Here is a 57671-nt window from a genome sequence, read left to right as displayed (position 1 = left end):
AAGCGTTGCTGACACACGCATGGCCGGGCAACGTGCGGGAACTTCGGCAGAAAGTTATGGGTGCTGTATTGCAGGCGCAGGAAGGTGTTGTCATGAAAGAGCATCTGGAACTTGCCGTGACGAAACCGACCTCTACTGTCAGCTTCGCCTTGCGCAATGACGCGGAGGATAAGGAGCGGATATTGCGTGCGTTGAAACAGGCAAACGGCAACCGGAGTGTCGCCGCAGAACTGCTCGGCATAGGCAGGACAACACTATACAGCAAACTTGAAGAGTATGGACTTAAATATAAATTCAAGCAATCATAGCCCGTAATTCACTGAATTTGGCTATCTTTGCATAACATTTGAGAAAAACGGCGATTGGCAGGAGCTTTTCGCCGCCAACATATAGGATAAGACCGCAAGGCGTTTCAAGCGAAAATCTGGTAAATTGGAACTACGGAGACGATTGCGTGATGCTTATGCTATGCTTACGCATAGCGTGCATTCACGTACTCTCCGTAAAGGCTTTACCAGAGCCATCGCTTGAAGGTAGTGTGAATTGCACGCTACTTTTTTACCCTTGCCTAACGAAAGGAAACGATTATGGGTAAAGTTCAGATTCTCGCCGTACTGACGATGGACGGATGTCTTTCTTCAGAGTTATATGATAAAGCACATCAGGATTTGTGCCTTGACCGTTGCGGTCTTGATGAAATCAGGAAGAAAGCCTTTTACCGTGTGACACCGGACTATTCCATTTCAATGCTGCACGAATGGAGAAAAGACTGCACAAACATCCGTTACCTCGCGGAAGCCACACCGGACACGGCAGACTATATAAACGGACTGCTGCGGATGCACGCTGTGGATGAAATCATACTATACACCGTTCCTTTCATATCCGGAAGCGGACGACATTTTTTTAAGTCGGCTCTGCCAGAGCAACACTGGACGCTTTCCTCTTTGAAAAGCTATCCCAACGGTGTATGTCGCATTATCTATATCCTTGATAAAAAAGCAAGATAGCCAAAATGTGCGGCAAGCATACATTTCTATTTTCAGGAATAGAATAAATGTTCCGATTACAAACAATTTAAGTCGGAGATAATTTGTCCTTGTGAAAAAATACTGAATTTTATACCTCTGAAATCCAGCACTTTGTAAAATTGAGTGTTGGATTTTTTATTTTCTGCCGCGTTTTTTGCCAATTATATTCATGTGCGCACGCAGAAAACAAAGTGTAATTTTCAAAATTGACAGAACCATGAATTATTTCTTGCTGGCGGAAACCGACTTTTTCCGCCTGATAAACGAAGCCGGCGACTGCAATATGGAAACGGCATACACGGCTTTCGCCACCCAAGTGATCGAACTGTGCAACGGCGGCATGGACATGAACCTTACCGTCATCGCGCTTGCCTACATCGAAATCGAGTTGCAGCACCATCCCGTACGTAATCTGTCAGAAGAAAAAAGAGAGATTGCCGCCTACGTCAGCAAGGCTCTGTCTTTCGTAAGAAAGATGCAGAAATTCCTTGCCACGCCCCAAGTGCCACCACTAATATCCGCCAACAACGCAACAGAAACCACCGCCAGCCTTCTTCAATGGACGGGCAATGCCATCGACCTCGTGGAACTTATCTACGGCATAGACGTGATGGGCTGCATCAACAACGGCAATATGCCGCTCAAACAGCTCGCCCCACTTCTCTATAAGATATTCGGGGTTGATTCTAAAGACTGCTACCGCTTCTACACTGATATCAAACGCCGGAAGAACGAAAGCCGCACCTATTTCATTGACAGGATGCAGGAAAAACTGAACGAGAGAATGTTGCGTGATGAGGAGTTGGAGCGGATGAGAAAATAAAAAAATATCCATTACATATGAGAAGACAGGAATACTCGTATCCTGTCTTTTTATTTTCATTTAATTATATATTAATTAGCACAATATATGTGAGTTTTTCATTCCTATAAGGACAAATTTCAGAAACGTATGTCTGGTAAATTATTGAGTCATCATAGTATGAACATATATCATTACTAAAAACAATGAAACAACTTCCATAAGATTGTGGTTGTAAAAATCGCCATTTAATAGCCCGTTTTTTTTGTAAAATTCGCCAATTAAAAAAATATGATTATCTTTGCATTATATTTTATAAGGTATGGAAACAGTAAATAGAATACTTCAAGAGAAGATTACAGCACGAATCGCGCCCAATAAAGCAGTACTGATTTTTGGTGCTCGCCGTGTTGGTAAAACGGTAATGATGCGTAAAATTGTGGACAACTATTCAGGTAGGACGATGATGCTCAACGGCGAAGACTACGACACATTAGCACTATTGGAGAATCGCTCAATAGCCAATTATCGGCATTTATTGGATGGTATTGATTTGCTGGCTATTGATGAGGCACAGAACATACCACAAATCGGTAGTATTCTGAAGTTGATAGTTGATGAAATACCGGGAATAAGTGTCTTGGCAAGTGGTTCTTCGTCATTCGATTTGCTGAATAAGACTGGTGAACCGTTGGTCGGCCGCAGTACGCAATTTCTCCTTACACCATTCTCGCAACGGGAAATCGCACAGACGGAAACGGCACTTGAAACCCGCCAGAACCTCGAAGCGCGCTTGATTTACGGTTCCTATCCCGAAGTAGTAATGATGGAGAACTATGAACGTAAAACAGACTACCTACGTGATATTGTCGGTGCATACCTGCTTAAAGATATCTTAGCAATTGACGGCTTAAAAAATTCGAGCAAGATGCGCGATCTACTGCGATTGATAGCTTTTCAGTTGGGCAGCGAAGTTTCTTACGAAGAGTTAGGTAAACAACTCGGCATGAGCAAGACGACCGTTGAAAAATACCTCGACCTATTGGAAAAGGTCTTCGTTATCTATCGTCTGGGGGCTTATTCGCGTAACCTACGCAAGGAGGTTACAAAAGCTGGCAAGTGGTACTTCTACGACAACGGCATTCGCAATGCCATTATCGGGGCTTTCTCACCGCTGGCCATTCGGCAGGATGTCGGTGCGCTGTGGGAGAACTACATCATCGGAGAGCGGCGCAAAGCGAACTTCAATGAGGGACTGCACAGGGAGTTCTATTTCTGGCGCACCTACGACAAACAGGAAATCGACCTGATTGAGGAGAGTGCCGACAGTCTTACCGCCTTGGAGTTCAAGTGGGGAAATAAAATGCCGGCCGCACCGAAAGCCTTCCAAGAAGCCTATCCCTATGCCGAGTTTCATGTGGTAAATCGGGAGAATTATTTGGAGTTCGTATAATCAATAAATTACGTATATGGAAACAAAACTACAATCCAAACAGCAATATCCGCGGTTTATCCAAAATAAACCGTGTGGTATTGACAAATTCGATGGAGGTTCGCAAGAAAGGTTGGCAAAAACTATTGCTCGCCATTTTTGTCAGAATGATTCATTGGATGAGGAATGTACTTTACCTCGAATTATCGGCATCGAAGGTATTTGGGGATCTGGAAAATCCAACGTGGTTAAAATGTTGGAACGTGAATTATCAGACGACTATTACTTTTTTGAGTATGACGCATGGGGACATCAAGAGGACTTGCAACGCCGCTCTATATTGGAATTGCTTACAAGCAAACTTATTGATGATGGTATCCTATCTGGAAATGCAACAATAAAAGTCAAAGGTGGAGGTACGAAAACCGTATCATGGTCTGAAAAGCTGAAATATTTATTAGCCCGTAAAACGGAGACCGTAACCGAAAAATATCCCCTTATCAGTAATGGTATGGTTGCGGCATTTTTGGTTGCAGTTTTAACTCCGATATTTACATTTATTGCGTATGCAGTAAAACCTACACCCACAACATGGTGGTTTTCTTTATTGTCTATTATCATAGCTGCACTGCCAGTTCTTATTGCATTGTGCGTTTGGAAATGGGCATATAGCAAAGATCATAAATATGGATGGAGTTATATGTTAGCTATTTATCAAGATAAAGTCGAAAAGGACGTTTGCTATGAGACTTTGAGCGAAGACGAACCAACGGTTTACGAGTTCAAAACATGGATGCAAGACATTTCTGATTTTATCAAGGAAAAAGGACAACGTAAATTAGTCCTTGTTTTTGACAACATGGATCGTCTCCCCGCTGAAAAAGTAAAAGAATTATGGTCTTCTATCCATACGTTCTTCGCCGATAGCGGTTTTGAAAATGTTTGGGCTGTTATTCCTTTCGATGAAACACATTTAGCTTGTGCATTCGGAGATGAGACCGACGAACAAACGAAACAACTGACCAAGTATTTTATCAATAAAACTTTCCCTATTGTTTATCGTGTTGCTCCTCCTGTTATTACCGACTATCGAAGTATATTCAACAAACTGTTTGTTGAAGCATTTGGAGAAACAGAAAATGAAGCGAAAGAAACTATAAATCGGATATTCAGATTGGTAAATCCTAATGCCAATGTTAGGGAAATTATATCATATATCAATGAGATGGTCGCTCTTAAACAAGAGTGGTGTAACGAAATTTTGATGATAAACATAGCATTGTTCTGTTTGAAGAAGACGGATATTCTGGCAAATCCAGTAGAACAAATATTGTCCGGCGACTATCTGAATGGCATTCAAACAATAATTAACAATGATCTGCAAACACAACGCGAAATTGCAGCTTTGGTATATGGTGTCGATGTTGAAGATGCTCGACAAATTCCATTGAAAAAATATATTGAAGGCTGCATCAACGGAGAAGAAGACCACGACATAAATCAATATGCAGAGACTAATAAACAATTTGACACTGTATTAGAAGAAGTTATACAATGTATGGACAATGCGCTTATCGATAAGATTATACATTGTTTGCATAAATTAACTCGAAAGAGCGATGTTATTCTGCGTGTATGGCAAAGAATAGCACAATTGAAATTAAAAGAATCCATAGAGAAGCAGGTGTTCCCTGTCGAATACCAAGAACTGCTGTTGCATTTAGACACGGAAAGCCAAAACCATGTGATTGCTCAATTATATAAGAAGATAGTTCGGTTCAATGACTTCAATGGCGGCGACTATTTCAAAACGTTAGATGCAATAGACAGGTTTATTGCGCAAAATAAGTTGGCGTGCGATTTTACGTCATTGATTGAAGCAAAAACAGTCAAGCCAAATACATTTATCGATTATATTCAAGCTGCAAATGCAACAGATGCTGCCTATCGGGATAACGCGACAACTAAAGCATATAAATATTATCAAGTAGCAACAAATTCGGAGGCGCTCGATAATTATTTGGCAAACTTACTACCCGATAATTTCGACCATGCAGATATTGTAAAAACGTTAAAAGATAATTCTACCTATACGTTTCCAACGCTTTTGCAAGCGATCACGAATTGCATTGATGAACAGAATGTAAATAAAGATAATATAGGGGCTATATTTACAACCTATCGTTTATTGGCATCTGACGAAGAAAGACCTTTACCTGTAACGTTAGATTCAACCTACATAAATCAGTTGCATTCTGAATTAGAAACTGATGGCCGAAACATTAAAGAGTCTGGATATTACGATTTAGTCGCCATGCAATTGGCACATGGTCATTCCGTTTCCTTAATAGAGGGTGGAGATATAAAATATGTTGCAGAACTCATGGACTATTATGTGGATCATGGAGACTTATTAGTAAATAGTGTGGGATGGAATATACCGCTATTAAATGAAACACTACAATACATGGTAAATCATAAACTTGGCTATAAATTATTGCTCTCAGACATATTGCCCCAATTTGAAGATATTAAGAACAGAATAGGTGTAACGGATGAGGTATTTATCGAGCATTTAGCAGAGTGGAATACCGATTTGGATAAGTATATCACTAAGAACAATATTAAAGATGTAATTCCTGACGCATCTTTTTACGATTTGACCACTAAAATAAGCAATGTCCTGACCGATCATATCAATAAAATAGCGTTCGAAGCGTTGTCTGAAATAAGTGTTGATACATTATACGCCCAAAGAACAGCACATACATCATATTATTGGTTTGTCGCAATAAAACATTTACTGGCTAAAATCAAATCCTTGCCAGATAACTTGACTGAATTTGGCAAAAAGATTCTGATGGATATTGCTTCTGGAACTCAAAGTTTGAATCCTTTCCCTAATTGTTTCAAGAATATAGTTGAAAGATTGGATAAACGAAAAATTAAATCGACAGTTACCGATATAAGAAATGATTTCTGCATCGGTAAAAAGACTATCAATGCAATAAAGTTTCAATTTTTCGAAACATGGCTTAGATCGCATGGTAATTTGAAAAGTCAAGCTGGAGACGTTATTGATAAAATAGTGAAACCTGTAATTTCCGATGGGGCATGCCGTTCATTGATTCTGCAAAACAAAGATTTTTATATGGATTTAATAAATACAGCAGGGGATGATGCTTATGAATTGAAAAAGAGTCTCCGAAACCTCATACAAAAAGATTCAGATCCGCAATTGGTTAAATTTGTCAATTCGATAGATTCAGTACCTGAGGTTGAAACCGCGTAAGTATTTGTCTAACAAGTCCGAATTTTACGATTTTACCCGTCAGAACTGAAGTGCCCCCCAAAAAAATTGTATCCAACTTTTGGGGGTCACTTCAAACTTCGATAGGGATAATTTTCAATTTTGGGGACTTGTTAGACAGTCTCATTATCTGGTAGCAGTTTACACAGCACCGGATCGTTTTTGATACGCTCCAGTTCCTCCTGCACAATCTGCTTCACCTCTTCCTTGATGCGCCGGTAGTTCGCCTGCACCGTTTCCTTCATGCGGTCGTTGCCGTCCTCGTCCGTGAAGTTTGTAATGACGGGAATTTTCTTGTAGGCACTTTCTTCCCGTTTCACCTTTTCGGCATCCACCACAATCTCGCAATGAAAAATCTTCTGCTCGATACGCTCGTTGAAGTTGTCGGATACAGAACCGACAAACATTCCCTGCGTAAGCCCGGAAATCTTACTCGGTGGAATGAGCGCGTCCATCTGCGTGTTGATGGAGGTGGAAACATCCTGCCGGTTGATGGAGATGGACTGCCGTTTCTGCAACACCTTACCGAACCGCTCGGAGAGCGTCTTGGCTGTTTCCCCCACCACCTGACCGGAGAAAATATTGCCGACAGTGTTCATCACCACTTTCGCCTCTTTGTCCCCGTAGTCACGCACTAACTGGCTGAAATCCTGAAAGCCCAGACACACGGCAACCTTGTTGCTTCGGGCGGTAGCTATAAGATTGTCCAACCCTTTGAAGTATATTGTGGGCAACTCGTCGATGATGACCGATGACTTCAGCATCCCCTTCTTGTTGATGAGCTTCACGATACGGGAATTATACAGACCGAGTGCCGCACCGTAGATATTCTGACGGTCGGGATTGTTACCCACGCAGAGGATTTTCGGCTCTTCGGGATTGTTGATGTCCAGCGTAAACTCGCTGTCTGACATCACCCAGTAGAGCTGCGGTGAAATCATCCTCGAAAGCGGGATTTTTGCCGACGCTATCTGACCCATGAGCTGCTCCGCAGCCCCTCCAAGCCACGCATCCATGAACGGCGAAAGGTAGTTCTCCAGCTCCGGATAAGAGGTCAGTATCGGAAATATATCCTCGTAACGGCGGTTCAGAAACTCGATAGCATGGGGAAACGTGCAAAACTTCCCGTTCTGATAGATTTTGAGATACCAGATAATACTGGCAAACAGAATGATAGGTGACTCCACGAAGAAGTCGCCCTGCTTTTGCACCCACGTTTTATTGAGGTTGAGCATTATTGTGTAGGCACTCTCATAGGCATCCGTAATATCTTCCATAAAATCCGGGTGAATGGGATTGCACCGATGAGAGCGTCGCGGGTCGTCGAAGTTGATCACATAGAACTTCGGCTTTACCTTGTAGCCGTCCGGGTGGTTCAGCAAATGGTTGTAGGCAATAGTAGATAGGTCGGGATACTTGAAATCGTAGATGTATTGACTAAAGCCCTTTTCAATCTGTTGCTTGATAAAATTGTTTACCACGGCATAGGACTTGCCGCTGCCCGGCGTACCCAACACGATGGACGCACGGAAGGGATTAACTACATTGATCCAACCGTTGTTCCAGCGTTTCCTGTAATAGAAACGTGTCGGCAGATTGACCGAATACTCGCTTTCGATAAGCCTCGTTTCCTGCATGAAACTCTCGTTCTCGTTGTTGAAAACATCCTCCATCAAATTGTGTTTCAACAGGCGGCTCATCCACAGACCACCCATCAACAGGCAGACATAGCCCGTTCCAATGGTAAGGACATACAGTCCCGTCACCGCTTCAAGCGGCAGCGGCAGGGGCAGCAACCACCAGTTCAGGAAAAACAGCACGAACCCGACGGCAAATGCTGTCCAGATTCTCCCCCAAGTGATTTTCTCACCCTTGACACCCTTCGTACCCAGACAGGACAAGGCAAGCAAAAGGACGGAAAACAGCTTCGTGTAGAGAATGGAATGGAACAGCCCCGCCGTGCGGTCGAAGTTCAGAAGGATTTTGTCCACCACGCCGATGTTCACGCCCCACAGCCGGATGGCTTCGTAGCAGAACCAGTACACGTTCATGACCACTAAAATGATACTCACGGCACGCAGAAAATCCATGATTTTCGCCAATGCCCTCAAATCGTCTTCTTGTTGTGACATACATTGATTTTTTAATTGTTGATACTCTGATTACATACCCAAGCCCTTGCGTTTTTTCTTCTTTTTGCGCTTCATCGCCCGGATGAAAGCCTCTTCCTCGGCATCTACCGCCGGACCTTCGGGAGTGAGCAAGCCCATACCGCCCGATATATCTTCACTGTCGTAGGCGGTCTGCCCGTGTGCCTTGTCCGCAGCATCCACAGGGATGGATAGCGGTATCGGCGGTTGTCCGGCGTATGGCAGGGTGAAGTGTTCCTGCAAGGCATTCGCCGAAAGCTCCTTACCCATGCGCGAACCGTTCAGCACGCATCCCGTGCGGTGGTCGATGAAGGTAGCCCCATAGATGCGCCCTTCCTCTGTGTAGCGCAGTACGGTGTCGATGCCCTTCTCTTTGAGTTGGGATACAAATTTGTCCTTGTCATAAGTGCCTTGCAGCACGGAAAGGACGGTGCGTTTCGTCATGTCTGCCAGTTTCCTATCCTTGATTTCCGATTTGGAACGGACAAACTTCTTCTGTACGGCTTCATAGCCTGCGGACTTCCCGAAAAGCGAGGATTTGAACGGGTTGCCCACCTTGTTACCCTTGTCGTCCGTGACGGAATAGACCAGCCCGTGATACTCCCGTCCGCGCACGTTGCCCCTCGCTTCCTCCACCGTCATATTATATAAGGAAAGGAGCGCACGGTATTCGCCCATCGTCTGGAAACGGTACTGCCCATTCAGAGCCTTCACGGTGTTGCCTACCTGCTTCTTCACATCACCTGCCGATGCGGCCACCTTGCGCAACGGATTATCCAATCTCTGATTTTTACGTTCTGCCGGATGCAATCCGTACTTCTGTTCCAGTTCCCTGCGGATACGGTCGCTGCGGCGGTAGAGAAAATCCCGGTTGAGCCTTTTCCCGTTCTCGTCCACGTTGACCGTCACGATGTGCAGGTGGTGGCGGTCGATGTCCTCGTGCTTGAATACAAGATAAGGCTGGTTTCCGAAACCGAGTTTTTCCAGATACTCGCGGGCGATATTCTGCAACTCAATATCGGTCAGCACATCCTCCGGGTGCGGGTTGAGAGAGATATGCACCACCGGCTTCTCGATCTTCATCTGCGGTGGCAGGAAGGTGAGAAAACCCTCCATCGCCTTGCCTATGTCCACCGTTCCCGAACCGTCATTGTAGATGCGGTTGGTGGTGAGAAGCCGCCCCTGCGCCTCGTTAATCTTCTCCCCGTTGTAGGCAATCGCGCCGTACAACGAACTTCCTACACTGATTTTTGCGACCATTTTGCCTCCATTTCCCTTGAAAGTTCCACAATCCGGCGGCTCAGTTTCACGAGTTCGACGGTGTGTTGCTCTAATTTGTAGAGCAACGCCATCGCCTTTTTCTCTGAAAAATGCAGCCTCAGTTCCTTCACGACTTGGTTGTAATTCGTACCCACGGCACGGAATTGTGCATGAAAATCCGACAGTTTGGTGTAATAGTCCACCAACGTCTTGTCCACCTTCAGCACCTTGAACGGTTGCCCGAAGAAGTGCGCTTTGAGGAAAACAGACCGTGCATAGACACCCGATTTTCCGAACATGGCGAGGAAACGGTTGTGTTCCTCCTCGTTGAAACGGACGGTGTACCGGTACACCGCCGGATCAAGTTTGGGATTTCTCCCTGATTTGCTTTTCCTTTTCTCTTTCATATTACTTTGGATTTAGCGGATTGACGGCATAAGCCGCCGCTTCGGATTACAGCACCGCAGTTCTGAAAGGCTTCCCGACTTCGGAGGGAAAGCCCGCCCCCTGCAAGGGCAAGTGCTTTTCGTGGCTGCTCAAAATATTTTGAGCGGCTGAAAAGACATCTTGCTATGTTCAGGTGAACATAAAAATCCGTCAGGGGACGGATTGGGAAAATACCTTTCAGGACTCCGGGCCGCGCGTCATCGGCGAACCCTGCTGTCCGGGTGCAAAGTTACGCCCTTAAAGCGGTATCGGACAGATGCTTGACCCGGTCAATGACTGCCAACCGGCGCAACGTGCCGCCACTTGCCGGAGAAGTGATACAGGTTCCAAAATATACTTGTTTATTTGCAGCATGATTCAAGAAACGAACGATTTGAAGATATGATAAACGGAACATTCAAATACCCGGAAATCCGCTTCTTCGGATACTTGCCGAAACGGATACCCGAACCGTCGGAAACCCGGTTCTCCGACAATTCGGTGACGTATGGATTCAATGACTTCATGACGCAATGTCGTCAATCACCATTTGTCCGACGCACCGCTTCACCACAGAACCGGATACGCGACGACCCGCCTGCGTGTGTAGTCACGGAAGCGGATGGTGCGACAGCCAAATCCGTATGGAAACAGAAAAACAAATCATCAACAATTAAAATAAATGGAACTATGAGTAAGGAAATCTTCGTTGCATTCGCAACACAGAAAGGTGGCATCGGCAAATCCACTGTCACGGCACTTGCCGCCAGCTACCTGCACAACGTGAAAGGCTACAATGTCGCCGTCGTGGACTGCGACGACCCGCAGCACAGCATCCACGGGCTGCGCGAACACGAAATGGGGCTTATCGACAGCAGCACCTACTTCAAGGCTCTCGCTTGCGACCATTTCCGCCGGATCAAAAAGAACGCCTACACCATCGTCAAAAGCAATGCGGTGAACGCCCTCGACGATGCCGAGAGGATGATTGCCACTGAGGACGTGAAACCCGACGTGGTGTTCTTCGACATGCCCGGCACACTCCGAAGCAACGGCGTGATAAAGACGCTCTCGCAGATGGACTACATTTTCACTCCGCTGAGTGCCGACCGCTTTGTCGTGGAGAGTACCCTGAAATTCGTCACGATGTTCCGCGACAGGCTGATGACTACCGGACAGGCGAAAACAAAGGGGCTGCATCTGTTCTGGACGATGGTGGACGGCAGGGAGAGGAACGACTTGTACGGCATCTACGAGGAAGTGATAGCCGAAATGGGCTTTCCGGTACTTTCCACCCGCTTGCCCGACAGCAAGAAGTTCCGCCGTGACCTTTCGGAAGAGCGCAAGAGCGTTTTCCGCTCCACCATCTTCCCGATGGACACGGCACTGCTGAAAGGGAGTGGCATCCGGGAGTTTTCCGAAGAGATAAGCGACATCATCAGACCGCAGTGAGCATGGGCAGCAGGAAAGTGAACACGGAAGGCATCGACGAGGAACTGCTGTTAGCCTCCATCGGGCGGCGCACACAGGACGGGACACTGCGCCCCGCACAGGAAGTACCCGCAGCTGCACCGACCGAAGAGGACACCGCCGCACCGGAACCATCTCCTGTGCAACCCGTAACACGGGAAAAAGCGCAGAGGGAAAGTGGACGCCGGAAAAGGCAGGACGAGGACTACAACGAGCTATTCCTGCGCCGCAACGAGATAAAGACCCGCCAATGTGTCTATATCAGCCGTGACGTCCACGGCAAGATCCTCAGAATCGTGAACGACATCGCCGGAGGGGAAATCTCAGTAGGCGGATATGTGGATACCGTGCTGCGCCAGCATCTGGAACAGCACAAGGAGAGAATCAACGAACTGTACAAGAAACAACGTGAAGATCTGATTTGAAAATGGAAAAAGAAATGACACCGAATGAAAAAAGACCACAGCAAGACTGCGGAGGTATGTTTACCCAAGTGCAGGCGAGTGTGGAAATACTGTCGCCTGTCCCGGTAAGCGGCAAATGCAGTGAGAAGGACTATGAACGCCTGTTCATCCGCGACCCGGAAGTAAAGGCACGTGAGGGGAAGATGGCGTATGTGCGCCCGGAGTACCACGAGCGTATCATGCGTATCACCCGTGTAATCGGGCATGACCGGCTTACGCTGTCCGCTTACATCGACCATGTGCTGACGCACCACTTCAACCAGTGCGAAGATGCGATAAAGAGCCTTTATGCCCGAAATTACAATTCAGTATTCTAACCAAAAACGGAAGGATATGAATTACACAATCAGCATGACAGACATTCTGCTGGCGGTATCGGTCGGCTGCAACCTCTGGTTCCTGTTCCTGCTCCTTTACGAGCGCATCATGGACACGCGGATTGTCCGCTTCTTCAAGGGCATTGTCGGATTATGGCGGTCACTGGACGGGAATGAGGCTAAACGCATAGCGGCACACGAGGAAGTCCCTGCGGAAAAGGCGGACATCATCGGCAAGAGCCGTTTCAGGATGGCATCCACCCGGACAACCGCTGCCATACCGACGCAAGAAGCCGCCACTATTGAAAAAGGCATTGAGCTGTCGGAGGAAGAGGCTACTTTTGACGACGGAAAAACGGGAAACGCATCCCGCCCGGCACAAGTCCCGGAGGAAAAACTCGATGAGACCTTCACGAGCATACCGCCGGAGGAACTGGGATACGGGGACGACGAACCGGAAGAGGACGCCTCGGACACGCCACGGGCTTCGGGCAGCAGCTTTGACGAGATTGACGACGCCTGCAAGACCGCCAAAAACCCGGACGCGACACAGGCGGAACGTGAAAAGGCGGCTAAGGTGTTCACCGACATGGAGGGCACGGAGTTGTACGAGAAAATGATGGAAGGCTCTTCGGAGATAGGCATCCGCATCAAGGGGCTTATCGAGATTCGGCTGAAGAAATCTGAAAAGGAGTTCGTCGTGCCGGACAACATCGAGGAGTTCGACATTCGCAACTATGTATGACAACAATAAAAGAAATGAACATGAAAGAATGACATCAACCCACGCGGCGAGGAAACGCAAGGCGCATCCCCATCCGCAACGGACACGCCCACGTCCGTGGAAACAAACGGGCATCCACTAAAACCAAAGTAAAGAAACAAAGTATCAACCGCCCGACAAAGGACCATCCACCCTTTTGACGGCAAAAAACAAGAACAGTTTATGAACAAGAACATCTTGAAAAACAGAAAAGCAATCCTCTCCGCGGCACTTGTCATCGCCGCAACCGCCTCCGCTTTCGCGCAGGGAAACGGCATCGCGGGCATCAACGAAGCCACCTCTATGGTGAGTTCTTATTTCGACCCCGGAACTAAACTGATATACGCCATCGGTGCAGTCGTCGGGCTTATCGGGGGCGTAAAAGTGTACGGCAAGTTTTCATCGGGCGACCCCGACACCAGCAAGACAGCCGCCTCGTGGTTCGGCGCGTGCATCTTCCTGATTGTTGCCGCCACCATCCTGCGCTCATTCTTCCTTTAATAAATAATGTATGGCTGAATACCCAATCAACAAGGGTATCGGCCGTCCGGTAGAGTTCAAGGGCTTGAAGGCACAGTACCTCTTCATCTTCTGCGGAGGTCTGCTGGCTCTCTTCGTCCTGTTCGTCATCCTCTACATGGTCGGTATCGACCAGTGGATATGTATCGGCTTCGGCGCGGCATCGTCCTCCCTCCTTGTATGGCAGACCTTCGCGCTGAACGCCCGGTACGGTGAACACGGGCTGATGAAATTAGGAGCGGCACGGAGCCATCCCCGATACCTTATCAACCGGCGGCGGATAACCCGTCTGTTCAAACGACAACGAAAGGAAGAAAGACAATGAGGAATACATCGAAAATGACAACACTGGAAAACAGGTTCCCACTTTTAGCGGTGGAGCATGGCTGCATCATCTCAAAGGACGCCGACATCACGGTGGCTTTCGAGGTGGAACTACCGGAACTTTACACCGTGACGGGTGCGGAGTACGAGGCGATACACAGTTGCTGGTGCAAGGCTATCAAGGTGCTGCCGGACTACTCCGTCGTCCACAAACAGGACTGGTTCATCAAGGAACGCTACAAACCGGAGCTTCAGAAGGACGACATGAGCTTTTTAAGCCGCTCTTTCGAGCGTCACTTCAACGAGCGTCCGTACCTGAAACACACCTGCTACCTCTACCTGACCAAGACAACAAAGGAGCGTAACCGGATGCAGAGCAATTTCAGCACGCTGTGCCGGGGACATATCATCCCGAAGGAGCTGGACAGGGAAACCACGACCAAGTTCTTGGAAGCCTGCGAACAGTTCGAGCGCATCATGAACGACAGCGGGCTTGTCAGGCTGCGCCGCCTCTCCACCGATGAGATTGTGGGTACTGAGGGAAAGACGGGACTTATTGAACGCTACTTCTCGCTCATGCCGGAAGGTGACACCACCTTGCAGGACATCGAGCTTTCGGCAAGGGAGATGCGCATCGGCGACAACCGCCTGTGTCTGCACACCCTCTCCGACGCGGAAGACCTGCCGGGCAAGGTGGCTACCGACACCCGTTACGAGAAGCTCTCCACCGACCGGAGTGACTGCCGACTGTCATTCGCCTCCCCGGTGGGGCTTCTGCTCTCCTGCAACCATATCTACAACCAGTATGTGCTGATAGACAACAGTGAGGAAACCTTGCAGAAGTTCGAGAAGTCCGCCCGTAACATGCAGTCGCTATCTCGCTATTCAAGGAGCAACAGCATCAACCGCGAGTGGATAGACCAATACCTGAACGAAGCCCATTCCTACGGACTGACCTCGGTACGGGCACACTTCAACGTCATGGCGTGGAGCGACGATGCGGAGGAACTGAAGCATATCAAGAACGACGTGGGCAGCCAGTTGGCAAGCATGGAATGCGTGCCGCGCCACAACACCATCGACTGCCCGACACTCTACTGGGCGGCGATACCCGGCAATGCGGCGGACTTCCCGGCGGAAGAGAGTTTCCACACCTTCATCGAACAGGCGGTGTGCCTGTTCACAGAGGAAACCAACTACCGCAGCTCGCTCTCGCCCTTCGGCATCAAGATGGTGGACAGGCTCACGGGAAAACCGCTGCACCTTGACATCTCCGACCTGCCCATGAAGCGAGGTATCACGACCAACCGCAACAAGTTCGTGCTGGGTCCTTCGGGCAGCGGCAAGTCTTTCTTCATGAACCACCTCGTGCGCCAATATTATGAGCAAGGCGCACATGTGGTATTGGTGGACACGGGAAACTCCTATCAGGGCTTGTGCGGCATGATCCGACGCAAGACAGGCGGAGCGGACGGTGTGTATTTCACCTACACGGAAGATAAGCCCATCAGCTTCAACCCGTTCTACACCGACGATTACATCTTCGACGTGGAGAAGAAGGACAGCATCAAGACCCTGTTGCTGACGCTCTGGAAGTCGGAGGACGACAAGGTGACAAAGACGGAGAGCGGCGAGCTGGGCAGTGCCGTGAGTGCCTATATTGAGCGCATCCAATCCGACCGTAGCATCGTGCCGTCGTTCAACACCTTCTACGAGTATATGCGTGACGACTACCGCAAGGAACTGGCACAGCGTGACATCAAGGTGGAGAAGTCCGACTTCAACATCGACAACATGCTCACCACCATGCGGCAGTATTACCGGGGCGGGCGTTACGATTTCCTGCTCAACTCCACGGAGAACATCGACCTGCTCGGCAAGCGGTTCATCGTCTTCGAGATAGATTCGATTAAAGAAAACCGCGAACTGTTCCCCGTCGTGACCATCATCATCATGGAAGCCTTCATCAACAAGATGCGGCGGCTGAAAGGCGTGCGGAAACAGCTTATCGTGGAAGAGGCTTGGAAGGCCCTCTCATCGGCGAACATGGCTGAATATCTGCGCTATATGTATAAGACGGTCAGAAAATATTACGGCGAGGCAATCGTGGTGACGCAGGAGGTGGACGACATTATCAGTTCTCCGGTGGTCAAAGAGAGCATTATCAACAACTCGGATTGTAAAATCCTGCTTGACCAAAGGAAATATATGAACAAGTTCGACCAGATACAGGCGTTGCTCGGACTGACGGAAAAGGAGAAGTCGCAGATACTCTCCATCAACATGGCGAACAACCCTTCACGGCTCTACAAGGAGGTGTGGATAGGCTTGGGCGGCACGCAGTCGGCGGTCTATGCCACGGAGGTCAGCGCGGAAGAGTATCTGGCGTACACCACCGAGGAAACGGAAAAAGTGGAGGTTTACCGTCTGGCGGAGAAGCTGGGCGACGACATCGAAGCCGCCATCCGGCAGCTTGCCGAAAGGCGGAGAAACAAGGAATAACTAAAAAACAGAATGTATCAACCAAAAAAGAAAAACGCGTATGAATTTACCAAAAGTGAAAATGCTGCAAGTCAGCAAGTGCCTTATCGGATTGGCGGTCATGATGCTGCAATCCTGCGACGTGGCCGACAACCGCCGCGACATGCTGTGCGGGAACTGGGAGAGCGTGGAGGGAAAACCTGACGTGCTTATCTACAAGGAGGGCGAAGCCTACAAAGTGACGGTGTTCCGTCGTAGCGGTCTGCGCCGCAAGCTCAAGCCGGAAACCTATCTCTTGCAGGAGGAGAACGGCAACCTGTTCATGAACACCGGCTTCCGCATCGACGTGTCCTACAACGAGGCCACGGATGTGCTGACTTTCTCGCCAAACGGGGACTATGTGCGGGTGAAGCCGCAGCCGGGACATCCGACCGAAGAATAACAACCACTAAAATCCAAAGTAACATGAGAACAAGAATAACAATGATTATCTGCCTGTGCCTGCTTTTCGCGGGCAGGGCAAGCGCACAGTGGGTCGTAAGCGATCCGGGCAATCTAGCGCAGGGCATCATCAATGCCTCCAAAAACATCATCCATACCTCCAAGACCGCCACGAACATGGTGAGCAACTTTCAGGAGACGGTGAAAATCTATCAGCAGGGCGTGTGACACGAAAAGTTACATAAATGACTGTTTAACAGAGGATAGTCCATCGTGTATGGAAGCCGGAGTTTAAACCTGCTGTTCCGTCAGCAGTAGCCTACGGGCGCGTGCATTACAAGCAATTGTTTTGTACGAAGCCGCCCGGACAAAGTAGCCCGCCGCAAGGAAAGCGGAAGCCGTGAGGCAGACGCAATTATCGCCAGCATCAGGCGGTTAGGGAGCGAGGCTGAGTGATATGGCTAACGTAAGTGAACTGTCATTGACGCATCGTAAGGTATGAAACAAGCTAAAGATGCTATAAGGCTTGAACCAAAAGGTAAGCAGCCGGATAACCTCGAACCTTGTGGGGTTACACGGACACAAGCGCTGCCGGTGTATAGACAGAGCCTAAGTCATTCGATGTCATTTATGTAAAACGTGGCAAGCCCGTATCTCTCCTGTTTAAGGACAGGTAAGTGAGCCGCAAGGCGAACCGAATGGGGTGCGGGTATAGGATTGCGGAAAAAGCGAATGCCCTTCTGTAATGGAATGGATAGGAGTTTCAATGTTACTCCACGGGAAACCGGGCAGACTTCCGCATTAGGTAACTCTTTACAAGAAACTTGTTGAACTTTTTAAAGGAGGAAAGCAAATGAACGAGATGAAAAGATCGTGTGCGCCTACTGACCGACAGCCGCGCTGGGAGAATATCGACTGGGACAAATGCGACCGGGAGGTTAGAAAGCTGCAAGCACGTATTGTAAAGGCTCAAAAGGAAGGTCGCTACGGCAAGGTCAAATCCTTGCAGTGGCTGCTGACCCACTCGTTCACGGCCAAAGCTCTGGCTGTGAAACGAGTGACTTCCAACAAAGGGAAGAATACATCGGGAGTGGACAAGGTATTATGGTCTACTCCTGCTGCCAAGGCGAATGCCATTCGTGTGTTGAGAAGGCGGGATTACAGACCCATGCCTTTGAAACGGGTAAACATTCGCAAGAGCAACGGGAAATTACGCCCGTTGGGAATACCCACGATGAAAGACAGAGCCATGCAGGCATTGTATCTCATGGCATTAGACCCCGTAGCAGAAACTACTGCGGACAACCATTCCTACGGATTCCGCAAAGAGAGGTGCACGGGTGATGCCATCCATCAATGCTACATCAATCTGTCCAAAGAATCATCGCCGCAGTGGGTTCTGGAGGGCGACATTAAAGGATGCTTCGACCACATCAGCCATGAATGGCTGCTCAACAATATCCCGATGGATAAAGTGATGCTCCGGAAATGGCTTAAAAGCGGTTTTGTATTCAACAAACAGCTCTTTCCCACCGAAGAGGGTACTCCCCAGGGAGGTATCATATCACCGACTCTTGCGAACATGACGCTTGACGGCCTGCAAGCAATGCTCGAAACCAGATTTCAGAGAATTGATTTGTATGGGCCCCGAAGAACGTATTATCCGAAAGTGCATCTTATCCGCTACGCAGATGACTTCATCGTCACCGCTCAACGTAGGGATATGTTGGAACAGGAGGTCATGCCGATGATCAAAGAGTTTCTTCAAGCCCGGGGGCTTACCCTGTCAGAAGAGAAGACGAAGATAACTCACATTGAAGATGGCTTTGACTTTTTGGGCTTCAATATTCGGAAGTACAAGGGCAAGCTCCTCATTATGCCGTCTAAAGAGAGCCAAAAGAGATTCCAGCAGAAAGTAAATGAGATCGTCAATTCTCACAAAACAATCCCGCAGGAATCACTCATCAGGCTTCTTAATCCGGTCATAACCGGGTGGGCGAACTATTACCAACACGTCGTGTCAGGCAGGATTTTCCAGAAGATGGACTTCCACATCTACCAGAAACTTTTGCAATGGTCGCTCCGGCGACATCCGGCGAAAGGGAAATGGTGGGTAGTCGAAAAGTATTTCCACAGACACCGGGGCAGGACATGGGTTTTTGCCGCACCTTTCGACAAGGAGGGCAGAATGGAACTGTTCCCGATCAAGTGGCTGACGGATACTAAAATTACCCGCTATGCAAAGCTGAAATGCGATGCCAATCCCTATGATCCGGAATGGCGGGAGTATTTCGAGAGGCGGGAAACCCGCTTGATGCTCCAGTCTGCGAGAGGCAGAAACACGATTGTCAGAATCTGGAAACGCCAACAGCGCAGATGTCCCTGCTGCGGGGAACCCATAACCCGGAATACCCTTTGGAGGGTTTCCGAGAAAACGGTAAACGGACATGCCGAGCGAACGCTTGTGCATAACCACTGCGGCAGGTTTAATGTCAAACCCTTTAACAAAGAAGAATATGAGCCGGTTTCATAACAGAAACTTTGAGTTGCTTGAGCCGTATGATGCGAAAGTATCATGTACGGTTCTTAGAGGGGAAAGCATCCGCAAGGATGCCGACCTACTCGACAAGAAGTATTACGATGCCCTCAAATCGGTGAACAATCTGGTCAAGGACGCCCGCAAGGTGCAGCAGACCATCCTGATGGTGGGCGACATCACAGACATCTATGTGAACAGTTTCCAACGGATGCTCCGTGACGGGAATTTCAGACCCGAAGAGCTTTCCGCAATCGCTTTCGGCTACACGAAACTGCTGGAGGAAAGCAACGAAGTGTTGACGGAACTCAGGAACGTGGTGAACATCACCACGCTCTCCATGACCGACAAGGAGCGCATGGACGTGGTGGAACGCTGCCACTCGAAGATGAAGCGTTACCGCAACCTCGTGAGCTACTACACGAACAAGAACATCTCCGTGAGTTACCTGCGTGCGAAAAAGAAGAACGACCTCGACCGCATCATGGGGCTGTACGGGAACATGAACGAAAGATACTGGTAGCCTATGAAGTTCGACAACCTTCATCAGATTTTACGTTCACTTTATGAGCAGATGATGCCGCTGTGTGGGGACATGGCTGGTGTGGCGAAAGGCATCGCCGGGCTGGGTGCGCTGTTCTACGTCGCCTACCGGGTATGGCAGTCGCTGGCGAGAGCTGAACCGATAGACGTATTCCCGATGCTCCGTCCTTTTGCCATCGGTCTGTGCATCATGTTCTTCCCGACTGTGGTGCTGGGCACGATAAACAGCATCCTCTCACCCGTCGTACAGGGCACGGCAAAGATGCTGGAGGCGGAAACGCTGGACATGAACCGATACCGGGAGCAGAAGGACAAACTGGAATACGAGGCGATGGTACGCAACCCCGAAACCGCCTACCTCGTGTCCAACGAGGAATTTGACAAGCAACTGGAGGAACTCGGCTGGTCGCCCTCCGACATGGTGACGATGGCGGGAATGTATATCGACCGGGGAATGTACAACATGAAGAAGAGCATCCGCGACTTCTTCCGCGAGATACTCGAACTGCTGTTCCAAGCCGCCGCCCTCGTGATAGACACCGTCCGCACCTTCTTTCTCGTGGTGCTGGCGATTCTCGGTCCGATAGCCTTCGCCCTGTCGGTATGGGACGGTTTCCAAAACACGCTCACGCAGTGGATATGCCGCTATATACAGGTCTATCTGTGGCTACCGGTATCGGACATGTTCAGCACCATACTGGCGAAGATACAGGTTCTGATGCTGCAAAACGACATCGAGCGGATGCAGGCAGACCCGAACTTCTCGCTGGATTCGAGCGACGGGGTGTATATCGTATTCCTCTGCATCGGCATCATCGGCTACTTTACCATTCCCACCGTTGCGGGCTGGATTATCCAAGCCGGAGGCATGGGCGGTTACGGTCGCAACGTGAACCAGATGGCGGGACGAGCCGGAAGCATGGCGGGCAGCGTGGCGGGTGCAGCCGCAGGAAACGCAGTCGGACGTGTCGGCAAATTGCTGAAATAATCAATGTGCAATCATAAATTGGAAAATATAAATGGAATTCAAATCACTTAGAAACATCGAATCGTCGTTCAGGCAGATACGCCTGTTCGGTATCGTCTTCCTCTCGCTGTGCGCCGTGGTGACGGTGTGGAGCGTGTGGAACTCCTACCGTTTCGCAGAGAAGCAACGGGAGAAAATCTATGTGCTGGACAACGGCAAGAGCCTGATGCTCGCCTTGTCTCAGGATTTGTCGCAGAACCGCCCGGCGGAGGCACGGGAACATGTGCGCCGTTTCCACGAGATGTTCTTCACGCTATCACCTGAAAAAAGCGCGATTGAACACAACGTGAAACGTGCCTTGCTGCTGGCGGACAAGAGCGTGTACCACTATTATTCGGACTTCGCGGAGAAGGGGTACTACAACCGCATCATCGCCGGGAACATCAACCAAGTGCTGAAGGTGGACAGCGTGGTGTGCGACTTCAACGCCTATCCCTACCGTGCCGTGACCTACGCCACACAGAAAATCATCCGGCAGAGCAACGTCACCGAGCGCAGCCTCGTGACCACCTGCCGCCTGCTGAACGCATCGCGGTCGGATGACAACCCGAACGGTTTTACCATCGAGGGTTTCACCATCATTGAGAACAAGGATTTACAGACTATCAAACGGTAACAGGACATGAAAAGTATCAGAAAATCAATGTGGGGCATGTATTGGAAACTCCACGACAAACGGAAACGCTTGGCGGCAAGTCTCAAAGGGTATCTGGACGGCTTGCCGCCGGAAACACGCCGCCGCATCGTGCTGGGGATGTTCGCCGCCTTCGCGGTGCTTGCCCTTTACACCTTCGGCAGAGCCGTCTATGACATCGGCAGGAACGACGGCTCACATATGGAAACGGGACACGCCGGACGGGTGGAACTGCCGACCCCGGCGGAAACAGGCAATCACTTAACACCTTATTTATATGGAACAGACAAAGAATGAACCGACGAAAGAGAACAAAGCTGCTCCCGAAACGGGGAAACCGAAAAAGGAGCGCGAACCGCTGACAGAGGCGCAACGGCTGAAACGGCAGAAGATGATCGTGCTGCCCGCTATGGTGTTGGTGTTCATCGGGGCGATGTGGCTGATATTCGCCCCGTCCTCCGGCAAGGAGCAACCGCCGGGAACGGACGGATACAACACCGAGATGCCCGACGCTGACAAGGCGAACCGGCAGATTATCGGCGACAAGCTGAAAGCCTACGAGCATGGGGAGATGGAAGAGCGTCAGGAGAGCCGCAACCGTGCCATCGGGCAGCTGGGCGACATGTTCGACCGCGAGATAGCGGGAACGGAGAACGGAGTGGACTTCGACCTCGCCAATCCGGGCGGCAAGGAAGAAAGGGCAAAGCCAGCCACGCCGCAGACCATCCAGTCCTCCGCAGCCGCCTACCGTGACCTGAACGCCACGCTCGGAAACTTCTACGACCAGCCGAAAAACGACAATGCGGAGATGGACGAATTGTTGGAGCGCATCGCATCGCTGGAGTCGGAACTGGAAAGCGAGAGGGGCAAGGCTTCCTCTATGGACGAGCAGGTGGCTCTTATGGAGAAGTCCTACGAGCTGGCGGCAAAGTACATGGGCGGTCAGAACGGAGGACAGCCATCGGCGGAACAGAGGGCAGAGCCAACTACCGTGCAGAAAGGGAAGAAGAACAAGGCAATGCCTATCAGACAGGTGGAGCATCAAGTAGTTTCTTCACTCTCACAGCCTATGAGTAACGCGGAGTTTGTCGCCGCCTTATCGCAGGAACGCAACCGGGGTTTCAACACGGCTGTCGGCACGGCGGAGGTATTGGACAGGAACACCATACCGGCGTGCGTGCATGGGGCGCAGAGCGTGACGGACGGGCAGACGGTAAGGCTGCGCCTGCTGGAGCCTATGGCGGTGGCAGGCAGGACAATACCCCGGGGTGCGGTGGTGGTCGGCACGGGCAAGATACAGGGTGAGCGGCTCGACATCGAGATTACCTCGCTGGAATACGACGGCACGATTATCCCCGTGGAGCTTGCGGTCTATGACACGGACGGACAGCCCGGCATCTTCATCCCGAACTCGATGGAGATGAACGCCGTCCGGGAGGTCGCCGCCAACATGGGCGGCTCGCTGGGAAGCAGCATCAACATCTCCACCAATGCCGGGGCGCAGCTCGCCTCCGACTTGGGCAAGGGGCTGATACAAGGCACGAGCCAGTACATCGCCAAAAAGATGCGAACCGTCAAGGTGCATCTGAAAGCCGGGTACAGGGTCATGCTTTACCAAGAAAAATATTGAAAACAATAAAAATTACCACTAAAATCCAAAAGTAATGAGAAAAGTAATCATCATGTTTGCCCTCGCTATGGGCATCATAACTGCCAACGCGCAGGAGAATGTAACCGTTGAAACGACCAACGGAAGTGAACAACCGACCTTGACGAAGGAGGTCTATCCGCAGAAGGAGGCGGACGGCGACCTATATCACGGGCTGTCACGCAAGCTGACCTTCGACCGCATGATACCGCCGCACGGTCTGGAAGTGACCTACGACAAGACCGTCCACGTCATTTTTCCGGCGGAGGTGCGCTATGTCGATTTAGGCTCGCCCGACCTGATTGCCGGGAAAGCCGACGGAGCGGAGAACATCATCCGTGTGAAGGCTACCGTAAGGAATTTTCCCAACGAAACGAATATGTCCGTCATCACGGAGGACGGCAGTTTCTACACCTTCAACGTGAAGTACGCCGCCGAACCGCTGTTGCTCAACGTGGAGATGTGCGACTTCATCCATGACGGCAGCACGGTGAACCGCCCGAACAACGCGCAGGAAATCTATCTGAAAGAGCTGGGCAGCGAAAGCCCGATGCTGGTGCGCCTTATCATGAAGTCCATCCACAAACAGAACAAGCGCGAGGTGAAGCATATCGGCTGCAAGCGTTTCGGCATCCAATACCTGTTGAAAGGCATCTACACGCACAACGGCTTGCTTTATTTCCACACGGAGATAAAGAACCAGAGCAACGTGCCTTTCGATGTGGACTACATCACTTGGAAAATCGTGGACAAGAAGGTTGCGAAGCGTACTGCCGTGCAGGAGCAGATTATTCTGCCGCTCCGCGCGCAGAACTACGCCACCCTCGTGCCGGGCAAAAAGAGCGAGCGCACGGTCTTCACGATGGCGAAGTTCACCATCCCCGATGACAAGTGCCTCGTGGTGGAATTGAACGAGAAGAACGGCGGCCGTCACCAGTCCTTCGTGATTGAGAACGAGGATTTGGTACGCGCGGGTACCATCAACGAACTTCAAGTACGCTGACCATGAGAAAGTACATCGCAATAATCATCGCGTCGCTTGCCCTTTTTACAGGGCAGGCGCACGCCCAGCGGTGTCTGCCGAAGATGCAGGGCATCGAGGTGAGGGCGGACATGGCGGACGGCTTCAATCTCGGCGGCAAGGACGGCGGGTACAGCTTCGGGGCGGCTCTCTCCACCTACACGAAGAAGGGGAACAAGTGGGTGTTCGGTGGCGAATACCTGTTGAAGAACAATCCCTACAAGGACACCAAGATACCCGTGGCGCAGTTCACGGCGGAGGGCGGCTATTACTTCAAGATACTGTCGGACGCCCGAAAGATTGTTTTCGTCTATGCCGGGGCTTCGGCTCTCGCCGGATATGAGGCGGTAAATTGGGGGAAGAAGGTGCTGCATGACGGCTCCACGCTGCACGACCGGGACGCCTTCATCTACGGCGGTGCGCTGACGCTCGATGTGGAGTGTTACGTGGCAGACCGTATCGCCCTGCTTGCCAACCTGCGGGAGCGTTGCCTTTGGGGTGGCGACACACGGAAGTTCCACACGCAGTTCGGGGTCGGTATCAAGTTCATCATCAACTGACACGGGCATGGAAAGGACGGAAATAGATGCTGTCAGAAGGATGCCGCTTGCGGATTTTCTCGCACGGCTGGGGCATGAGCCTGTCAGAAGGAGCGGTAACGAGCTGTGGTATCTTGCCCCGTACAGGGGCGAGCGCACATCCTCTTTCCGTGTGAACGTGGCGAAACAGCTCTGGTACGACTTCGGTTTGGGCAAGGGCGGCGACATCTTCACGCTTGCCGGGGAGTTTCTGCAAAGCGATGACTTCATGAAGCAAGCGAAGTTCATAGCGGAAGCCGCCAATATGACGGTTGCCGGATGGGAAAAGCCCGTCTATCTCTCGAAGCCGACCGAATCCGTTTTTGAGGATGTGGAGGTCGCTCCGCTGCTCCGCTCACTGCTGACGGAGTATTTAGAGGAACGGGGCATCCCTTACGCCATCGCATCCCGTCACTGCTGCCGCTTGAACTACGGTGTGCGTGGGAAACGGTATTTTGCCGTTGGCTTTCCGAACATGGCAGGTGGCTATGAAGTCAGAAGCCGATATTTCAAGGGTTGCATACCTCCGAAGTCTGTATCACTGGTAAAGGCGAATGACATCCCGGCTGACGAGTGCCTCGTGTTCGAGGGCTTCATGGACTTTCTCTCTGCCGTGACGCTTGGTGTAACCGGTAACGCTGACTGTCTTGTGCTGAACTCAGTCGCCAACGTGGAGAAGGCGGCGGGATTGCTGGACGGATACGGGCGCATCGGCTGCTTCCTCGACCGTGACGAAGCCGGACGGCGGACGCTTGCCGCACTTACCATGCGATACGGGGAACGTGTCACCGACCGTTCCTCCCTCTATGACGGTTGCAAGGACTTGAACGAGTACCTGCAACTGACAACGAAAAAACAGAAAAACAACCATCTAAAAATCGAAGAACAATGAACATACTGAACAACAGAAACAAGAGAACATCAATATTCAAGGCAGTGGCGTTATGCCTGATAGCCGCCATGTCATTCACCCTCGTGTCATGTGACGATGACATGGACATCCAGCAGTCCTATCCCTTCACGGTGGAGGTCATGCCCGTGCCGAACAAGGTAGTAAAGGGGCAGACAGTGGAAATCCGCTGTGAACTGAAAAAGGAGGGCGACTTTTCGGGTACGCTCTATACCATCCGCTATTTCCAGTTCGAGGGGGAAGGCTCGCTCAAAATGGATAACGGCATCACCTTCCTGCCTAACGACCGCTACCTGCTGGAGAACGAAAAATTCCGCCTGTACTACACGGCGGCGGGTGATGAGGCGCATAATTTCATCGTGGTGGTGGAGGATAACTTTAGCAACTCCTACGAACTGGAATTTGACTTCAACAACAGGAATGTAAAGGACGACGATCTTACCATCGTTCCCATCGGCAACTTCAGCCCCTTGTTGAAATGATGCGTGTATTCATGACAATGCTCTGTTCACTTCTGACGGTCTGTTCTGTGTCCGCGCAGATCAGCCGCCAAGAGGGAACGGACGGGCAGGCGGCAATCTACCGACTGCCGCTTATGGAACGTGCTTTTTTATGCTGCCGCTACTTTGAAGGCTGGCACTCAGAAAAACACTACCCATACGTCGGTTGGGGTCACAAACTTTTGCCAAACGAGAAGTATTCGGCACGAACCATGACAAAACGGGATGCGGATGAACTTTTGCGGAAAGACCTGCGCAAATTTGTCGCCATGTTCCGTAAATTCGGGGTTGATTCGATTTTGCTTGGCACGTTAGCTTACAATGTGGGACCGGCGAAGCTGTTAGGCAGCAAAACAATCCCCAAAAGCACCTTAATCAAGAAGCTGGAAGCTGGTGACAGGAACATCTACCGTGAGTATATAGCCTTCTGCAACTACAAAGGAAAACGCCACGCCATGCTGCTCAAACGGAGAAAGGCGGAGTTTGCGCTGTTGTATATCCCATAAAAGGACTGACAAAACTGGCAAAAGACGTGCCATATTTAACTTGGCACGTCTTTTGCTCTATCACTTGATAGATTATCGTAGGATTTTCTCGTTAATTGACATCGTTGAGCCATTTTTGCCTATCGGTTTCCAAATAACACTTCAAGTTGTAAGTGTTGTGAGAGCAATACAAAACATAGTTATTAACCATAAAAAGTATAGCGAAATTATGAAGAAAGTATTTAGGAAAATTCAGAAAGGAACAACAAAAATGATTGAACGTATCAAATCGTTGGGGGAAATGGAGACGAAGCAGAAATGTGTAGTTCAACGGTTCGAGATTATCATTCCCCTCCACCAAAAAATAACGACCCAATATATAGCCTCCGCAAGTTTTACTTGCGGATTTTTTAGTTATCGCAGATTGGACAAAGGTTTCTTTGCTACTTTCTTTGTCCGCCATCATGCTCACTGAAAGAAAGTAGGGCGGCTCTCGCCGCCCCGCCACTCAAAAGCGTGTGTAAAGTCCCGTCACCATCGTGAACATTTCCTCCAGCATATCAAAATAGATACCCTCGTGTACGGCAATGTCCTTTGTCTTGCACTCAAAGGTCTTTTTGCTGAACGTCCTGCGGTAGAAGCGCATATTGTAGAGGTCTGCCCCTTCGTCATAGATGATGTCAAGGCGGTTGGCACTTGTTTTGTTCCTTGCAAGGCTCATCCGTAAGCCGTTGCCCATATCTATGAAATCACGGCTACCTGTCATGGCGGTGAAGCGTTTTCCGCCTATCTGCTGTAATATCGTCTTGGCTATCATATCTTTTGTTTTTAGGGTTTTAAGTATTGGCGGTGCGGACACCGCCATCCCGTTCAAAATTCTCGCATTTCGGAAATGGGGGTCTGCCGTTGTAGCCACTCTTTCACACATTCCATATTGTACTCGCTCGTGATGACTGCCGTATGGCTGTCGGTGGCGGTGAAACGTGTGCTTTCGTAATCATCTATCCACCCCTTGAGGGTGTCCGTTCCCCACGCTCCGGTATCGTCAAAGATACCGTCCAATGCCGTGATAGGTTCGCTGAACTTGACTATCAGCGTTTGATAGGTCGTGTTCATAGTCTGTCCTCCTTTCCCTTCTTTGCGTTCAGCCACTTGTCCCGTGCGGCTCGGCACTCGTCCAACGTGGGTTTGACACAAGAGAACAATTCTCTGTCTATGGGGTGGCGGTAGTCGTACTGCACAAGTGTCCGCCTGCGTCTTCCGATACCCGATTGGAAACGCTCGTATTTCTCCGTACCTGCTTCCGCGCAGGTGCTTACTCCGTTGATGGTCATTCGTGTTGTCATAATGTTGCTTTTTAGATGGTTAAAAATGTACTGACAGAACTCTGTTCTTCATCACCATTTCGGGGTTGCTTGTGTAGCGTTGGTGCAGGTAGAAATGGTGTGAGCCGAAGCCGTAAAGGAAAAACTTGTCAAGTTCGTGCTTCTCGGCAAACTCCTTTACGCTCTTTCTCAATTCCCCCTCACTCGTTGTGAGAGTGAGGAGGTTCACAAATTCAAGGAACATCGTGGGGATTGCATCATCCCACACACAAATCATACTTTCAATTCTTACTTCCATATCAATGTTGTTTTAGGGGTTATGCTATGCCGCTTTCATCCGCTCACGGATAAGGTTGGCGTTCTTGTTCACAAGGTCTATGATGCGCTCGTGATATTCGGTGTCCTGGTTGTGCTTGCCGTGGCACTGCACCACTTCGAGGGTTCGCAAGTCCACCTCTACGGTTTCAATAATCTCATCGCCAATCCTTGCCGATAGTATGAGGGTGTCGGCTTTCTTGTAGTATCCACTGCCAAACACGCAGATGCCCTGCGTCTTGCCCTCGTTGTAATACTCGTCTATGCTTTCAAGCACCTTGACGATTATTTCCTCGTCCGTGATTACCAAGCCGAAGAATTTGGATTTGTTGGCGATGAAATCCTCCGCATCTTTCTTTCGTTGGAGTTGTCGCTGTTGCTCACGCTCACGCCTTTCAATCTCCCAACGGCGTTGCTCTGCGGCTCTTTCCTTCTCGTGTATGGCTTCAATTTTTCGGGTTGCGTTGTCGTGTGCCGCCATGAAATCTTCGGGACAGATGTTCTTCGGGTTACGGAGGTCTTGACCGAGTTTTTTGAGCATACGCAGATAGTCGCACCACATTGAGAGGTTGTCTATCTGATACTTGTGACGCTTGGCAATCAGATATGATGCCCAACATTCATCGGCAGTACGGGTATTGAAAAGAAAGTGTTTCATGACCTCAATCTCACCGCCTTTCATAAGGGTTTCAATTCTTGGGTCTGAAAGCAAGGCTTTGAAAAGACGCACGGGGGAGATGCCGTGGAAATCGCCCTTGAAGCCGTTACGTCTGAGTTGGGGCAATATCCTCATCTTTGGATATGCACAGCTTCTTGCCACCACATCATCGTATAGGCTGTTGTGCGGTCTTACCTCCATATCGCTGCCTAATGCCCACACATCGCAATAGCAGAAAAGGAAGCCACGGAGCAACGCCATGTCCGTAACCTTGCCGTCGGGTGAAATCCAACGCTGCACGACCTCGTGGCAGTAGAAACGCATCGGTTCGCCTTTCCTGCTCTCGCATCTGACCTGCGCCACGCGGATTACCTGATACCCTTTGCAGGTGGTTATCACGCTGAAATTCTGCGTTTCCTTGTAGATGCGTCTGCGTGTGTCCTGCACTTTGAGTTCGGCATGGCATTTGGGGCAGGTGCAGCCTTCAAGGGTGTCGCATAGTCCGCTGTCGCTGTGCCACTCGTGACCGCAGTCGGAACAGGTGATGTTCCCTTTCTTGGTGCGGTAGCCGATATGCTCAACGCAGTGGCGGTATGCCCAATCTATTTGTGTCGCTGATATGGGGCGAAGGTTGGCGGAAAGTCTTGCCACCTCTTTCTGTATCTTGGTCTTCGGTTTCATAAGCCTAAATCAAATAATGAGGGTTGGGGTTGGTTTTCTTTTCTCGCTGACGGTCTGTGGCGGTTCTGCAACTTGCGGAGTTCCTCCTCTTGGTATTTGCGGACAGCGTTCTGACGTGCCTCCGCCTTTTCCTCTGCCGTGAGTTTCACAACGTGGTTCACAACCACTTGGCAGTCCATCGGTTTGCCCACCTCTATCTCGTTTTCCTCATAGTAGTGGATGGCTTGCCCGAATATCTCTCCGTCCGTGAAACCGTTGCAACCGCTTTTCTGCACATAGTTCAGAATGTGGGTCACGCACTCGTCCATGTTCTTGGCAGGGTTGCGGTACTTCTTTGCAAATAGCGCATCTTCCTCCGCACGCTGTTCCAAGTACATATATATCGTTCTCTTGAAATGGTCTGTTCCTTTCATATCGCTGTCATTTTTAGATTATCTGTTTCAGTATCTCTCTCCAATAGGTCGGCTCTACCTCGCTGAGAAGGAAGTCCATGAAATCCCTCCGTGCGTCCTTGTTCAGTTCGTGGTACAATCTTCGGAAAGTTTCAAAATTGCCGTTGATGTACGTTTCCACCATATACACGAAGATGTTGTCCACCTCGTAATATCTGCACTGCTGCGCTGCCGTCTTGCTGTTTCTTTTTGCCATGTCGGTAAGGGTTAAAGGGTGAATAACCAAAGGATGAAGCCAAAGAAGGCAATGGTGGAAAGGATAGCCACGATTACACCTATCGCCACTCGGAACACTCCGTTTACAATCTCTCTGATGATGCCCCAAAGGATGCCGAACACCCCGAAGGCGGTGCGCATCATCAAGCCGCATATCGCCAACCCGATGTGTTGCGCCATTTGTCTGAAATTTGCCGTTGCCGTCATATCTTCGCTGTTTTTGATTTTTTTGTTTTTAATGCGGATTCAAGAGCTGAGGGAGTTGAGTTTCAAACTATCTTATCTGCCTCTCGTTTATCCGACATTTTTTTTATGCGTCTTTCTGTCGCATCGGTCGTTTTCGTTTCGGGTGCTTGAAAAGGTAGGGATTAGGGAATGCAAGGTTTTTCGGTCAAAATACTACCCGCAGGGCTGGAGATTTTTACCGAAAACAGGAGGCTTGACCTTGCTTTCCCGTCCAATCCCGGAATTACCTTTGCGCCCAGAACGAAAATGACTGACTGATGCGGCTTACTGAAAGGCGCAAAATGGAGGTAAACGAAAACAGAGGCAGATTGTGTAGAAAAAAACTTCAGGGGAAAATCCGTAAAAAAAAGAATCACCAAAAGGAAAAAGACATCACCGGAAGCGTGAAAAGGGCAAACCACAACAAAGGAAGTATGATTGTTTCCGATCCGACGGAACTTGTTCAGCCGGGTGGCAACAATCATTCTTCCCGGTTTGTCCGGCTGTGTGTGGGCGCCTGTTTCATTCATGGGGCAGGCTGACACACTCTGCATTCACTTTCCGCTTCCGGCAAAAGAGACAGCGAAAAAAGAAAAATCATTTGAAAACCCGTAAAAGCACCTCTTGGCATAGGCGCAAAAGAAAGGGGCATTGCTTCATCTGTCTAAACATCGTTTAGGCGTGAGGCAATGCCCTTTTCTCCAGCTATGCGGTAGTCGGCACACGTTTGTTCCAAACTCGTTTTGGGCAATGGTGTGCCGACGGACAATACCGCTTTTACGGAAAATTCTTATGAATGAGGGGATAAAAAACGGGAGTTTATATCAAAATCTCGAATTAAATAGCTACTTTTGCATACGAAGAGTTCTTTGAAGGTTACGCAACGCGCAGAAGGATAATGCAGTAGATAACTAACTAAATCGTAACCTATTACTATCAAGAGCAATTAACCTACGCTCATTTCCAATAAATTACACTCTTTTCGTAACTTCATGCAGCAAAGATAATGATTTCATTGGCAAAACAAATCTCTTTTATCACGTTCAATACTCCCAAACCGAATCTCACTCTATATTTATAACAATACAAAGCTGAATAAAGTCATTCACTGTTTTTTCTACTTCGGTTTTGATATTCTGGAAAATATTCTTACTTTTATATCCAAAATAATAAATAAAAACAGCAGCACGACTTATTATATTTACACACAAGCCTATGATAGATACTTCCGAAAATCTGATTATTATAAAAGGTCAAATCAAGACTCCTGAAATAGAAAGCTGCCAAAATCATAATGGCAACTACAAGGTAGTATTCCGGAATGTTCCCAGTGCGTATACTTACAAAGAAGAAAATGTTCTTTGGCTGACTGATCCGGACAAACCGGACCCCAATAATTATCAAATAATCAGTAAAGGGAGAACTTTATCAAACATTAAAGCTTTATCTATTTTTAAGGCCAAATCACACAACTATTGGCACATTCGTTTTCAGAATGGTACAGAGTATGATTACAGAGAAAAGGACTTAGAAATTATCGAATCATGCTTGGGAGAGAGTCGTTCGAAAAGTATATTCGAATATTTGAAGAAAGTTGCCGATGCGAACGAATTGAAAGCTGATGACGGAACGAAGCTATTGGCAAAACAATATGAAAAGATTCATTTCATCGCAAACAACAGAGCTATTGCTGTATATCTGAATCCTCAAAAATATAAAATGCAGACCCAGACTGCCTCAACCTTGATTTTTCCTTTCGGTTGTAATGCAAGCCAACAAAAAGCAGTCCAGGCAGCTTTTGAAAATCAAATCAGCGTTGTGCAAGGACCTCCGGGAACCGGAAAGACACAAACGATTCTGAACATCATTGCCAACATCCTTGTGCGTGGTAAGACTGTTCAGGTAGTATCTAATAACAACTCCGCCATCGTCAATGTACTTGAGAAGTTATCCAAATACGATATGGGCTTCATTGTTGCATTGCTTGGCAGCACTGCTAACAAAGAGAAATTCATCGAGACTCAAGAAGAGGAAAAACAATATCCGGAGAGCTTTGAGTCATGGTATGATGCGGATGCCAACCAACCTCAATTTCTCAATCAGATACATCATCAGACAGAAGAACTAAAAAGCATATTTTCCAAACAGGAACGCCTTGCCATGGCAAGACAGGAAATACAAGCTTTAAAAATAGAGTGGCAACATTATCTGCAAGAGTTCGGCACAAAAGAAATTACTCTCCAACAACGAAAGAGTTCCAGTTCGGCAGACCTTCTGAATTTATGGAATGAATGTCAGCAATTTGCAGAAAAAGAACAATCATCAAGTCTTCGGGGAATAGCAGCTCTTATTCAACGGTTGAAATGGTTATTCTTTAAATTCAGGAGCAAAGCGATTTGTAAAATCCCCGATAAAGGTTTTTATAAACGGGAGATGAGTTTGATTATCGCCGACTTCCAAATCTTATTCTACCAAACAAAGTATGCAGAACTGGAAGTTGAAATAGACACATTAGAAAAGGAACTTGCCAACAAAGATGCAGCAGAAATGGCTAGACAAATGGCTGATACATCAATGAAATATCTAAAGAATCAGTTATTTCACACCTATGGCAATAATCATGACAAACCCATCTTTACACTCCCTGATCTAAGAAATAATTGGCGAGAGGTACAAAAAGAATACCCTATTATATTAAGTACGACCTTTTCATCATTAAGCAGTCTACAGCGAGATGCTGTATATGATTATATCATTATGGACGAAGCGTCGCAGGTTTCCGTTGAGACCGGAGCTTTAGCCTTGTCATGTGCTAAAAATGCAATCATTGTCGGTGACACCATGCAACTCCCCAATGTAGTCACAGAAGAAGATAAGGAAAAGCTAAACTTTATCACTAGTGCCTGCCTGATTAAGCCGGAATATGATTGTGCCAATATGAGTTTTTTGCAATCTATCTGCAAAGTTATTCCGAATGTACCACAGACCTTGTTACGGGAACATTATCGATGCCATCCTCGAATCATCAACTTCTGTAATCAGAAATTTTATGGTGGAGACCTTGTCATCATGACACGTGATAAAGGAGAAGAGGATGTCATTTGTGCCATACGGACAGCCAAAGGTAACCACTCCCGCAGTCATATGAATCAACGAGAAATAGATGTTATCAAAGAGGAAGTACTACCGAATCTATCTTATGAAACAGATGAAATTGGCGTCATAGCTCCATATAACAAACAAGTAGATGCAGTAAAATCCGCACTTGAAGAGGATATTGATGTCGCAACAGTCCATAAATTTCAGGGAAGAGAAAAGGATGCTATCATTATGACCACTGTCGACGATATCATCACTTCCTTTTCCGACGATCCTAACCTGCTCAATGTTGCTGTTTCGCGGGCTAAGTCACAATTCTATTTAGTCGTATCGGGAAACGAACAACCCAAAGACTGCAATATCAGCGATTTGATTGCTTATATCGAATATAACAATGGCACTGTTTCCACTAGTAAGATTCATTCTATATTCGATTATCTATATGAGCAATATACAGATGCTCGAATTGCCTATTTGAAAAAACACAAGAAAATATCCGAATACGATTCCGAGAATCTTACATTTGCCTTACTCGAAGATATCCTGAAAGAAAATATTAATATGCGTCATTTGAATATCATTTGCCATTTACCACTCTATATGTTGATTCAGGATTATTCTCTGTTGAATGAAGAGGAAAGCAAATATGCTGCAAATATAAACACTCATATTGACTTTCTGATTTATAATCGTGTGAGCAAACAACCTGCACTGGCTATTGAGACGGATGGTTATACATTCCATAAATCGGGGACAAGTCAATCAGAACGTGATATTAAAAAGGATCGTATCTTAGAGTTGTACGGAATTCCATTGGTGAGATTATCTACTATTGGTAGTAATGAAAAGAAAATTATCGGAGATAAGTTAAGTGAGATTTTGCACTAACATTAAAGTGTCATTTCCATTCACACACTATATTATACCAATTAAGAGTCGATAAGATGTAAGAAGACTGCCCAATTACATCATGTATGAAGAAAAAATCATAGCAAGATGCTGTATCCTATTTTTCTTTTCACTAAATTTGCGTCAAACGCAATAAAGGAAATATCAAATGACGGATATTAATAGAATAAAAGTGGTCCTTGTTGAAAAGAAAAAGACCAATAAGTGGTTAGCAGAGCAGCTTAGTAAAGATCCTGCCACTGTATCAAAATGGTGTACTAATACTTCACAACCAGATCTAAATACTTTAATAAAAATAGCAAGACTTCTCGAAATAGATATTCGGGAATTAATAAACAGTAGCAAAAATATAAATGAATAATAAATATAATAGTCCATATAGTGCATCTGTTACAGGTTGTGGATATATGCCAGATGAAATGAATAACATTCTGCCATTATTAATGTCACCAGAACAAGATGCATTACTTAAAAAGGAAATTGTAGAAAACAAATATCTAATGATGAATACAGAGAACACGCGGAAACGTGCTGTTGCAGAATTCAGGCTTAGATACAATTCTGTTCCTCCCGCATTTTGGATGCAATACCAGTCCTTCTCCCGAGAAGCCCAGAATGTGGGCATGTTCTATGTCATGCTCAAAAGTTATAAACTTTTCTTTGATTTTCAACTGAATGTCATTCTTTCCAAATGGAACTCTATCCAACGGGAAGTTAGTAAAAACGACATTATAATAGCAATCAATGAAATATCAGCCAATGATGATTTTGTTGACAGTTGGAGTGATCAGACGAAAAATAAAGTAGCTGTAACATTTTTATCAATGCTTAAGAAGATTGGTATGTTAGACGAAAAAACATCCGAACTTCACCCTCTGCAAATAAAAGATACTGACTGGAACTATTACTTGCTTCAAAAAGAACAATGGTTCCTTGAAGCCTGTCTGTTACAACCTTATGAAATTGAACGCATTAAACAATCCATACTATAAGCATGACAGTTGAGCAACTATTTCAGAAACTCTCCAGTAAAGAGTTCAAAGATACAGAAAATGGAGATTTATTCTATAACTTCTTCATCTTTCAATATCCTGCCAATAAGGAATATGAAATACGGCAGCAGATACAGGAATTCAAGGCGAAACTAATTCGCCCTTGTAATTACATAGATGTACTTACTCTCAATCTATTTGATGAGTTTTGTAAATTTCTTGATGGACAATCCTTCGGGAAAAAGCATCCTTCGTATTTGAAATACTTACTTGAAAAAGACGAAAACACTCCGGATGCGGTAACATCTTCTCTTACCAATAAAGCTAATAGCGAAGCTTTTTATCAATATATTCATCAACGCATCATTGACCATATCACAATTGATGATGACAAGATACGTCCTTATGTATTTTTATATGGGATAGGCAATATGTTCCCATATATGCGTACGAATGTATTTTTGGCCAATTACGAACAGTACAACCGAAGTAGCCGATACAAAATTATAGTATTCTATCCCGGCCACCGTGAAGATAATAACTTCAATTTATTTGACCGTCTTGACGATCAACACACATACCGCGCAACATTATTGATTAACGATTAAAAAGACACCGATATGAAATTAGAAGCAATATACGAAAAAGACATAAACCGTACGGTCAATCCGGCAGTATCCGCAAGCGACTTTTCTGATAAAACAGTCAAAACAGAAATTGAAGAATACGTATTTACAGACGAGATCATTAATGGACTCTACAAAATACTATCGGCTATCAAAAACCGCAATGTCAGCCATGATGGAATTTGGATAAATGGCTACTTTGGTTCCGGTAAATCCCATTTCTTAAAATATTTGGATTATTGTCTATCTTCCCAATATCGGGAAATGGCTCTTGAACGCTTATTAGAAGCAGTGAAACTTCGTGACCCGTTACAAATACCGGAAAGTAAGTCGGAAGTAGAAATTTCGGATATGCGTGATTTAACGATTTGGTTAAAGGACGCTACCGTAGACACTATTCTTTTCAATATTGGTACAGTCCATAATATTCATGGTGATCAGCAACGTGTCTTTTTAGATATATTCTGGAGCGAACTGAATCAATTTCGAGGGTTCAATAAATTCAATTTAGCCCTTGCCCAACATTTCGAGAAGGTTCTTCTGGAGAAAAATAAATTCGATGAGTTCAAAGAACGTATAAAAGAAGAAGGTTTCGACTGGGATTTACAGGCAAGTGACCTGGCTATCAATGAACTAGATTTCATTCTCGAAATCGGGAAAGAACTGATACCGACCCTATCAACAGACATTATTCGTGAACGAATCATTAGAGACGACACTGCTGTTAGCGTCGAAACGTTCATGAACGAGCTAAAATCATATCTTGCAGACAAAGGAGATAAATATCGTTTGATTTTCCTTGTGGACGAAGTCAGTCAGTTTATTGATGACCGAAAAGGACTTTTATTACAGTTGCAACAAATTGTCACAGAATTACATAAAGCCTGTGAAGATAAAATTTGGGTAGCCTGTACAGCACAGCAAGATTTATCGGAAATCGTAGAAAGTTGCCAGATATCTGCAACTTCCGAAGATTATGGAAAGATTATGGGACGCTTCGAAGTGAAAGTTTCTTTGAAAGGAACACAGCCCGAATACATCACTCAAAAACGTATTCTTGAGAAAAAGCCGACAGCAGAGTTAAGATTAGGAGAATTATATGATAAAAAGAAAAATGCTATATCAGCACAATTCCAACTTCCTACATCATACAATGCTTATCAAACACGCGAAGAGTTTATCGGATACTACCCTTTTGTACCCTATCAATTTAAATTGATAATGCAGGTTTTCAATTCCTTCGTTAATTTAGGATATGTAGAGAAAGAGGTAAAAGGCAATGAACGAAGTATTATTAAAGTAACCCACAGTACGGCCAAGCAAACTAAAGATCAGGAAGTTGGCAATTTCATTGCTTTCGATCAATTCTTCAATGCCATGTTCCAAGGTAGTCTGATGGCTAAAGGGCAACATTCTATCCAGAAAGCAAACGATATGATACAAGAGTATAGCGATCGTGCTTTCGGTCAACGAGTGGTTAACATTTTATTCATGATATGTAATCTTTCGGAAACAGATCGGTTAATATTTCCAGCCACTGTCGACAACATTACCTGCCTATTGATGAGTGATATCGATGCTCAAAAGTTATCACTCAAAAATGAAGTTCAAAAAGTACTGGATTTTCTATGTGACAAAAACATTATTCGTAACGAACCCGCCAAGCAGGGAGTTCCCGAAACATATTGTTTCTATTCCGAAGACGAAATAGAAGTAGCCCAATTAATAAAAACTCAAGTAATCGATAATAATACAATGGCCGAGGAGTTGAAAGAGATATTCTTCGCATATATTACTCCTGCTGCACGTGAAGTATTCTATTCCAGTCGTTTTACTGTAGGAGTAAATATTATGGGAAAGAATTTCTTGTCCAACAATGCAGATATCAATGTCGAATTTGTGATGGATTCTGACCAAGACAATCCGCATACTTACGCTTTTAGCAATACAAACAATAAGATGGTCTTTTTTATGTCGGAACTTTATAAAGAAAACCGGACACTCAAGAATGATTTTTATTGGTATTGTCAAGTACAAAAATATATGCGAACTCCTGTCACAAGCGAACTTCGCCAGAAAACACGGGAAGAATTCAGCAAACGGGCAAAAGACATCTACCAACGTAAGATAGAAAAGCCATTCCGCGAAATCTTCGACTCTTGTCCGGTTATATCCGGTTTGAACATTCTCGAAGATTTAGGTTCCGGTAAAGGTCAGGATCGCTACAAACAAGTCCTAAATCGCCATTTCGCAAACCTATATCCACAAGCACGTCTTGTTGACTCTACGGATATGCCACGCAATTCGGAAGAACTAAAGTCCAAGATTCTACGAAAAGTAGAAATTGGTGACTACAATGAACTGAATAATACGCTGACAGAAGCTGAACGACAAGTAGAAAACTATTTGAATCGACAAGTCAACGATGTAAACCTCAAAGATATTGTGACTCGTTATGCCGCTGCTCCCTATGGATGGAATGAGATTTGTACCATTTACATTGTCAATGAGTTGGTACGCAGACATCTTCGCGATTTCTCTTACAACAACAATCCAAATGTAGAGCGATCCATCGTAGCAAACAATATATTGAGAGATCAAGCTAAATTCGCGGTCCGTCCTGCCCAAAAAATATCGCAGGATTTAATCAACCGTTTTGTTGAAAGTTGGAAAGATATATTCGGAACAGTCAGCATTTCATCGGGTATAGATAGCAATGAACTTTTCAACCAATGCAAAACCAAGCTAACCGAAAATATTCAAAATACAGAAAACGATTGCAAGAGAATAGCCCGCTATCCCTTTGTCACAGTTCTCAATGACACAATCAGCGAATTGAGCCGTTGGAATTCGGAACGTGAACCGAAGAAATTCTTCGAACAGATAATCAATGCGCGCCAATCTGCTAAAGCACTAATAGATAAGCGTAAAATGATAGGAGAATTTATCACAGATCAATTAGCTAAATATAAAATAATCTGTGATTTCGTTGATGATAACCGCGACAACTGGTTATTTCTTCCTGAATCATGCGCAGATACTGTCAAAAGTTTGAAGTCTATAATAAATGAACCTTGGCCTATTGATAAAATGGTTCCCTATAATAAAATGATGCGTGAACTGAACGCACAGTTAGAAGAGGTTAAAAAGACTAAGGTTCTTGAAATAGAACGTGTCTATAATGATATATTCGATCAACTGGAGAAGTTTGCTGCATCTAAGGATGTGGATCGTGATAGTTTTGCAAGAAGAGATATTAGCATTATGCAGAAAAAGAATTCTTCTAATATCTTGATGCTCGAAAATAATATCAATACTAGCAATGACTTTTATAACGAACAACTGGATATCATCATAAAACATATTCCAGTTCCCCATATCCCACAAGATAAACTAGAAAATAAGGATACTAAAAATGAAATTAAAGTAGTAGTAAAGCAAACACGAAATGTCAAATTAAACATTCAGACTTTTGAACCGCTGAAGTCAGAAGCAGAGATTGATGAATATCTTCAAGGATTGAAAAAACAATTGATGAAGTTCATAGACAATAATTGTGAAGTAATGGTTACCAAATAACATTTTTGCACCATATAATATGGAAACAAATCAGATCAAGAAATTCGCCATTGAGGCACGCAATATACTCAAAACAGGAGTCCTTAACAAAATAACTTCTTTGGGGTTTGATACTCACGGTAAAGTAGAAGAGAAAAATAAGCCTCTAAAAGTTCAACCCGGTGCTATATTTATGGGAACACATATTGCGGATGATACATTTTATGATAAATGGATATCGCTTTATGAACGTGTTCAGCAAAAAGGAGTTAAAGAAGTATGCGAAGAAGCTGCCTACACTTGGTTCAATCGTCTGATGGCTATCCGTATCATGCAAAAAAATGGTTTTATATCTCCTATACTTGCATACGAAAGTGAAATCGTACATATTCCCCACATTGTAGCAGAAGCACGCCGTGGCATATTGCCGACCATGACCGAAGATAATCGTCGTGCATTGCTCGAATACATGGAAGACGACAACAAAGTGACAGAACAATTTACTTATCTTATTATCGCATTTTGTCAATTTAATCCTATATTAAAGGCTTGCTTTGGCAGTGTCAATGATTATACAGAACTATTACTACCCAAAAATATTCTTGCAGAAGGTGGATTTATCGATCTTCTTAATCATACAGATTTTATCTCTGATGAAGATTACTGCTCACCGGAACTGATTGGTTGGCTCTATCAGTTCTATATTTCAGAAAAGAAAGACGAAGTATTTGCATCGTTCAAGAAATCAAAAAAAGCAGAAGCCGAAGATATTCCGGCAGCAACACAAATCTTTACTCCTAACTGGATTGTTAAGTATATGGTACAAAACACCATAGGTCGCATATATCTTGATAATAATCCCTATTCTAGCTTAGCAGAACAGATGAAGTACTTGGTAGAACCATCCGAGCCAGCCCCCAAAGAGGCAAAGTTGATTATATCTGATATAGAAACAATGAAAATGATAGATCCTGCCTGTGGCTCGGGACATATTCTGATTGAGGCATTTGATTTATTTTATCAGATGTATCAGGAAGAAGGATATTCTCGTCGACAAGCAGTAGAAGCCATCTTAACCAAAAACCTATTAGGGATTGACCTCGATACACGCGCCAAACAGTTAGCGATGTTTGCACTACTAATGGCTGCATGCAAAAAAGATACTTATTTCCTCGAAGCTAACATTCTACCGCAGGTACTTGATATGAGTGGCATTCCTGTGTTGTATGACAGGATGAGAAACGATCTTTCAGATATACTACTCACTAAAGACAACAAAGTCTTGAATGAATTGATGGATACAATGAAATTGTTACAGCAAGCAGACAATTTAGGTTCTATCATGAAGTTTGATATATCAGAAGTTACACGTGAAATTATCGTACGACGATTGGCAGAATATAAGACTATGGGAGAAATGTCGATCATGATTCGAAATTTCCTTTCCGCATTTAGGTTGATATTGGCTTTGACAGATAAATATGCAGCAGTGATAGCAAATCCTCCATATATGGGAAGTGGAAATATGAATCCTGAACTAGCTAAATATGTAAAAGATAACTATGAAGATGGAAAAGCTGATCTATTTTCTGTCTTTATGTATGTATCTATACAGTTGCTTACCCCACAAGGTAAAATGGGAATGATTAATATGCAAAGCTGGATGTTTCTTTCATCTTTTGAGAAACTTCGCAAATACTTTATAAAGAATTATCAAATAGACAGTATGCTCCATTTGGGACCTCGAACATTTGATGAATTAAGCGGAGAGGTGGTACAGAATATAACCTTTGTCATTTGCAAATTTCCGCCCTTTACTTCTAGTATTTATTATAGACTTATTGAAGGAAAAAGTTGTAAGGAGAAAGAAAAGATATTCCTTAAAAAAGAGAGCTATTATCCAAATATAATTCAAAAAGACTTTGAAAAAATTCCTGGTTCACCGATAGTTTATTGGGTAAACGACAAAGTCAAAGAAGTATTCACCTCAAATCTTGCATTATCTGAAGTTGTCAAGCCATTGACAGGCTTGCAAACTTCAGATAATGCAAGATTTCTCCGCTTCTGGTTCGAGATCGCTGATGTAAAATTAGGATTAGGCTTCACAAATGCCGCGTTAGCGGCTCGCGCAAAAAATAAAAAATGGTTTCCTTATAATAAAGGTGGTTCCACACGTAAATGGTATGGAAATCAAGAATATGTTGTTAACTGGGAAAATGACGGAGAAGAAATCAAAAAAACTCAGGGACCCGTTATTCGTAATCCGAACTACTACTTCAAACAAAGTATCAGTTGGTCACTAACATCTTCAATAGGTTGTGCTTTTAGATATAACCCAGAAGCTGCAATTTTTGATGTTAATGGTATGAGTATGTTTCCTTTCAATGTAGAAGATATATTTTTACTTCTTGGTTCTGTAAACTCAAAACCATATAAAATCTTTGCTAATCTTATTAATCCAACTCTTGCATTACAATGTGGAGATGTTATAAGATTTCCAATACCAGCAAAATTTAATGAGAAAGAAAAGCTTACAATAACAAAAATAGCTGAAGAAGGATATAAAATAGCCAAAGAAGATTGGGATTCTCACGAAACATCTTGGAATTTCAAAGGAAATGAACTAGTATTTATTCATAGACAGTATTCTAAAAACACAATATTCTCAATAATTAATGAACCTGTTGATATATCTATATCGCTACGTGGAAATTTACAAGAAAAATATAATAAATATATGTCAAAGTGGAAAGTATTATTTATGCAACTCCACTCCAACGAAGAAGAACTTAACCGCCAATTCATCGAAATATACGGTTTACAAGACGAGCTAACCCCTGATGTACCATTAGAGGAAATCACTATCCTCCAACAAGGTGAAATCACCATCAAAGACAACGAAATAACTTTCAATGCTGATGTCATAATGAAACAATTCATCAGCTATGCCGTAGGCTGCTGGATGGGACGCTACCGTCTTGATCGTCCGGGACTTCAAATAGCACATCCTAATCCAACAGAGGAAGAAACTGCTCCCTACCTCTACAATGGCGAAGAGTTTACTATTGACGATGACGCTATTATCCCCTTTATGTCTCGTGACTGTGCATTTGACGATAATGCAGTCAGTCGTTTTACAGACTTTGTCCGCACAACATTCGGTGCAGAGACCTTGACTGAAAACCTCAATTTCATAGAAGAAAGTCTAGGAAAAACGCTTGAAGACTATTTTGTAAAAGACTTCTGGAAAGATCATAAAAAGATGTATCAGAATCGTCCCATTTACTGGTTATTCTCTTCAAAAAAAGGAGCCTTCCAGTGTATTACCTATATGCATCGTATGGATGCTTACACTGTAGAAAAAATACGCAGCAAATATTTGCTTCCACATATTGAGTATCTGTCCAACCGCATTTTAGAAATGGAAAACCGGGTAGCTTCCCTCTCTACTCAAGAACGTAAAAAGTTGGATAAGCTACGCAAAGATTTAGACGAATGTCAAGAATACCACAATCGCTTACATATAATAGCTGATGAACAGATTGCATTTGATTTAGATGATGGAGTGTTAGTAAATCATGCTAAGTTCAGAGATGTAGTAGCAAAAATCAAATAATATCCGGATAATGAGTAAACTAATAAAAATAGATACGGAATACCAACAATGGATTAAAAATCTAAGTGAACGGTATAGACAAAGTCAACTGAAAGCAGCTGTTAAAGTGAATACAGAAATGCTGCGATTCTATTGGTCTTTGGGGGCTGACATTGTAAATCTTAAAGCTGAAAGCAAATGGGGGGATGGTATCATTCAATCCATCAGTCAGGATTTGCAAAAAAGCCTACCGGGTGTCAAAGGATTCTCTATCACTAATATTAATTATATTAAGCGGTTTTATCTTCTTTACTCACAGTCAGATAAATTATGCCCCCAACTTGAGGGCAATTTAAAAGGTACAGAAAACGCAATCTGCCCCCAGCCTGGGGGTGAATTGTTTGCTATCCCTTGGGGACATCACAAATGCATCATCGACAAATGCTTTGATGATCCAGAAAAAGCATGCTTTTACATAAAAAAAACACTTCAGAACAATTGGTCGCGATCCATTTTACTAAACTTTCTTACTACTGACCTATATCAAAGAGAAGGAAAATCAATTTCAAACTTTAGCCAGACACTGCCAATGCCACAATGTGATCTGGCCCAGGAGATGACCAAAGACCCCTATAATTTTGACTTTTTGGCTATCACAGAACAATATAGGGAAAAAGAGCTAAAAGACGCTTTAATGCACAATATTACCAAGTTCTTATTAGAGCTAGGCACCGGATTTGCTTTTGTTGGAAGAGAATACAGACTTCAAATCGGTCATACGGAGAAGTTTATCGATATGCTTTTCTACAATTTAAATCTAAGATGTTATGTGGTAATCGAAGTTAAAATCAATGAGTTTGATTCAGAAAATGTAGGGCAATTAGGAACTTATATTTCTGCCGTCAATCATATATTAAAACGTCCTGAAGATAATCCGACCATTGGTCTGCTAATTTGTAAGACCAAAGATAACGTACTGGCACAATATGCCCTTGAAGCGAGCAACCAGCCTATAGGTATCTCCGAATATGAGTTAACCAAACTTTATCCGAAAGATTTCAAGGGCACTTTACCCTCTATTAAAGAATTAGAAAATGAACTTAAAGCAATAAAGAATTAGATATGATACAAAACAAGATATACAATTACTTTGAACGAAACGAAAAGCTTAAAGTACTTTTTATATTCGACCCGATGGATGCCATTGCTTCGGAACTTCATGCCGTATCCTGGCGTGACGGATTTCGTTTCATCGAATTCGATGGCGCTTGGTTCAAAACAAAATATGCTTTAGAAAATGAATGGAAAGAAGATAAAGTCATTCTAATTTTCAAACAGGCAAGCCCATTTACATCAACAATTTCCATGCTAAAGTTCCCACTACTTGATGTATTATGTGCTAATATGGAATACAAAAGCGATGACTATGCAGCCTTTATACAGCAACATCACATTCCTCAAAGCTGTCACGACTTTATCCGTAAGCACATTGATGAACTGCAATTGGAAAAGTTTAATCGCATTTTAAGTCCTTACTATAATACTGAAAATTTTGATAAAAGCCTTGCATGCAGAGGATTAATATCCGGATATTTAGGTGAGAATCAGTTATTAGACTGGGATTCTATCATTATCAGGATGTTCCTCCTGTCATCACCGGGCGAAGAAAAGAAAAAGATAACTTTCTACCGTTCGATAGAGAGAAACGTAGACATCTACACAACTTTACAAAATATACTTGAATCCTATTTTGGGATATCTTATAATCCAAACAACGAAGAAAAGATAAAAGAAATAGCAGAATCTTTTAAATACAATGCTATCACACAGACCTTAGCTGTCGATGCAAACGACAATTATAAACGGTATAAAATAAACAGTTCACTAGCTTTAGACCGAATAAATAAATTACTTGAGAAAGCCATCCATCAGTCTAAAGTAAGAAGTGATTTGTTTTTTACAACCTTTCATACATTAGCTACCGGAATAAAAGTTGAAGAAATCATCAAAACCTATGGTATTGATGCCAATTATTTCTATATCCCCACCGAACTGTGTTGGGAAATCTTAAAGAAAATATTTGCAAAGCAACTTACGGAGACCCCGGAAGCCGCATGTGACAAATTACGTGATCTGTTCTTAAAACAAGAAAACAATACAGCCATTCAAAAAGCTATCAACTACGGAATAGAAGTAGCCAATTATTACAGCAAAGCCACTTCATTAGGTTCGTTAAAACTAAATACTCCCGACGAGTATGTACGTAAATACATATCGGAAGCCCACTTGCTCGATATGTTCTACCGTAAATCATTAGAGAACTATCATCAGCTATCTGACAATACTCCTATAATCAGTGCCATTGAAAAAGTCAAAAAACAACTTGATATTGATTATGCCCAATTGTGTAATATCCTTAACCTGGAATGGCTTACCTGCCTACAAGAGAAAGGCAGCAGTTTTAACACAATCAGCCTGACAAAACAACAGGACTTTTACGAACAAGAAAAAAACAATCAAACCAAACAAGTGATTATCATCAGTGATGCATTACGTTACGAAGTAGCCGCAGAATTGATGCAATATCTCGGCAGAGAAAAACATATTGCGACACTGGATGCCGCGCTTGCCATGTTACCTACCGAAACTAAGTTTTGTAAGCCTGCCCTACTCCCTCATCGTTCCATCTGGCTATATAAGAATGATACAGAAATGGATTTAGCTATAGATGATAAGATTCTAAATACGCTGGAGAAACGCTCTGCACACGTAGCTCTTTATCGTGAAGGTGCAGTTTGTACAGATTATGTTACTGTAGTAAATGGAACCAAAGATGTAAATCGGGAACTATTCAAAAAGCCTCTTGTCTATATTTTCCATAATACGATTGATGAAATAGGCCATTCAAATAATCCAATGGAAGTAGTTTCTGCCTGTCGCCGAACGATAGAACAGTTGGCAAAGTTAATCCGAAGCCTTCATGCCAGTTACAATGTGACTAATGTAACGCTTACTTCAGATCATGGTTTCTTATATAACGACATGGCTTTTGAAGAAAAAGATAAAATAACGGTTTCCGAAGAAACGATGGAAAAGAAGTCGCGATATTACATTACCAAATCTGATACTCCCATACAAGGAGTTATCAAGTTCCCCTTATCCGAAGTTTCCGGCATGAATGATAATGTATTTGTGGCCGTACCTGAAGGGACAAACAGATTTGCCGCTCAAGGTGGAGGATACAACTTCGCTCATGGAGGAGCATCCTTGCAAGAACTTATCATTCCTGTAATACATAGTAAAAACAAGAAAAACAATGTGAAGCAAAAAGTGAATGTTGCTTTGATAACCCGTAATCTCTCTATTGTATCGAGTCGGTTGAAATTTAAAATTATGCAATCGGAACCAGTTGATATGGATACCTTGGAACGTAATATCGTATGCGCCGTTTATGCCAATGACACACTCGTCACTACTGAAAAAAGGCTTTGTCTGAATAGCAGCGATATAGATAATTACAACAATCGTATCTTCGATGTGGAGTTAACACTAAACCAATCGACAAGTACGAGCATCATGCAACTCCGTATCTTTGATGTAGAAGACATGCTTAACCCTCTTATTAAAGAAACCGTTACGAACAATACATTAATAGAACAAGATTTCTAACACCTATGGAACTGCAACAAAAAATATTAGACGCCTTCATCGGGAAAGTAGTAAGAAAAGATCTGGCATTTCTTGTCAAAGGTAACCTGCCTGTACCAACTTATGTGCTCGAATATCTGTTGGGACAATACTGTGCAAGTGATGATACGGCTATTATTGAAGAAGGGCTCGAAAAGGTAAAGGATGTCATTCGTAATAACTATGTTCATCGAGCTGATGCCGAAGAAGTAAAAGGCAAAATACGAGAAGCCGGAAAATATCGTATTATCGATAAGATATCAGTCATTCTCAATGACAGGTCAGACGAATATGACGCGACTTTTGCCAATCTCGGACTTTCCAATATCCCTATTCCTGCAGAATTTGTAAAGAAGAACCCCAAACTTCTTTCAGGCAATGGTGTGTGGTGTATCGTTACTATCGGATATATCAGCGGAGAAGACATTAAGATGCGATGGGATATTCAGAGCTTGAAACCCATCCAAATATCCAATATAAACATTAATGAATACATTATACAAAGAGAAAAATTCACTACTGATGAGTGGATTGATTTTCTTATTCATACTGTCGGACTAAAACCGGAGAATTTGAACCGTCGGGAAAAATTTATAGTTCTTTCCCGATTACTTCCACACGTTGAAAATAACTTCAACTTTATGGAATTAGGCCCCAAAGGGACAGGTAAATCACACGTTTTTCAAGAATTATCCCCTTATGGCGTACTTGTCAGTGGCGGAGATGTTACTTCCGCCCGGTTGTTCGTGAAGATTAGTGGAAATAGGGAAATACTTGGACTTGTTGGATATTGGGATGTAGTTGCCTGGGATGAATACGAACAGCAAAAAGGAAAATCAGTAGATCCTGTTCTTATAGATACGATGCAAAACTACCTGGCTAATAAATCATTCAACCGTGGCAAGGGTTCTCATGAAGCTTCGGCATCAATGAGTTTTGTCGGCAACACGAAACATACCGTTTCATACATGCTAAAGAATTCACACCTCTTCGAGTCTATTCCTACAGCATTCATAAAAGGGGCTTTTCTTGACCGGATTCATCTTTACAATCCGGGATGGGAGATTAAGATGCTCAAAAAAGATAGTTTCAGTAATGGGTATGGATTAATCACCGATTATATTGCCGCAGTACTTCATGCCTTACGTAATAAAGACTTTTCAAGCGAGCTAAAGAATTATGTAAGATTCAGTGGAACACTTTCTGAACGCGACCATCTGGCTATTCGTAAAACATTCTCCGGTATGATTAAATTACTTTATCCGGACGGAAAATATACGGATGAAGAAGCACTCGAAATCATTGAATTTGCAGCAGAATGCCGTAAACGTGTAAAAGATCAACTCTATATCATTGACGAGACATTTAGAGCAGAACCTGCCAAGTTTGAATATCTAATCCTCAAAACCGGTGAAACCAAACAAGTCGAGACACTCGAACGGATTGAAAATCCTGTAATGGAAGAAGAAATTCAGACAGAAGAACCTACAAAAGAAGATGTTTCCGAGCCATCGATATCATCTCCCCGCCTTACGCCACGTCCACGCATTGTTCAGCTTGCTTCTAAACAAATAGAAATCCGTCTCAATCAACGCGGTGTGTCATACAAATCCCTTTTCGGAGATTATATACGTACAGCTAAGAAAATAACAATAACCGATCCATTCATCCGATTAGGTCATCAGATTGATAACCTAATAGAATTCATACAAATGGCTCGTGAAACATGTATGACACCCGAAGAGCTGGAAATCGAACTACACACTCAAAATGAAGAAGAAAAGATTCCTGAAATGATTGATATATTTAATGACCTACAAGAGGAACTATTATCTTATGGAATTACTTTCAATTTCATGTTTGATGCAGAACATGACCGGAAAATAGAATTGGATAATGGTTGGACTATTAATTTAGGACGTGGGCTGGACATATTCGAAAAGTTCTCCCGCTTTTCATTAAGCAACATTCGTCAAGAAAATCGTCGTTGCAAAGAATTCACAGTTATCTATATGCATAAATAATACAAAGCAAAAAGAATACACATGATATATGAACGAGTTTTTATCCATACCAGAATTTATATGGGAACTAATATTTAAAGTTATTGAAGTTCTGGCTGTAGGTCTAATACTCGGAGCCTTTGCTTCGCACTATCAAAAACGAAAAGAATATGAAATCAAGATTAAAAGTGAAATTCTTAAACTTCGTTTAGCAGCTTACGAACGAATAGCGAAGATGACATACAAGATATATAATCTTATTGCCCCTTCCTATCAAGATCAAATCAAATTAGGACAACTACTTGATGGACAGCCATATAAGTTTACAAACTTAGAATATAGCAGTTTCTTTCAAAATCAGCAATGTTTTGATGAATATTATCGTGAAATAGGTGCTATCGCTGGAGAAGAAAAAGTGTACTTTGACTACCCTATGGAAGAATGTGTTTCTCAATATATGGAGTACCTTACAGAAATAAAAGAACTATTAGATGCATTTGTCGATACAGAACATATTATAAATAACAAATTTGATGACAAAACAATACAGCAACATATAAATCTGGCTTATCAGGTTGTTGGTATAGCTTTACAAAGAGACTTCGCCCGTTTTTATGCAATTATAGATAAAAAAATAGCTTTTCAGTTGAGGCATATCCACTTGAATTATGAAGATCAGTATTTAAAAAGATCCTACAACAAAATTCGTCGAAAATTGATTGTTTGGTTAGAAAAATATATCAGCCAAACCAATTGGATAGGACGTCAGGCAACATGGGCATACTACCATTTGTTTTATAGTCTTTATGGAAACTCCCAACTTCTCCATTATCCTCAATATTTGTGTATTATGTTCATGTATATACATTATTCAAATAAATTTTCTCGTGATGAGTTTGACAATCTGCCGAAGGATATACAACATAAATACATAAACAAATTTCATACAATATTTAATTCTCAATATCATCATGCTTGATAAAATATCACAGTTTATAAACTCTTTACCCGACTATATCGGACAAGGAATCTTAGGTATTATCGTAACGGTAGTAACCGGGCTTGTACTTGGCTATATAACATCCAAATATTTCACACGCAAAGATGAGTTAACACGTATAGAAGGATTACTTTTAGAAAAGAAAATACCTATATATAAAGAAATATTCAAACGTCTGGAATCACTAAACAATCAGGTAGAATATACACCGGCCAATTGTAGTATGGCTCTTCAAATAATGCAGGAATGTGAAATAAAAAGGCCCAAATACCTTCATTCACCGCAAATATTGGAGAATAGTGATGAAATGAGGGAAACCTTCCTGGCGATTGATCAATATGCAACTGAAAACAAAATATTCTTTGATGACGATGTCGCTTCAGCGATGTTAGTATTTCAAAATTATATTATTGCGTTCGTTAGATTTCAAGCTATGTTTCGTGAACAAATGGAACAATTTGGAGTAACTATGAGCAAAGAAATATGTAACGTAGAACATCAAATGATGATTGCGCTAGGATTGATATTAAGTGAAGACCTCTTCCAACAGACTCAAAAAGTAACCACTACTATTCGTAATAGCCTGAATAACCTTTCATTTAATCATCGTGTAGCTCCGACTTATCGTTATGAAGATTTTAATGACCCTGAAAGTACTATTTTCAAGGAATTACTCCAAACCAAAGCTTTTGCAGAAAGAGAAAAAATAATAACACTTATCACTCATTTTGTTTCAATAGGTTTATTAGCTGGCAAAAAGTATAAATAATCATTTCAAACATCAATAAAATATTTCCCAACGCTTCCCATTCCCCCAAAAAAGTCCTACTTTTGTGAAGAATACTGTTTGCTATATTTACAACAGTATTTCGCAAATAAAATAAGCCCAACAAGATGAAAGAAGAACCCGACAGCCTGTCTGTCCCTTACAATTTTGCCCGTTGCTTCAACGATCAATGTCCACAAGCCCCCAAATGCCTGCGCCACATAGCTACACAACTTGATACAATTTGATAATCTTTATATCTCCATTGTTAATCCGGCACGTTATCCTGCAGATGGGAATCAATACGAATGTTTTAAAACTGCTGTAAAAGTCCATGTGGCATGGGGACTTAAACAGTTGCTTAACAGAATTCCTTATGAGGATGCAGTCAGTATCAGAATACAATTAGTGGGACACTACGGGAAAACAGGATATTATCGGTTCTATCGTGGAGAACGGGGCTTATGCCTAAAGACCAAGCCTATATCAGACAACTATTCCGTAATAAAGGGATAAAAGAAGAACCAACTTACCAACGCTACACAGAAGAATATATTTGGTAAGTTGCTGTCATCTGTCACAGATTAGGGGTTAATAGTTTAGTAATGAACCGATAAGTCCGTGACAGCAAGAGGTGACAGCAGGGTGATGGCATTTTTGCCGTCACCTGGTTATTAGTCTTACAACATGATAAAGCGTACCGCTACGCGTATGTTTGGAAGGGATTTCTTGTTTTTTCAGTATTCTTCCGAAGGAATTAACCCTCTTGACAGACATCGGGATTGAACTACCTTTTTGAATATCTTCCATAATCTCTGCTGGAGATAGCCACTCCCCTTCTTCAGGCTGCGCGGCACGAAAATAACGGAAGAAAAGTTGCTCTTCCGGCGGGACTTGTTCAAATTCACGGTTGTTTTCTACCATGATCTTTTCTTCCTCCTGATCGAACCAGTAACGTTCGCCATGTTCCAGTTCATACATAGCTTGTGCGTAAAGCTGCTCATAGTCTATCGGACGGTTGGTGTCAATCACTCCGGTCACTTCGATGCAAATAAAACGACGGCTGCCGGAAGGGTCGGTCAACAGGTCTTTTTGGTTACTCGTAGCTATGAATGAGGCATAACGACGCATTTCAAGCACGGCACTGCCATGAGGTTTCTTCACATTCAGTACAGGCTTTTGCAGAATATGTTTCAGAAAGCCTTGTTGTGTCGAACTCACCTGGTCAAATTCATCGATATTGATAAGCGCAAAACGATTGAGGTAAAGTTCGGCATCTTTCTTTCGGGAGAAATCAATACTGTCGGTATAGTAGGAACGCTCGGTAGGGGGCATTATGCTCCGGCAAAAGGTGGATTTACGTGTCCCTTGCGGTCCGACAAGTAAGGGTGAAACACTGTTTGCATACTTTTTATTACTTCCTTTCCAATGAGAAACCATATTGAGGAACCAACGGTGGAACAAATCCATCCAATACGGATTCTTACAAGGGACGGTGGCTGCCAATGCGCGGATACGGTCTTTACCGTCCCAAGCAGGAAGCCGATAGAGAAAATCTTCCAACGGGTTGAATACAGGCACACGGTTGGAGTAAATATAACGACTAATATCCCTGTCCCACAACGGGATGCCTTCCATTTGCGCATCCAGAGCAATGCTATTCAGCGCACGTTTGTCGAGAGGATTGAAGCGGAAACGGAAAGAAAGCCTTTCACGATATTCTACCTCACCAATTTGAGTGTTATGGCGGAATTCATAGCGGCGTTTCATGAATTCTTCTGTTTGCAAGGCGAGTTGCTGCTCTTTACTTAGGCTGATATTCTTACCAAAGCCTTTGCACTCTGTATATATATTTCCAATCATTTGCCGGATAAGCTCTTCCTGTTTATACATACAGAAGTGGAAAATGGTACGCTTCACAACTTCTTCTTGCGGAAGTCCCGAGGTAAAACAGTTTTTAGCCAGTTGGACAACTAAAGGATGCCATGTGTCTTCACACAATTCGAGCCCCGCTTCCCTAAGATCGGCATAAGCTTTCCGAAAAGCGGCTTCGAAAAGCATCAGAAATGCATTTTCCGCATCATATCCCGGTACAGCACGAGTCAATGGAGATTTCTCCGCCTGAACCGCTTCACGGAAAGTGGTTTCTTCGGGCATTGATGATGGCTGAGAGAGATAAAACTGGACCGAATCCGGACGATATATGATGTCCGGATCGTGGGATAAGCGTGAATATTGTTCCAAAGTCGGTTCTTTGGGAAGTATATCGAATGGGATCTGGGGCTGATAACATTTCACAGCCAATCGATAAGCATGGGCGTGGAATAATTCCGCTTCTTCCCGTGTATTGGGAAGCGAGTTGTCCGGTCGGGTAAAGGTAGTCCATATTTTCACCGTTTTGCCACTTGAACCCATAAAAACACAACGGGTTTGTGGTTGCTCACAGGCTTTTTGTTTCACTAAAGCGATTTCCGACTTATTGGACAAGGGACCGATGGTCAGTTCTACAATACCGTTGTAGTTTTTCATCTGTTTCTGACCGTTTACTTTTCGGAATTCGGCAGCAGGAATTATCTGAGGAAGTTTATTGGCAAACATACACCGTTCATCGGGAAGGGTATATCGCAAATGTTCTCTGAATGTAGAAACAGGACGGGATTTTATTTCTGTCTTTATCTTATTTACCAGTATATCAAGATCCATTACGCTAAGCGCTATCGTATCTTCGTTCTTACGAAATTGAGTAATTTTCATTAATTTGATAATAAATTGTTTTGTCAGCGCCTTTGTGATCGTTGAGACTGCTAAATTACTCATATTATTCGGGACCGACAAGAAAAACAAGATTTTAATATAGAAAATTATTGATATATCAAGTGCCTATTTAGCCGAAAGAAACGGGATCGTTATCACTCAATTACGGTTTGTCTTGTTTTAAAAAAGGTTGACTCCTAAAATCCCAATTATGGAAAAGGATCAAACATTAGGTCTGTCATCTGCCTTGGAGCGGGTGAAAATGCATCATCACATCTATGAGATGTATTATGTCAACAAAAAATCAAAAGCGGATATTTTTCAGGAAACAGGTCTTTCCCGTTCTTCTTTCTATCGAGTTCTTCGTACCTTTGAGTCCTGTAATCCCCAAATCGCTGAAGAGATGAAGAAACAAGGCAAGGATGTCACTCCGGCAGATTATGACAAGCTCAAGCAGGAAGTGGCATTATTAAAGAAGCGACTGGCAACAGAGAAGCTGCGTGCCGACTTCTATGAAGAGATGGTCAACTTCGGTAAGGAAGTATATGGCATTGACTTAAAAAAAGCTGGCACCAAGTAGTCAGCAGGCTTCACACACGCGATGTCAGGGTTTATCCTGTGACGTCGCTGTGTGGACTGCTTGGTAAGAGCAAACAAGCCTATTACAAACATGTGGACACCCTGATGTCCAGACTGGCCGAAGAGGCTTTCTGCGTGGAGTATATCAGGGAAATCCGCGGTAAAGATCCCGGTATAGGTGGGGGCAAGCTATGGGAGATGTACAACAAGAAGTTTGGTAAAGATCACGGTGTGGGCTACAATCATTTCTACGACATCGTTGAGAAGTACAACCTCAAGGTACGCAAGAAGAATCGCCGCGCCCGCACCACGAACTCCGATCATGCCTATCCTACCTATCCCGACCTGACACGACGGCTCATCCCAGAGTCCTCCAACCAGTTATGGGTAAGCGATATTACCTATATACCATTCTGGACTGTACCGGAAAAGGGTCTATATGATTTCTGCTATCTGTCACTGGTTACAGATTGTTACAGCAAGGAGATTGTCGGTTACAGCGTTGGCGCAACATTGGAAACTCTATACCCGATGGAGGCTCTGGAGATGGCCCTGAGACGTATAAAGGATGTCAAAGTCCTGAAAGACTCTCTCATCCATCATTCTGACCGTGGCGTGCAATACGCCAGCTACGAATACACCGGTCGCTTGAAGAGCCTCGGCATCAAGATCAGCATGACTGAAACTGGGGATCCGAAGGACAACGCTGTGGCCGAGAGGGTAAACAATACCATCAAAAACGAACTGCTCAAGGATATGGAATTTTTCAGCATCCACGGGGTGAAAGCTGCCGTCGAAGCCGCCATAGACTTCTACAACAACGAACGGCCTCACATGAGTCTGGACGGAATGACGCCGACAGAGGCGGGCAAGCAGGTTGGAGAAATAAAAAAAAGATGGATCAGTTACCGCGAGAAAGCCATCAAAGAGGTTGCAACTTAGGGAAATATCACTAACTTTGCATTGACCCACAAAGAATGTCCTACACAACCGCAGGGAGAGAGGAATCATACCCTAAGATAATCTCCTCGCTATTGTTTGATATTTTTTAAAGTCAACCTTAATAGCAAATAGCGAAAAAAGAGCGTCAACTTGTAATAAAAATAAGTATTAACTGAGTCAACCGACTTTGAAAATAAGCCTTAAAGTGGTCAACTAAAAACATTAAACCACAGTTCAAGTTATTTTTCTCTGCTTGAAACTAAAGTTCCAGCTAAGAGAAACTCTAGTTTCATCGGCAAGAAACCAATAGTTTCAAGTAATTGGAACTAGAGTTTCAAGCGTATGAAACTAAAGTTTCAATGTGGTTTAATGTTTTTAGTTGACCACTTTAAGGCTTATTTTCAAAGTCGGTTGACTCAGTTAATACTTATTTTTATTACAAGTTGACGCTCTTTTTCGCTATTTGCTATTAAGGTTGACTTTAAAAAATATCAAACAATAGCGAGGAGATTATCTTAGGGTATGATTCCTCTCTCCCTGCGGTTGTGTAGGACATTCTTTGTGGGTCAATGCAAAGTTAGTGATATTTCCCTAAGTTGCAACCTCTTTGATGGCTTTCTCGCGGTAACTGATCCATCTTTTTTTTATTTCTCCAACCTGCTTGCCCGCCTCTGTCGGCGTCATTCCGTCCAGACTCATGTGAGGCCGTTCGTTGTTGTAGAAGTCTATGGCGGCTTCGACGGCAGCTTTCACCCCGTGGATGCTGAAAAATTCCATATCCTTGAGCAGTTCGTTTTTGATGGTATTGTTTACCCTCTCGGCCACAGCGTTGTCCTTCGGATCCCCAGTTTCAGTCATGCTGATCTTGATGCCGAGGCTCTTCAAGCGACCGGTGTATTCGTAGCTGGCGTATTGCACGCCACGGTCAGAATGATGGATGAGAGAGTCTTTCAGGACTTTGACATCCTTTATACGTCTCAGGGCCATCTCCAGAGCCTCCATCGGGTATAGAGTTTCCAATGTTGCGCCAACGCTGTAACCGACAATCTCCTTGCTGTAACAATCTGTAACCAGTGACAGATAGCAGAAATCATATAGACCCTTTTCCGGTACAGTCCAGAATGGTATATAGGTAATATCGCTTACCCATAACTGGTTGGAGGACTCTGGGATGAGCCGTCGTGTCAGGTCGGGATAGGTAGGATAGGCATGATCGGAGTTCGTGGTGCGGGCGCGGCGATTCTTCTTGCGTACCTTGAGGTTGTACTTCTCAACGATGTCGTAGAAATGATTGTAGCCCACACCGTGATCTTTACCAAACTTCTTGTTGTACATCTCCCATAGCTTGCCCCCACCTATACCGGGATCTTTACCGCGGATTTCCCTGATATACTCCACGCAGAAAGCCTCTTCGGCCAGTCTGGACATCAGGGTGTCCACATGTTTGTAATAGGCTTGTTTGCTCTTACCAAGCAGTCCACACAGCGACGTCACAGGATAAACCCTGACATCGCGTGTGTGAAGCCTGCTGACTACTTGGTGCCAGCTTTTTTTAAGTCAATGCCATATACTTCCTTACCGAAGTTGACCATCTCTTCATAGAAGTCGGCACGCAGCTTCTCTGTTGCCAGTCGCTTCTTTAATAATGCCACTTCCTGCTTGAGCTTGTCATAATCTGCCGGAGTGACATCCTTGCCTTGTTTCTTCATCTCTTCAGCGATTTGGGGATTACAGGACTCAAAGGTACGAAGAACTCGATAGAAAGAAGAACGGGAAAGACCTGTTTCCTGAAAAATATCCGCTTTTGATTTTTTGTTGACATAATACATCTCATAGATGTGATGATGCATTTTCACCCGCTCCAAGGCAGATGACAGACCTAATGTTTGATCCTTTTCCATAATTGGGATTTTAGGAGTCAACCTTTTTTAAAACAAGACATGATACCCTCCTTTACTATATCCGTAAAGAAATACTGGCTGATTTCCAAATTACGGTTTACTGTATTAATATGCTCCACTATAAATTGCGGGAAAGCATGACGACGGTCTGCAAACAAGTCATGATATTTATTCGTAATACGGTGTAATTTCTCTTCCACTTGCTTAGCCGGTCCGGTTATGACCACAAGAATATCATAATCACTCTGATAGGAAGTATGGACACCGAATTCTATATTACTATCCCATAAAACATAGTTTCCCCTTGCATAACTTC

Annotated in this window: 53 protein-coding genes and 5 pseudogenes (2 of these 58 cut by a window edge); 41 read left to right on the top strand and 17 right to left on the bottom strand. The window is 44.5% G+C overall.

Features of this window, described 5'->3' with window-relative positions; genetic code table 11:
• The 5 genes from ACNOGP_RS10275 to ACNOGP_RS10255 all read left to right on the top strand — a co-directional run.
• Window positions 1-308, top strand: partial view of a sigma-54-dependent transcriptional regulator gene (locus ACNOGP_RS10275; RefSeq protein ID WP_004291471.1) — the 3' portion only. It extends 1015 nt beyond the left edge of the window; the window shows 308 of its 1323 coding nt (coding positions 1016-1323); its start codon lies beyond the left edge, outside the window; the stop codon is at window positions 306-308.
• 279 nt (window positions 309-587) lie between these two features.
• Window positions 588-1010, top strand: a complete 423-nt coding sequence (locus ACNOGP_RS10270) for a dihydrofolate reductase family protein (protein ID WP_004291474.1) — start codon at window positions 588-590, stop codon at window positions 1008-1010.
• A gap of 238 nt (window positions 1011-1248) precedes the next feature.
• Window positions 1249-1854 (top strand): RteC domain-containing protein, encoded by a 606-nt coding sequence (locus ACNOGP_RS10265; RefSeq protein ID WP_004304269.1) that lies wholly within the window; start codon window positions 1249-1251, stop codon window positions 1852-1854.
• 301 nt (window positions 1855-2155) lie between these two features.
• Window positions 2156-3286, top strand: coding sequence for an ATP-binding protein (locus tag ACNOGP_RS10260; RefSeq protein ID WP_004291480.1), 1131 nt, complete (start codon window positions 2156-2158; stop codon window positions 3284-3286).
• Window positions 3287-3302: 16 nt separating this feature from the next.
• Window positions 3303-6557 (top strand): P-loop NTPase fold protein, encoded by a 3255-nt coding sequence (locus tag ACNOGP_RS10255; RefSeq protein ID WP_004291481.1) that lies wholly within the window; start codon window positions 3303-3305, stop codon window positions 6555-6557.
• Window positions 6558-6688: 131 nt separating this feature from the next.
• Here ACNOGP_RS10255 and mobC read toward each other — a convergent pair whose 3' ends face one another.
• The 4 genes from mobC to ACNOGP_RS10235 form a co-directional block, all read right to left on the bottom strand.
• Window positions 6689-8707, bottom strand: coding sequence for a conjugal transfer protein MobC (gene mobC / locus ACNOGP_RS10250; protein WP_004291482.1), 2019 nt, complete (start codon window positions 8705-8707; stop codon window positions 6689-6691).
• A 30-nt stretch (window positions 8708-8737) separates the two neighbouring features.
• The gene (gene mobB, locus ACNOGP_RS10245) at window positions 8738-9985 is read right to left on the bottom strand and encodes a conjugal transfer protein MobB (RefSeq protein WP_004291483.1); all 1248 of its coding nucleotides are present in this window, start codon (window positions 9983-9985) and stop codon (window positions 8738-8740) included.
• Entirely contained in the window at window positions 9964-10392 is a 429-nt protein-coding gene (mobA, locus tag ACNOGP_RS10240) for a conjugal transfer protein MobA (protein ID WP_004291488.1), read from the bottom strand. The genes mobB and mobA overlap by 22 nt, the downstream gene beginning before the upstream one ends.
• Before the next feature lie 381 nt (window positions 10393-10773).
• Entirely contained in the window at window positions 10774-10938 is a 165-nt protein-coding gene (locus tag ACNOGP_RS10235) for a hypothetical protein (RefSeq protein ID WP_196029218.1), read from the bottom strand.
• Between ACNOGP_RS10235 and ACNOGP_RS10230 the strand changes: the two genes are divergently transcribed.
• The 21 genes and pseudogenes from ACNOGP_RS10230 to ACNOGP_RS10130 all read left to right on the top strand — a co-directional run bounded on the left by ACNOGP_RS10230 (window position 10937) and on the right by ACNOGP_RS10130 (window position 27547).
• Entirely contained in the window at window positions 10937-11863 is a 927-nt protein-coding gene (locus tag ACNOGP_RS10230; protein WP_005783105.1) for a ParA family protein, read from the top strand. The two genes, ACNOGP_RS10235 and ACNOGP_RS10230, sit on opposite strands and share 2 nt — an antisense overlap.
• Before the next feature lie 2 nt (window positions 11864-11865).
• Window positions 11866-12306, top strand: a complete 441-nt coding sequence (locus ACNOGP_RS10225; protein ID WP_004291503.1) for a DUF3408 domain-containing protein — start codon at window positions 11866-11868, stop codon at window positions 12304-12306.
• A 2-nt stretch (window positions 12307-12308) separates the two neighbouring features.
• Window positions 12309-12662, top strand: a complete 354-nt coding sequence (locus ACNOGP_RS10220; protein WP_004291505.1) for a DUF3408 domain-containing protein — start codon at window positions 12309-12311, stop codon at window positions 12660-12662.
• 16 nt (window positions 12663-12678) lie between these two features.
• Window positions 12679-13407 (top strand): hypothetical protein, encoded by a 729-nt coding sequence (locus tag ACNOGP_RS10215; RefSeq protein ID WP_004304280.1) that lies wholly within the window; start codon window positions 12679-12681, stop codon window positions 13405-13407.
• A gap of 201 nt (window positions 13408-13608) precedes the next feature.
• Window positions 13609-13926, top strand: coding sequence for a DUF4134 domain-containing protein (locus tag ACNOGP_RS10210; RefSeq protein WP_002560983.1), 318 nt, complete (start codon window positions 13609-13611; stop codon window positions 13924-13926).
• Between the two features lie 10 nt (window positions 13927-13936).
• Window positions 13937-14269, top strand: a complete 333-nt coding sequence (locus ACNOGP_RS10205; RefSeq protein WP_004291514.1) for a DUF4133 domain-containing protein — start codon at window positions 13937-13939, stop codon at window positions 14267-14269.
• On the top strand, window positions 14266-16770 hold the full coding sequence (locus tag ACNOGP_RS10200) for a TraG family conjugative transposon ATPase (RefSeq protein ID WP_004291515.1): 2505 nt from the start codon (window positions 14266-14268) through the stop codon (window positions 16768-16770). The genes ACNOGP_RS10205 and ACNOGP_RS10200 overlap by 4 nt, the downstream gene beginning before the upstream one ends.
• A 40-nt stretch (window positions 16771-16810) precedes the next feature.
• Window positions 16811-17191 carry a DUF3876 domain-containing protein gene (locus ACNOGP_RS10195; RefSeq protein WP_004291516.1) on the top strand — a complete coding sequence of 127 codons (381 nt, stop codon included), beginning with the start codon at window positions 16811-16813 and terminating at the stop codon, window positions 17189-17191.
• Window positions 17192-17232: 41 nt separating this feature from the next.
• A pseudogene (locus ACNOGP_RS10190) lies at window positions 17233-17412 on the top strand (DUF4141 domain-containing protein); the annotation flags it as partial.
• 631 nt (window positions 17413-18043) lie between these two features.
• Entirely contained in the window at window positions 18044-19723 is a 1680-nt protein-coding gene (gene ltrA / locus ACNOGP_RS10185) for a group II intron reverse transcriptase/maturase (protein WP_418214712.1), read from the top strand.
• A complete protein-coding gene (locus tag ACNOGP_RS10180; protein WP_250699291.1) occupies window positions 19707-20249 on the top strand; it encodes a conjugal transfer protein TraI in 543 nt (180 codons plus the stop codon). Before ltrA ends, ACNOGP_RS10180 begins: the two co-directional genes overlap by 17 nt.
• Window positions 20250-20252: 3 nt before the next feature.
• A complete protein-coding gene (traJ, locus tag ACNOGP_RS10175; RefSeq protein ID WP_004291518.1) occupies window positions 20253-21257 on the top strand; it encodes a conjugative transposon protein TraJ in 1005 nt (334 codons plus the stop codon).
• Window positions 21258-21288: 31 nt separating this feature from the next.
• Window positions 21289-21912 carry a conjugative transposon protein TraK gene (gene traK / locus ACNOGP_RS10170; protein ID WP_004291519.1) on the top strand — a complete coding sequence of 208 codons (624 nt, stop codon included), beginning with the start codon at window positions 21289-21291 and terminating at the stop codon, window positions 21910-21912.
• Between the two features lie 6 nt (window positions 21913-21918).
• Window positions 21919-22227 carry a TraL conjugative transposon family protein gene (locus ACNOGP_RS10165; RefSeq protein ID WP_004291520.1) on the top strand — a complete coding sequence of 103 codons (309 nt, stop codon included), beginning with the start codon at window positions 21919-21921 and terminating at the stop codon, window positions 22225-22227.
• The gene (gene traM, locus ACNOGP_RS10160) at window positions 22208-23560 is read left to right on the top strand and encodes a conjugative transposon protein TraM (protein WP_004291521.1); all 1353 of its coding nucleotides are present in this window, start codon (window positions 22208-22210) and stop codon (window positions 23558-23560) included. Before ACNOGP_RS10165 ends, traM begins: the two co-directional genes overlap by 20 nt.
• A gap of 34 nt (window positions 23561-23594) precedes the next feature.
• A complete protein-coding gene (traN, locus tag ACNOGP_RS10155; RefSeq protein WP_004291522.1) occupies window positions 23595-24581 on the top strand; it encodes a conjugative transposon protein TraN in 987 nt (328 codons plus the stop codon).
• A gap of 2 nt (window positions 24582-24583) precedes the next feature.
• Window positions 24584-25159, top strand: coding sequence for a conjugal transfer protein TraO (locus ACNOGP_RS10150; RefSeq protein ID WP_004291523.1), 576 nt, complete (start codon window positions 24584-24586; stop codon window positions 25157-25159).
• Between the two features lie 7 nt (window positions 25160-25166).
• A complete protein-coding gene (locus ACNOGP_RS10145) occupies window positions 25167-26069 on the top strand; it encodes a toprim domain-containing protein (protein WP_004291524.1) in 903 nt (300 codons plus the stop codon).
• Window positions 26066-26569, top strand: a complete 504-nt coding sequence (locus tag ACNOGP_RS10140) for a DUF3872 domain-containing protein (protein WP_004291525.1) — start codon at window positions 26066-26068, stop codon at window positions 26567-26569. Before ACNOGP_RS10145 ends, ACNOGP_RS10140 begins: the two co-directional genes overlap by 4 nt.
• The gene (locus ACNOGP_RS10135; RefSeq protein ID WP_004291526.1) at window positions 26566-27093 is read left to right on the top strand and encodes a glycoside hydrolase family protein; all 528 of its coding nucleotides are present in this window, start codon (window positions 26566-26568) and stop codon (window positions 27091-27093) included. The genes ACNOGP_RS10140 and ACNOGP_RS10135 overlap by 4 nt, the downstream gene beginning before the upstream one ends.
• 64 nt (window positions 27094-27157) lie before the next feature.
• A complete protein-coding gene (locus ACNOGP_RS10130; RefSeq protein WP_004291527.1) occupies window positions 27158-27547 on the top strand; it encodes a hypothetical protein in 390 nt (129 codons plus the stop codon).
• A 33-nt stretch (window positions 27548-27580) separates the two neighbouring features.
• On the opposite strand, the gene ACNOGP_RS10125 is transcribed toward ACNOGP_RS10130, so the two are convergent.
• The 9 genes from ACNOGP_RS10125 to ACNOGP_RS10085 all read right to left on the bottom strand — a co-directional run bounded on the left by ACNOGP_RS10125 (window position 27581) and on the right by ACNOGP_RS10085 (window position 31498).
• On the bottom strand, window positions 27581-27889 hold the full coding sequence (locus tag ACNOGP_RS10125) for a hypothetical protein (RefSeq protein WP_004304290.1): 309 nt from the start codon (window positions 27887-27889) through the stop codon (window positions 27581-27583).
• Between the two features lie 53 nt (window positions 27890-27942).
• On the bottom strand, window positions 27943-28188 hold the full coding sequence (locus ACNOGP_RS10120) for a DUF6956 domain-containing protein (RefSeq protein WP_004291529.1): 246 nt from the start codon (window positions 28186-28188) through the stop codon (window positions 27943-27945).
• The gene (locus ACNOGP_RS10115) at window positions 28185-28418 is read right to left on the bottom strand and encodes a DUF3873 domain-containing protein (RefSeq protein WP_004304291.1); all 234 of its coding nucleotides are present in this window, start codon (window positions 28416-28418) and stop codon (window positions 28185-28187) included. The genes ACNOGP_RS10120 and ACNOGP_RS10115 overlap by 4 nt, the downstream gene beginning before the upstream one ends.
• 19 nt (window positions 28419-28437) lie before the next feature.
• On the bottom strand, window positions 28438-28695 hold the full coding sequence (locus ACNOGP_RS10110) for a hypothetical protein (protein WP_004291531.1): 258 nt from the start codon (window positions 28693-28695) through the stop codon (window positions 28438-28440).
• Between the two features lie 24 nt (window positions 28696-28719).
• The gene (locus ACNOGP_RS10105) at window positions 28720-30051 is read right to left on the bottom strand and encodes a PcfJ domain-containing protein (RefSeq protein WP_004291532.1); all 1332 of its coding nucleotides are present in this window, start codon (window positions 30049-30051) and stop codon (window positions 28720-28722) included.
• Window positions 30048-30464 (bottom strand): PcfK-like family protein, encoded by a 417-nt coding sequence (locus tag ACNOGP_RS10100; protein ID WP_004291533.1) that lies wholly within the window; start codon window positions 30462-30464, stop codon window positions 30048-30050. The genes ACNOGP_RS10105 and ACNOGP_RS10100 overlap by 4 nt, the downstream gene beginning before the upstream one ends.
• A 13-nt stretch (window positions 30465-30477) precedes the next feature.
• Entirely contained in the window at window positions 30478-30699 is a 222-nt protein-coding gene (locus ACNOGP_RS10095; RefSeq protein ID WP_004291534.1) for a hypothetical protein, read from the bottom strand.
• Between the two features lie 11 nt (window positions 30700-30710).
• A complete protein-coding gene (locus ACNOGP_RS10090; protein ID WP_004291535.1) occupies window positions 30711-30926 on the bottom strand; it encodes a hypothetical protein in 216 nt (71 codons plus the stop codon).
• Between the two features lie 161 nt (window positions 30927-31087).
• Entirely contained in the window at window positions 31088-31498 is a 411-nt protein-coding gene (locus ACNOGP_RS10085; protein WP_004291538.1) for a hypothetical protein, read from the bottom strand.
• Window positions 31499-31604: 106 nt separating this feature from the next.
• Between ACNOGP_RS10085 and ACNOGP_RS10080 the strand changes: the two genes are divergently transcribed.
• From ACNOGP_RS10080 to ACNOGP_RS10020, 13 genes and pseudogenes are all read left to right on the top strand, one after another.
• Window positions 31605-31817 (top strand): hypothetical protein, encoded by a 213-nt coding sequence (locus tag ACNOGP_RS10080; RefSeq protein ID WP_007567577.1) that lies wholly within the window; start codon window positions 31605-31607, stop codon window positions 31815-31817.
• 342 nt (window positions 31818-32159) lie between these two features.
• A complete protein-coding gene (locus ACNOGP_RS10075; protein WP_418214711.1) occupies window positions 32160-34931 on the top strand; it encodes an AAA domain-containing protein in 2772 nt (923 codons plus the stop codon).
• Window positions 34932-35100: 169 nt separating this feature from the next.
• Entirely contained in the window at window positions 35101-35313 is a 213-nt protein-coding gene (locus ACNOGP_RS10070) for a helix-turn-helix transcriptional regulator (RefSeq protein ID WP_418214710.1), read from the top strand.
• Complete coding sequence (locus ACNOGP_RS10065; protein WP_418214709.1) at window positions 35306-35944, top strand: BrxA family protein; 639 nt, start codon at window positions 35306-35308, stop codon at window positions 35942-35944. Before ACNOGP_RS10070 ends, ACNOGP_RS10065 begins: the two co-directional genes overlap by 8 nt.
• A gap of 2 nt (window positions 35945-35946) precedes the next feature.
• Window positions 35947-36552, top strand: coding sequence for a BREX protein BrxB domain-containing protein (locus ACNOGP_RS10060; RefSeq protein WP_418214708.1), 606 nt, complete (start codon window positions 35947-35949; stop codon window positions 36550-36552).
• Between the two features lie 12 nt (window positions 36553-36564).
• Window positions 36565-40149: a BREX system P-loop protein BrxC gene (brxC, locus tag ACNOGP_RS10055; protein ID WP_418214707.1), complete on the top strand. Its 3585-nt coding sequence runs from the start codon at window positions 36565-36567 to the stop codon at window positions 40147-40149.
• Between the two features lie 19 nt (window positions 40150-40168).
• Window positions 40169-43744, top strand: coding sequence for a BREX-1 system adenine-specific DNA-methyltransferase PglX (gene pglX, locus ACNOGP_RS10050; protein ID WP_418214706.1), 3576 nt, complete (start codon window positions 40169-40171; stop codon window positions 43742-43744).
• Between the two features lie 10 nt (window positions 43745-43754).
• Window positions 43755-44843, top strand: a complete 1089-nt coding sequence (locus ACNOGP_RS10045) for a PDDEXK nuclease domain-containing protein (protein ID WP_418214705.1) — start codon at window positions 43755-43757, stop codon at window positions 44841-44843.
• Between the two features lie 2 nt (window positions 44844-44845).
• Window positions 44846-47392 carry a BREX-1 system phosphatase PglZ type A gene (gene pglZ / locus ACNOGP_RS10040; RefSeq protein ID WP_418214704.1) on the top strand — a complete coding sequence of 849 codons (2547 nt, stop codon included), beginning with the start codon at window positions 44846-44848 and terminating at the stop codon, window positions 47390-47392.
• Window positions 47393-47397: 5 nt separating this feature from the next.
• On the top strand, window positions 47398-49434 hold the full coding sequence (gene brxL / locus ACNOGP_RS10035) for a BREX system Lon protease-like protein BrxL (protein WP_418214703.1): 2037 nt from the start codon (window positions 47398-47400) through the stop codon (window positions 49432-49434).
• A 28-nt stretch (window positions 49435-49462) separates the two neighbouring features.
• Complete coding sequence (locus ACNOGP_RS10030; protein ID WP_418214702.1) at window positions 49463-50392, top strand: hypothetical protein; 930 nt, start codon at window positions 49463-49465, stop codon at window positions 50390-50392.
• Window positions 50385-51182: a hypothetical protein gene (locus ACNOGP_RS10025; protein WP_418214701.1), complete on the top strand. Its 798-nt coding sequence runs from the start codon at window positions 50385-50387 to the stop codon at window positions 51180-51182. The genes ACNOGP_RS10030 and ACNOGP_RS10025 overlap by 8 nt, the downstream gene beginning before the upstream one ends.
• 125 nt (window positions 51183-51307) lie before the next feature.
• A pseudogene (locus ACNOGP_RS10020) lies at window positions 51308-51742 on the top strand (DUF6078 family protein).
• A gap of 100 nt (window positions 51743-51842) precedes the next feature.
• Here ACNOGP_RS10020 and ACNOGP_RS10015 read toward each other — a convergent pair.
• A complete protein-coding gene (locus ACNOGP_RS10015; RefSeq protein ID WP_418214700.1) occupies window positions 51843-53933 on the bottom strand; it encodes a BT4734/BF3469 family protein in 2091 nt (696 codons plus the stop codon).
• 211 nt (window positions 53934-54144) lie between these two features.
• Here ACNOGP_RS10015 and ACNOGP_RS10010 point away from each other — a divergent pair, with 211 nt between their 5' ends.
• Together ACNOGP_RS10010 and ACNOGP_RS10005 are read left to right on the top strand one after the other, a co-directional pair.
• A complete protein-coding gene (locus ACNOGP_RS10010) occupies window positions 54145-54513 on the top strand; it encodes a hypothetical protein (RefSeq protein WP_418213558.1) in 369 nt (122 codons plus the stop codon).
• 32 nt (window positions 54514-54545) lie between these two features.
• Window positions 54546-55454, top strand: a pseudogene (locus ACNOGP_RS10005) (IS3 family transposase); the annotation flags it as partial.
• A gap of 591 nt (window positions 55455-56045) precedes the next feature.
• Here ACNOGP_RS10005 and ACNOGP_RS10000 read toward each other — a convergent pair.
• The 3 genes and pseudogenes from ACNOGP_RS10000 to ACNOGP_RS09990 form a co-directional block, all read right to left on the bottom strand.
• Window positions 56046-56954: pseudogene (locus ACNOGP_RS10000) on the bottom strand (IS3 family transposase); the annotation flags it as partial.
• A gap of 32 nt (window positions 56955-56986) precedes the next feature.
• Window positions 56987-57355, bottom strand: coding sequence for a hypothetical protein (locus ACNOGP_RS09995; protein ID WP_418213558.1), 369 nt, complete (start codon window positions 57353-57355; stop codon window positions 56987-56989).
• A gap of 38 nt (window positions 57356-57393) precedes the next feature.
• Window positions 57394-57671: pseudogene (locus ACNOGP_RS09990) on the bottom strand (DNA-binding protein); its annotated part runs 109 nt beyond the window's last position; the annotation flags it as partial.

The sequence above is a fragment of the Bacteroides difficilis genome, assembly GCF_048319815.1.
GTDB classification, from domain to species: domain Bacteria; phylum Bacteroidota; class Bacteroidia; order Bacteroidales; family Bacteroidaceae; genus Bacteroides; species Bacteroides zhangwenhongii.
Note: the sequence above shows the minus strand (reverse complement) of the source record. Positions and strands in the feature narration are given on the sequence as shown.

Excerpts from the sequence above, each read along its gene's own strand:
- ACNOGP_RS10140 (WP_004291525.1), top strand. The coding sequence starts at position 26,066 with ATGAACATACTGAACAACAGAAACAAGAGAACATCAATATTCAAGGCA.
- ACNOGP_RS10265 (WP_004304269.1), top strand. The coding sequence starts at position 1,249 with ATGAATTATTTCTTGCTGGCGGAAACCGACTTTTTCCGCCTGATAAAC.
- ACNOGP_RS10150 (WP_004291523.1), top strand. The coding sequence starts at position 24,584 with ATGAGAAAGTACATCGCAATAATCATCGCGTCGCTTGCCCTTTTTACA.
- mobB (WP_004291483.1), bottom strand. The coding sequence starts at position 9,985 with ATGGTCGCAAAAATCAGTGTAGGAAGTTCGTTGTACGGCGCGATTGCC.
- ACNOGP_RS10025 (WP_418214701.1), top strand. The coding sequence starts at position 50,385 with ATGCTTGATAAAATATCACAGTTTATAAACTCTTTACCCGACTATATC.
- ACNOGP_RS10135 (WP_004291526.1), top strand. The coding sequence starts at position 26,566 with ATGATGCGTGTATTCATGACAATGCTCTGTTCACTTCTGACGGTCTGT.
- ACNOGP_RS10060 (WP_418214708.1), top strand. The coding sequence starts at position 35,947 with ATGACAGTTGAGCAACTATTTCAGAAACTCTCCAGTAAAGAGTTCAAA.
- brxC (WP_418214707.1), top strand. The coding sequence starts at position 36,565 with ATGAAATTAGAAGCAATATACGAAAAAGACATAAACCGTACGGTCAAT.
- ACNOGP_RS10075 (WP_418214711.1), top strand. The coding sequence starts at position 32,160 with ATGATAGATACTTCCGAAAATCTGATTATTATAAAAGGTCAAATCAAG.
- ACNOGP_RS10090 (WP_004291535.1), bottom strand. The coding sequence starts at position 30,926 with ATGACGGCAACGGCAAATTTCAGACAAATGGCGCAACACATCGGGTTG.
- ACNOGP_RS10125 (WP_004304290.1), bottom strand. The coding sequence starts at position 27,889 with ATGATAGCCAAGACGATATTACAGCAGATAGGCGGAAAACGCTTCACC.
- ACNOGP_RS10195 (WP_004291516.1), top strand. The coding sequence starts at position 16,811 with ATGAATTTACCAAAAGTGAAAATGCTGCAAGTCAGCAAGTGCCTTATC.
- ACNOGP_RS10235 (WP_196029218.1), bottom strand. The coding sequence starts at position 10,938 with ATGAAGTCATTGAATCCATACGTCACCGAATTGTCGGAGAACCGGGTT.
- pglX (WP_418214706.1), top strand. The coding sequence starts at position 40,169 with ATGGAAACAAATCAGATCAAGAAATTCGCCATTGAGGCACGCAATATA.
- ACNOGP_RS10180 (WP_250699291.1), top strand. The coding sequence starts at position 19,707 with ATGAGCCGGTTTCATAACAGAAACTTTGAGTTGCTTGAGCCGTATGAT.
- ACNOGP_RS10085 (WP_004291538.1), bottom strand. The coding sequence starts at position 31,498 with ATGCAGAGTGTGTCAGCCTGCCCCATGAATGAAACAGGCGCCCACACA.
- traN (WP_004291522.1), top strand. The coding sequence starts at position 23,595 with ATGAGAAAAGTAATCATCATGTTTGCCCTCGCTATGGGCATCATAACT.
- ACNOGP_RS10230 (WP_005783105.1), top strand. The coding sequence starts at position 10,937 with ATGACGCAATGTCGTCAATCACCATTTGTCCGACGCACCGCTTCACCA.
- ACNOGP_RS10205 (WP_004291514.1), top strand. The coding sequence starts at position 13,937 with ATGGCTGAATACCCAATCAACAAGGGTATCGGCCGTCCGGTAGAGTTC.
- ACNOGP_RS10110 (WP_004291531.1), bottom strand. The coding sequence starts at position 28,695 with ATGGAAGTAAGAATTGAAAGTATGATTTGTGTGTGGGATGATGCAATC.
- ACNOGP_RS10100 (WP_004291533.1), bottom strand. The coding sequence starts at position 30,464 with ATGAAAGGAACAGACCATTTCAAGAGAACGATATATATGTACTTGGAA.
- ACNOGP_RS10115 (WP_004304291.1), bottom strand. The coding sequence starts at position 28,418 with ATGACAACACGAATGACCATCAACGGAGTAAGCACCTGCGCGGAAGCA.
- ACNOGP_RS10215 (WP_004304280.1), top strand. The coding sequence starts at position 12,679 with ATGAATTACACAATCAGCATGACAGACATTCTGCTGGCGGTATCGGTC.
- ACNOGP_RS10225 (WP_004291503.1), top strand. The coding sequence starts at position 11,866 with ATGGGCAGCAGGAAAGTGAACACGGAAGGCATCGACGAGGAACTGCTG.
- ACNOGP_RS10255 (WP_004291481.1), top strand. The coding sequence starts at position 3,303 with ATGGAAACAAAACTACAATCCAAACAGCAATATCCGCGGTTTATCCAA.
- ACNOGP_RS10120 (WP_004291529.1), bottom strand. The coding sequence starts at position 28,188 with ATGAACACGACCTATCAAACGCTGATAGTCAAGTTCAGCGAACCTATC.
- ACNOGP_RS10270 (WP_004291474.1), top strand. The coding sequence starts at position 588 with ATGGGTAAAGTTCAGATTCTCGCCGTACTGACGATGGACGGATGTCTT.
- ACNOGP_RS10105 (WP_004291532.1), bottom strand. The coding sequence starts at position 30,051 with ATGAAACCGAAGACCAAGATACAGAAAGAGGTGGCAAGACTTTCCGCC.
- pglZ (WP_418214704.1), top strand. The coding sequence starts at position 44,846 with ATGATACAAAACAAGATATACAATTACTTTGAACGAAACGAAAAGCTT.
- ltrA (WP_418214712.1), top strand. The coding sequence starts at position 18,044 with ATGAACGAGATGAAAAGATCGTGTGCGCCTACTGACCGACAGCCGCGC.
- mobC (WP_004291482.1), bottom strand. The coding sequence starts at position 8,707 with ATGTCACAACAAGAAGACGATTTGAGGGCATTGGCGAAAATCATGGAT.
- ACNOGP_RS09995 (WP_418213558.1), bottom strand. The coding sequence starts at position 57,355 with ATGGAAAAGGATCAAACATTAGGTCTGTCATCTGCCTTGGAGCGGGTG.
- ACNOGP_RS10030 (WP_418214702.1), top strand. The coding sequence starts at position 49,463 with ATGAACGAGTTTTTATCCATACCAGAATTTATATGGGAACTAATATTT.
- ACNOGP_RS10145 (WP_004291524.1), top strand. The coding sequence starts at position 25,167 with ATGGAAAGGACGGAAATAGATGCTGTCAGAAGGATGCCGCTTGCGGAT.
- ACNOGP_RS10015 (WP_418214700.1), bottom strand. The coding sequence starts at position 53,933 with ATGAAAATTACTCAATTTCGTAAGAACGAAGATACGATAGCGCTTAGC.
- ACNOGP_RS10260 (WP_004291480.1), top strand. The coding sequence starts at position 2,156 with ATGGAAACAGTAAATAGAATACTTCAAGAGAAGATTACAGCACGAATC.
- brxL (WP_418214703.1), top strand. The coding sequence starts at position 47,398 with ATGGAACTGCAACAAAAAATATTAGACGCCTTCATCGGGAAAGTAGTA.
- ACNOGP_RS10045 (WP_418214705.1), top strand. The coding sequence starts at position 43,755 with ATGAGTAAACTAATAAAAATAGATACGGAATACCAACAATGGATTAAA.
- ACNOGP_RS10070 (WP_418214710.1), top strand. The coding sequence starts at position 35,101 with ATGACGGATATTAATAGAATAAAAGTGGTCCTTGTTGAAAAGAAAAAG.
- traK (WP_004291519.1), top strand. The coding sequence starts at position 21,289 with ATGGAATTCAAATCACTTAGAAACATCGAATCGTCGTTCAGGCAGATA.
- ACNOGP_RS10200 (WP_004291515.1), top strand. The coding sequence starts at position 14,266 with ATGAGGAATACATCGAAAATGACAACACTGGAAAACAGGTTCCCACTT.
- ACNOGP_RS10220 (WP_004291505.1), top strand. The coding sequence starts at position 12,309 with ATGGAAAAAGAAATGACACCGAATGAAAAAAGACCACAGCAAGACTGC.
- ACNOGP_RS10010 (WP_418213558.1), top strand. The coding sequence starts at position 54,145 with ATGGAAAAGGATCAAACATTAGGTCTGTCATCTGCCTTGGAGCGGGTG.
- mobA (WP_004291488.1), bottom strand. The coding sequence starts at position 10,392 with ATGAAAGAGAAAAGGAAAAGCAAATCAGGGAGAAATCCCAAACTTGAT.
- ACNOGP_RS10065 (WP_418214709.1), top strand. The coding sequence starts at position 35,306 with ATGAATAATAAATATAATAGTCCATATAGTGCATCTGTTACAGGTTGT.
- ACNOGP_RS10095 (WP_004291534.1), bottom strand. The coding sequence starts at position 30,699 with ATGGCAAAAAGAAACAGCAAGACGGCAGCGCAGCAGTGCAGATATTAC.
- traJ (WP_004291518.1), top strand. The coding sequence starts at position 20,253 with ATGAAGTTCGACAACCTTCATCAGATTTTACGTTCACTTTATGAGCAG.
- traM (WP_004291521.1), top strand. The coding sequence starts at position 22,208 with ATGGAACAGACAAAGAATGAACCGACGAAAGAGAACAAAGCTGCTCCC.
- ACNOGP_RS10210 (WP_002560983.1), top strand. The coding sequence starts at position 13,609 with ATGAACAAGAACATCTTGAAAAACAGAAAAGCAATCCTCTCCGCGGCA.
- ACNOGP_RS10165 (WP_004291520.1), top strand. The coding sequence starts at position 21,919 with ATGAAAAGTATCAGAAAATCAATGTGGGGCATGTATTGGAAACTCCAC.